Genomic DNA, 56434 nt, shown 5'->3' on the forward strand with positions numbered 1-56434 from the left:
GTGGTGAGGGAGAAGGACGGGGCGGGGAAGCACCAGCAACAGCTGGAGGCCAGACCATGAGCACACAGGATCCGCCACAGGGATCAGGTCCCCACCGGCCGCGCCGGGACAGTCACCCGCCCGACGGCACGAACCTCTTGACGCGCAGGTCCGATCGGGTCGAGACCTGGAGCTCCCGTGTCCTGCTGGCCGTGCTCGTCCTCGGACTGCCCGCTGCTTCGGTGAGCGCGGGGACGGCCGTCCACGAGTCGACGATGCGCACCGTCCGGGCCCAGGCCGCAGAGCGGTCCCAGACCACCGCACAGGTGACCTCGGCCCCGGAGTCAGCACCGGGCAGCGCCGCGAACGAGAGGCAGAGGGTCCAGCTCAAGTGGACCGATGAAGACGGCCGGCAGCGGACGGGAACCGCCCAGGTGGCACTGGACGAGACCGCGGGCTCGACCGTACGGGTCTGGGTCGACCGCGAAGGAAACGTCACGACCCCACCGATGTCCGCGAGCAACGCGCAGGTCACCGGCTGGCTGATGGGCGGGATGACGGCGGCCGGCGTCTACGTCGGCTTCCTCGCGGCTCGCCGGGGAGTGCGCCTGGCGCTGGACCGCAGAAGGTACGCGCAGTGGGACGCCGAATGGGACCGGGTGGAGCCTCTGTGGTCCGCGCGGTTCCACAGGTGACGGGCAGCGGACAGGCCCCGTCGCCGGGACGCCGACCAGGAAGTGACGCTCATGTCCGATGCGACGACCACCGACCTGTACGAGGTCACCATGGCGATGTCGTACCTGCGGGAGGGGATGACCCGCCCGGCGACGTTCAGCCTGTTCGCCCGCGATGTGCCGCCCGACCGCGGCTTCCTGGTGGCCGCCGGGCTGGAGTCGTCACTGGACTTCCTGTCCGGCTTCCGCGTCGGCCCGGAGGACGTCGACGCCTTCGCCTCGGTCCTGCGTCGTCCGGCGCGTGATCTGGAGCCGTTGCTCGGGACGGAGTTCACCGGCCTGGTGCGCGCCGTGCCGGAGGGGCGGATCGTCCTGGCAGGCGAACCGCTGCTGGAGGTGACCGCTCCGCTTCCGCAGGCCCAGCTGGTCGAGACGTACGTCCTCAACCAGGTCAACCACCAGACGACGATCGCCTCGAAGGCCGCGCGATGTGTCCTGGCCGCGGCGGGACACCCGGTCGTGGACTTCTCACTCCGCCGTACCCACGGCCCTGAAGCCGGCTACCAGGCCGCCCGGCTGAGCGCCATGGTCGGCTTCGCAGGAACGAGCAATGTGGCGGCGGCCACCGCCGAAGGGCTGACGGCCGTCGGCACCATGGCCCACTCGTACGTCGAGGCGTTCGGCACCGAGGAGGCGGCCTTCCGGGCCTTCGCCCGCTCCCATCCCGGTCCGGTGACGTTCCTGGTGGACACCTACGACACCGAGGAGGGGGTCCGGGTCGCGGCCCGCGTGCTGCGGGACCTGGACCGCGGGCCCGGCTCGGCCGTACGGCTGGACAGTGGCGATCTGGGAGCCCTGGCCGTGCGGGCACGCGCCCTCCTCGACGCGGCCGGACTGCCGGACGTACGGATCATCGCCAGCGGCGGTCTCGACGAGTACGGCGTGGACGAACTCGTCCGCTCCGGAGCACCGATCGACGTCTACGCCGTCGGCACCCGCGTCGGGGTCTCGGCCGACGCCCCGTTCCTGGACTCCGCGTACAAGCTGGTCGAGTACGACGGCCGGCCGGTGATGAAGCTCTCGTCGGCCAAGGCGACCGCGCCCGGGCAGAAGCAGGTGTTCCGCCGCCCCGGATACGCCGACGTGATCGGACTGCGTGACGAGCGGCCGCCGGGGGAGGGCGTACCGCTGCTGGAGACGGTGATGCGGGACGGGAGGCGCACCGGCGCGCGCCCCCTCCTGGACGAGAGCAGCGAAAGGTTCACCGCCGACCTGGCCGGGCTCCCGCCCGCCGCCCGCCGCATCAAGGCCCCCGTCGCGCCACGGGCAGGGACCTCGGATCAGCTGACCACCCTCGCCGACCGGGTCCGGCGTCGTATCGAGGACGCGGTCGCGGCCGGCTCCGTGGACGCGGACCCGCGCCACCACGAGCGGACGACGGGATCCCGGCGCTCCGCACGGAGATGAGGAGGACAGTGATGCCGCATACCGTGGAATGGAAGGCCCGCCTCTACCTCTTCGAGGAGGAGGGAACGACCAAGGCACGTGCGGTGCTGGACACCGGGACCACGGAGTTGTCCGGGCACGGGGACGCGCACCGGAATCCCGCGGACATGGATGTGCCGGAGATCGGTGACGAACTGGCGGCGGCCAGGGCCCTGCACGACCTCGGCCGGCAGCTGCTGGACATCGCCGAACGGGACATCGAGGGCATGAGCCCGGCCGCGGCCGGGCGGCGAGCACGTCCGGAGACCGGCTGGCCGTCGCCGGATCAGATGCAAGGAGGATGACCGATGACACAGCCTGCCCGTCGCGGCAGGGGTTCGCTTCCGGTATGGGACCCCTTCCGCGAACTGGAGGACCTGCACACGCGCATGGACCGGCTCATGCAGTCCGCGTTTCCCGCCGGCGCCGCGCTCGGCAGCGCCGGGGTATGGGCGCCGCTGGCCGACATCGAGGACACCGAGGACGCGTACCTGGTGGAGCTGGATCTCCCCGGCGTGGACAAGGACGACATCACCGTGGAAGTCACCGACTCCGAGATCGACGTCCACGGCGAGATCAAGGAGAAGGAACGCGCCGGTGTGGTGCGGCGCCGCTCCCGGCACGTCGGGGAGTTCGACTACCGTACGAGCCTGCCGCCGAACACCGACACCGCACACATCAGCGCCGAGCTGACCAACGGGGTTCTCACCGTGCGCGTCCCGAAAGCCGAGAAGGGCAAAGCGCAACGCATCGAAATCTCCGGCTGAACAGAGGCAGGGCGGGCCGCGACCGCGGGTGCGGTGGTTGCCTGCCCTCACTCCCCGGTGGAAACCCCGGAGCCCTCTGCCCAGTACGTGATGTGCCCCGCGACGGAGACCACGCCGTCGACACTCCGGCACAGCCGCTCGATCGCCGGGATCACGTTCTCGGCCTCGACGGATCGACCGAGGCTCACGTGCCCCTCGTGAACGTCGACCGTCACGTCCCACGGGTCTGTCCGAGCGGAGGACGTGCGCAGCGTGCCGTGCCCGCACGACGTTCCGGGGCATGAGCTCCTCCACCGTGCGGTGGTGCGTGTCGCCTCCCCCTTCCGCCCGTGCGGGGGCACGCCGCCCGTGGGACGTTGGGTTGCAGGAGCATTCCGAGGAAACGGCGGCATCATGCGAGCTCAACTAGGCGATCAACTCGTGGTCGAAAGCCCTGCCACCGGCATCACCAGACGGGACGGCGAGATTGTCGGACTCCACCACGAGGATGGCACCCCACCCTATGACGTGCGCTGGTCGGACACGGACGAGGTGACCCTCGTCTTTCCCGGCCCCGACGCGCACATCCATCACATCGAGCACGGCCCCGGCACCACACACGAGCCCTCCCGGACACGTTCGGACCAGGCAGGCCGGCGGACAAGCACCGAGCCCCGCGGAACCGCGCCGGGCAGGGTGCTCAACCCCGGTGACATCGGACGTCGCGTCGCCACCGAACGCGCACGTCAGGGACTGACCCGCGAGGAGACGGCCCGGCGCGCCGGAATGGCGCCGGAATACCTGGCCTATCTCGAGGAACAGCCGGCCGACCCGACCGTGGCCAGTCTCGTCCGCCTGGCCGACGCGTTGGGCACCACCATCGGCGCGCTGCGCGGCGGCGGTATCGACCTGCCGCCCGGCCGGGGCCAGGCACTCCTGCACCCCCGGCTGGTGGAACTGGGCCGCGACGAATGCCGCGCCCTTCTCTCCACGCACGGCGTGGGGCGCGTCTCGGTGTCGACACCGGAAGGGCCGGCGGTGGTGCCGGTCAACTACGAGGTCATCGACGACGCGATCGCGTTCCGGACCTCGCCGGCCACGGTCCCGGCCGCGGCCGTGGGATCGGACGTCGCCTTCGAGGTCGACCAAGTCGACACGGCCATGAGTCAGGGCTGGAGTGTGCTGGTCGTCGGGCCCGCGCGTGAGGTCACCGACCCTGCGGAGGAGGAAAGGCTGGCCGGCCGCGCCCACACCGGGCCGTGGCCGGGGGGTGAACGCCCGATGTGGGTGTCGATCCGGCCCACGCGCATCACCGGGCGCCGCATCACGCCGGCCGGGCACTGAGGGGCGGCGCCGGCCGTCGCCGCCCCTGCCACCGCGGACGTACCTACTGGGGACCCTCCGAGTCCGACTCGCCCGTGAGATGGGGCTCGACGTCCACGACGCCCTCCACGGCGCGAATGAGCCGTACGGCGACCGAGACCAGCGAGGTGTCGCGGATGTGTCCGCGGAGGGTGACGACTCCCTCGTGCACTTTCACGTGGATGCCGTGGCTGAAGGCCGGGAACAGGTAGGACACCACGGTGCGCCGTACCTCCTCCTCGATGTCCTCGTCCGGCCGCAGGAAGACCTTCAGCAGATCGGCACGGCTGACGATGCCCTGGAGCATGTCCACATCGTCGACCACGGGCAGCCGTTTGACGTGCCTGACGGCCATGATCCTGGCCGCCTCGGCCAGCGTGGCACCAGGGTGGACCGTGATCGCGGGTGTGCTCATGAGCTCCTCGGCCGTCACGGCCCCTGCCTTGGCGATGTCGGACAGCCGCCGGCGCTGCTCGACGAGGCCGGGGTCTCTGTCGTGGAACTCCTCCTTGGCCAGCAGGTCGGCCTCGGAGACGACACCGATGACACGCCCTTCTCCCTCCAGCACCGGCATGGCGCTGACCTTCCACTGTTCCATGGTCCGGACGATCTCCTTGAAGGGCGCGTCGCGTCCGACGGCCACGACCGTCTGCGTCATCACATCGCTCACGATGTGGGGGGTCTCAGGCACTCGGGCCTCCTCGTCTCGCCTCGTCAGGGCACCTCGCCCGCGCCGTAGGGCGCGTACAGGTCGAGCAGCCGCACCCGCGCGGACCTGAGCCGGCGTGCCAGCACGCCGAGGACGTAGGTGGTGAGTTCGTGATCCAGCTCCGGGTCGGCGGCGCACATCTCACGGACCGCGACCGCGTCGAACTCGTAGGCGCGCACCGGGCTGCCGGCCTCGGCGCCCAGATGCCAGTGGTGGGGAGGCAGCAGCCAGGACCAGCCGAGCAGCCGTCCGGCGCCCAGGGTCTCGATGACCGCCGCACGCCGGCCGGGCACATGAAGGTCGAGGTTGACCGTGCCCGTGTGGATGATCCAGAAGCGGTCGGCCCTGCCGCCCTCCTCGAAGATGCGCTCGCCCATCGCGAACGACACCTCGCGAGCGAGGGCCATGAGCTGCTCGCGATGTTCCTTGGTCATGGCGCCGAAGACGCCGGTCCTCGCAACCACCATGGACTTCCCTTCTCCATGACCTCGAAGCGGAGGCGGGCTCGAATCCGGTCACGGACGTCCCTGGGCGCGGAGCCGTGCCTGCTCTCGTAGGCGGAAGCCTCGGGCCGTGTCGGCCGAGACCGACAGGCCGACGGCGGTGCCGGGTGGCCCCCCGCGCTGTGTTCCGGGCCGCATGACTCCACGATCGTCGCAATTCAGCGGGGTGCAACCCGGGCCGAGACGTCCCGCTGGGAGTGGGCCCACGTGTCGCGACCGGCCCGGGGCGGTGCGACGGTATTCACAGGGGGTACCGGCAGTGGCCACGGAAGGCGGTGGAAACCATGGGGCTCCCGCTGGTCGTGGGTGTCGACGGATCGGATTCCAGCCTGGAGGCGGTGGACTGGGCGGTGGACGAGGCGGCGCGCCACGGGCTGTCCCTGCGGCTCGTCTTCGCCTCGCTGTGGGAGCGCTACGAGGGAGCCCGCCCGTCCTTCAGCACCGACCGCGCGTCCGACAAGGTCATGGCCGAGCACATCACGGCGTCCTGCGCGGAACGTGCCCGGCTGCGCAACCCCGAGGTGAAGGTGTCGAGCGAGGTACTGCCCGACGACGCCGCGTCCGCGCTGCTGCACGCGGCTCACGCATCCTTCGCCCTGGTCACGGGTTCCCGCGGGCGCGGCGAGATCGCCGGGTTGCTGCTGGGATCGGTCAGCCTCACCGTGGCCGCCCGTGCCGTGTGCCCGGTCGTCGTGGTCCGCGGTGGGAAGCGGAACCAGCAGGGTTCCTACGGCCGCGTGGTGGTCGGCGTCGGTGACGCCACCGACGGCTCGGCCGCCGTACGGTTCGCCTACCGCGAGGCCGGGGCACGCGGCTGCGCCCTGCACGCCGTACGGGCCTGGCGCCGCCCCGCGCATGAGCACACGGACAGTCCCTTGATCGTGGACGACGCCGCCGGTTCACAGGAAGAACGGGCCTCCGCCCTCCTCACCGAGGCGTTGCGCGACGCCGCGGGGGACGACCCGCAGGTCGAAGTGGAGCGCCAAGCCGCCGAAGGCCCCGCCCACAAGGTCCTCCTGGACGCCTCGGCCGATGCCGACCTGATGGTCGTGGGCGCGCTGCGGCGGCACGGGCACTTCGGCCTGCAACTCGGCAGGACCGCCCATGCTCTGCTGCATCACGCCGACTGCCCGGTGGCCGTCGTGCCGCAGCGAGCCTGAGCACCGCCGCACGGGCTCACGCTCCCGCACAATGCCCGAGGGGAGAAGGTGAGGGCGACGGATGCCGGAGTGGATCTGGGAGTACGAGGGATACGACCCTGACGCCGAGCGGTTGCGAGAGTCGTTGTGCACGCTCGGCAACGGCTACTTCGCCACCCGCGGCGCCGTGCCGGAGAGCAGGGCGGGCCTGGTGCACTACCCGGCCACCTACGCCGCCGGGGTCTACAACCGCCTGGAGTCGACCGTCGCGGGACGCCGGGTCGTCAACGAGGACCTCGTGAATCTTCCCAACTGGCTGCTCCTGCGGTTCCGTCTCCGCTCCGCCGACGGATCGGCGGGCCCCTGGTTCTCGCCCGACACTCACCGGCTGTCCGACTACCGGCACACCCTGGATCTGCGCCGAGCCACACTGACGCGTACCTTCCGGTACCGGGACGACGAGGCGGGCATGCTGGGCGTGGAGCAGAGCCGCCTGGTGGACATGGCGGACCCCCACCTGTGCGCGCTGCGGACCGTGCTCACGGCCGAGGAGTGGTCCGGCGAGGTCGAGGTCGAATCCGTCCTCGACGGCGATGTGACCAACAGCAACGTCCACCGCTACCGGTCGCTCAACGGAGATCACCTGACCCGGGTACGGACGGGAGAGGCGGGCACCGACACGACGTGGCTGCGGTGCCGGACCAGCAGCTCCGACATCGGTATCAGCATGGCGGCGCGCACGGTCGTCGTCGGGCAGTCGCCCACGTCGTCCCAGCTTCGCCCGTCCCGTCGCCGAGCCGTCCACCGACTGGTGATCCCGATCGCTCCGGGACGGCCCGCCGTGGTCGAGAAGACCGCGGCCCTGTTCACCTCACGCGACCCGGCGATCGGTGACCCGCTCGCCGCGGCGCTCGACCGCGTGGCCACAGCCGGAGACTTCCCGTCGATTCTTGCCTCCCACGTCGCGGCGTGGGCGCGGTTGTGGCGCCTCGCGGACCTCCGGGTACCCGGAGACGCGGGCCGTGTCCTGCGCCTGCACCTGTTCCACGTGTTGCAGACACTGTCGCCGCACACCGCGGAACTGGACGTGGGCGTGCCGGCCCGCGGACTGCACGGCGAGGCGTACCGGGGTCACGTCTTCTGGGACGAGCTGTTCGTCCTGCCGTATCTGAACCTGCACCTCCCGGAGGTCTCGCGGGCCTTGCTGAACTACCGTCACCGGCGCCTGCCCCAGGCCTGCCGAGCCGCTCACGCGGCAGGCCGGAGCGGGGCCATGTACCCGTGGCAGAGCGGCAGCGACGGCCGTGAGGAAACCCAGCAGCTGCACCTCAACCCCCGTTCCGGCCGCTGGCTGCCCGACAACTCCCGGCTCCAGCACCACGTCGGCTCCGCCGTCGCCTACAACGTGTGGCAGTACTGCGAAGCCACCGGCGACACCGAGTACCTGCACACCAAGGGCGCGGAGATGCTGTTGCAGATCGCCCGCTTCTGGGCGGACAGCGCGGAGTTCGCACCCGAGCACGGCCGCTACCGTATCCGCGGCGTGGTCGGCCCCGACGAGTACCACGACAGCTACCCCGACGCCGTCCGGCCGGGACTGGACGACAACGCGTACACCAACGTCACCGCCGCCTGGGTCCTCAGCCGCGCCCTCGACCTCGTACAGCGCCTGCCCGCATGGCGCCGGGAGGAACTGTTCGAGCGCATCGGGCTGGACGGCGGCGAACTCCCGGAATGGGACGAGATCTCCCGGCGGTTGCGGGTTCCGTTCCACCAGGGCGTCATCAGCCAGTTCGACGGGTACGGCGATCTCGCCGAGCTGGACTGGGAGGCGTACCGGGCGCGCTACCGGAGCATCCGGCGGCTGGACCGGATCCTCGAGGCCGAGGGCGACACCGTCAACCGGTACCAAGCCTCCAAGCAAGCTGACGTGCTGATGCTCGGTTACCTCTTCTCGGCCGGAGAGCTGCGGGACCTGTTCGGCCGCCTGGGCTACGCCGTGGACGACGCGATCTGGCGCAGGACCGTCGACTACTACCTCAGGCGCACGAGCCACGGATCCACTCTCAGCGGCCTCGTCCACGCCTGGGTCCTCGCGCGGGCCAGACAGGCCGAAGCCTGGAGGTACTGCCGGGAAGCCCTGGAACAGGATGTCGCCGACCTCCAGGGCGGCACGACCGGTGAAGGCATCCACCTCGGTGCCATGGCCGGCACCCTGGACCTGGTGCAGCGGGGCCTGACCGGGCTGGAGCCCCGCGAGGACGCCCTCCGGCTGGACCCGGTGCCCCTTCCGGCGCTGTCCGAGTACGGGTTCTCGCTGCGCTACCGCGGCCATTGGGGCGTCGGCGTACGGCTGCAGCGCGGACAGCTCCGGCTCGGGGTGCCCGACTCGGCGGAATCACCGATCCGTGTGGTGCTGCCCGACCGGGCCGTGACCGTCGCGCCGGGAGAGGTCTGCACGCTTCAGCTTCCGCAGGACTGATCCGTCCGGCACGCTGATGGGTGCGTCCTGATGCCGCGGCGTGAGAGGTGGTGCACACTTTCGGCATGCCCGAGGAGCAGTCGCAGCCGCCCCCTCCCGAGTCACTGCTGCAGGTGATCGACAACCTCGCCCGGTTCCATCGAGAGCATGAGGAGTACTACTCACAGGCCCCGTTGCGGCAGGCCGGCGAACTCCAGGCGCGATCCCGGGCGCTGAAGGCCCTGGCCGACCGGTGGAGCGTGGTCGAGGCCGGTGAGCAGACGACGGCGATCCCGTTCGCCGGGGCGGAGGATCTGAACGCTCCGGGGCTCGTGGCGGAGTCGGGGATCCTCTTCATGGAGGGGGAGAACGAGCCCGCCGAGCTCCGAAGGCTGAAGCGTGAAGTCGGGCTGGTCGCCGAGGAGACCGCGCAGGGCGGTGCCTGGCTGGCCCGGGCGATGGAGCAGGCGTGGGAGATCGCGGGGGGTCTGGCCGCTCACCCGGCGCTCGCGGACCTGCTGGGGGAGCGGCACCGGATCATCGCCAATGACTGGCAGTCGGCCGGCCTGCAGGCTCTGGTGGCGAGGCTGCTGCGCCGCGCACTCGACCTGCTGACCCAGGTCGACTTCTCTCCGGCGGCGCTTCGGGCCGACCTGCGAAGCGGGCGGAAGGCCCCCGCCTACCTCTACTCGGCTTCCGAGCTGCTCGACCGGGCTGCCGACCTGATGGCGGAGTCGGCGACGCTGGTGCACGAGAACGAGAGGCGCTGGCGCGTGTTCCGTGCGCGAGTTCGCGCGTTGCAGGCCGGGTGAGCCGGCGGACACCGGAGTGGTCTCGTCGCGAGAGATACGGGTTCGGCGAGCAGGGCCGGCACGGGCGGCAGGGCGGCGGCCTTCGCCGCCGGCGCTGTGGCGGGCCGCTCCGCGCGACAGGCCGTGGGAGACGGGTATGGAGTGGTGGGTCTCACTGGCGGGAGCCGGGCTGGTCATGGCCGCTCTGCGAGACCTGTTCCATACCCTCTGGCACCCCACACGCCACGGCGGCCTGAGCCGACTCGTCATGACCGCGCTGTGGAGACTCTCCCATCATGTGCGGGCGCGCAGGCGCGTGGCCGGGCTCGTCGGTCCGCTCGCCATGGTGACGGTGGTCGGTATGTGGGCCACCACGATCATCCTGGGCTGGGCCATCGTCTACTGGCCCCACATGCCCGAGGCGTTCACCTTCACCGGTGGCTCGCGGCCGTCGTCGCAGGTGGACCTGCTCGACGCTCTCTACCTGTCGCTCGTCACCGTGGCCACTCTCGGACTCGGGGACGTCGTGCCGGCCGAGGGCTGGCTCCGCATCGCGGCGCCGTTGGAAGCGCTCGTCGGGTTCGCCCTCCTGACCGCCACCGTCTCCTGGGTCCTCGAGATCTATCCGGCCCTGACCCGCAGAAGAGTCCTTGCGGTCCGTCTGGCTCTCCTGCGCGGCTCGGACCCGGCGACGGAGCAACTCGACTGCGCTGTGGGGGCTCTGCTGCTGGACAGCGTCGCCACCGAGGTCGTGCGGGTCCGCATCGACTTCACCCAGTACGCGGAGGCGTACTACTTCCATGACGGTGAGGACCACGCCTCACTGGCGGCCATGGTCGGCTACGCCTCCGACCTCGCCCGGCGCGGGCAGGCCGCCAGGCGGCCGGACGTGCGTCTCACCGGCGACGTGCTGGCCGGCGCCCTCGACGACCTCGCCACCGTCCTGGACCAGCGCTTTCTGCACACCGGTGGCACGCCGACGGACGTCTTCGCCGCGTACGCCGCCGACCACGGGCGCAGTCTCACACCCTCGGACGGCCGGAACGGTGGTTCCCTGCGCGACGGGAGTGGTTGATGGCGGGCGAAGCCCGGGACACGACACGTTCCGCCGCGGGGCTGTCGTCGGCCGAGGCCGCGCGCCGGCTGACGCGCCACGGGCCCAACGAGATCCCGTCGGAGCCTCGCGCGCCGGTGTGGCGGCGCGTTCTGCAGCAGGTGCGCGACCCGCTGATCCTGGTGCTCCTGGTGGCCGCCGCCCTGACGATCGCCACCGGTGATCTCTCCGATGCCGCCGTGATCCTGCTCGTGATCACGGTGAACACCGTGGTCGGGGTGGTGCAGGAGGTGCGGGCGGAGCAGGCGGTCATGGCCCTGTCCGCGATGAGCGCCCCCGCGGCCAGGGTGGTGCGGGACGGCGAGGAACGCTCGATCCCGGCTGCCGATGTGGTGCCGGGGGACCTGGTGCTGGTGGCCGAAGGCGACATCGTGCCCGCCGACGGAGACGTCCTGGCAGGCGCGTCGCTGCTGGCGGACGAGTCCTCGCTGACGGGTGAGTCCGTTCCGGTGGAGAAGGCTCCGGACCCCGACGTGTCGCGGGGCTCGGTGTCGGCGGGCACGGTCATCGTCCGGGGACGCGGCCGTGTCGTGGTCACCGCCACCGGGGCGCAAAGCGCCCTCGGACGGATCGCGTCGCTGTTGGGCGCCGCACCCGGCCTGACGCCGTTGCAGCGCCGACTGGCGAGGTTCGGCCGGGTCCTGGCCGCCGCCATCGTGGTGCTGTGCGCCGTCGTCCTCGCTCTCGGGCTGGTGCGCGGGCAACCCGTGGAGCTGATGATCGTTGCGGCCATCAGCCTCGCCGTCGCGGCCGTACCCGAGTCCCTGCCCGCCGTGGTGACGCTCGCTCTCGCGCTGGGCGCCCGGCGGATGGCCGACCGGTCCGCCATCGTCCGCAGGTTGCCCGCGGTGGAGACCCTCGGCTCCGTGACCGTGATCGCCACCGACAAGACCGGCACCCTGACCGAGGGCCGGATGGCGGCCGAGCGGTTGTGGACGCCGCGCGGGGAGGCCGCGGTCGAGGGTACGGGCTACGAACCCGGGGGCCGGGTCGTCCGCGACGGCGAGACGGTCACCGTGGGCGACGCGCCTGATCTGGCGGAGCTGCTCCGTGTCGCGATGCTGTGCAACGACGCGGCGCTGGAGCCCCCGCCGGACGGTTCCACGGAGTGGCGAGCGCTGGGCGATCCCACGGAGGCCGCCCTCCTCGCGGCCGGGGCCCGCCTCGGGCTGGACCGGACGGCGCTCGACAGCGAACTGCCGCGAGTCGAGGAGATCCCGTTCGACAGCGGCCGCAAGCGCATGACGACCGTGCACCACCGGCCCGAGGGCGGCCTGCGGGTCGCCTGCAAAGGGGCACCGGAGGCGCTGCTCCGGCCGCAGGTACTGGCCGACGGTCCGGACGTACTCGCCCTGGCGGCGGCTCAGGCGGCGGAACTGGCACGAGGCGGGTACCGGGTGCTCGCCGTCGCCTCGGCCGACCACGAGGAGGGGGAAAAGCCGCCGGGGACGTGGGAGTCGGGCCTGTCGCTCCTGGGTCTCGTCGGCATCCTCGACCCGCCGCGCAGCGCGTCGGAGGCGACCATCGCCGCCTGCAAGGCGGCCGGCATCGTCCCCGTGCTGATCACCGGCGACCACCCGCTGACCGCACATGCCGTGGCCGGGCGCCTCGGCATCGCCACCCGGGACGAGGAGGTCACCACCGGCGAGCGGATCCGTGAAGGCACGGCGGGCGAACTGACCGGCATTCGCGTCTACGCCCGCACCACACCCGAGCAGAAGCTGGACATCGTCCAGGCGTGGCGCGGTGCGGGGCACGTGGTCGCGATGACCGGAGACGGCGTCAACGACGGCCCGGCACTGCGCCGGGCCGACATCGGCGTCGCCATGGGACGGCGCGGCACCGAGGTGGCACGCCAGGCGGCCGATCTCGTGCTGGCCGACGACAACCCGGCCTCCATCGTGTCGGCTGTCGAGGAGGGGCGCCGGGTCTACGCGAACGTGCGCCGGTTCCTGCTCTACGGGCTCGCCGGTGGAACCGCGGAGATCGTGGTCATGCTCGTCGGGCCCTTCCTGGGGATGCCGCTGCCGCTGCTGCCCGCGCAGATCCTGTGGATCAACCTGCTCACGCACGGTGTGCCCGGTGTCGCGCTCGGCGCGGAGCCCGTCGCTCCGGACGCGATGCGACATCCACCGCGGCCGCCCGAGGAGAGCGTGCTGGGCGCCGGGCTGTGGCCGCGGATCCTGTTCATGGGGGCCTTCGTCGCCGCGGTGACCCTGGTGGCCGGGGTGTGGGCGCGGGAGACGGGACGCCCCTGGCAGTCCATGATCTTCCTGGTCCTCGGCGCGACCCAGCTCGGCGTGGCGCTGGGTTCCCGGGCCCGTCCGGGAAGTCTGGCCAACCCCTTCCTGCTGGTCGCCGTGGGCGCGGCCCTGGCCCTTCAGGCGGCCGGGGTCTATCTGCCCGTCCTGCGGGACTTGCTGGGTACGGAACCGCTGTCGTTCGCCGAATTCGCGATCGCCTGCGCGTTGTCCGGCCTCGGCCATGTGGTCATGCGGGTGCAGACGCGGCTGTGGCCGGAGCGAGTGCCGCGAGCCGCCTCGACCGGACCCGGCGGTCCGGGTGGCCGGCCTCCTCGCTCCGCTCCCTGAGTGCCGCTATTGCGCGTTGAGGCGGTCGACCACGTCGGTGACGTCCTCGATGTCCCGGACCGCGCCGACCAGCTGCGGGACGAGTGCCGTGTCCAGCCTGCCCGCCAGGGTCACGACGCCGTTGTCCACCGTCACCTCGACGACGTCGGACGCCGGGAGGAACTCGCGCCGGAGGATGCGGGACTCGATCTCCTCGCGGATCTCGGCGTCGTTGCGGATGAGCGACCGGAGCAGGTCGCTGCGGCTGACCGCACCCACGAGCCGGCCGTGGTGGTCCGTGACGGGCAGCCGCTTGAGGCGGGAGCGAGCGGCGGTCCAGGCGGCGTCGGCCACCGGATCCCCCGGGTGGACCGTGATCGCCGGGTAGGTCATGAGGGTGGCCGCGGTCTCACCCCGGCTCTTCTCGTAGAGGCGGTGTTCCCGGAGCCTGGCGAGGGGACCGGCCCGGTGCGGAACGGCCATGACGGCGGCCTTGGCGAGGAGGTCGGACTCGGACACCACGCCGACCACGTGGTCCTCGGCGTCCACGACCGGAACGGCGCTCAGCCGCTCGCGCGAGAGCGTGCGGGCGACGTCGAGGAACGGCAGGTCGCCGGGGACCGAGACGGCCGGCACGCGCATGACGTCGCGTACGTGCGGCGATTGCGGTGCTCGTCCCCCGGTTCGGCGCTCGGCACGGGTGGGCGGCGTCTCCGCCGACCCGGTTGTGGGCTCGCCCGCCTTCGTCGCCGCCTCCGCGGCCGCGGCGTGGGCGAGGGCACCGAGATAGCGCTGCAGCAGGTCCTGGCGGTGCTCTTCCTCCGGTGTCCAGGGGCTGTGCGGGGCGGCGCGACGGGCTTCCCGTCCAGCGGCTCGGTGTTCGAAGTCGCTCACGGCAGCCTCCCGAAGAGCACGGCCGGTCACCTACCCGGCCAGTGTCCCACCGATCCCGGACGCACGCCCCCGTACGGCCGGGGACCGCGTGCGCGGCACAGGCCGACGCGACACCTCCGGCCCCGGAGCGGAGACTTGAACCGAGAGCCGACATGAGGGGAGCCCATGGCGGGATTCCGGGATTTCCTGATGCGCTTCCGGCCGGCGGGATCGCCCGGCCGGGCGGCGCCCGGGGGCGTGCCCTCGGATCGCTCCGCGCAGCTCTCCGCCGAACTGCAGCCGCCACTGGCGCTGCTGGAGCAGGCCGAGGCCGAGGCACGCACCGTACGCGAACGGGCGGCCCGCCGCGCCGAGCAGCTGCGGACCGAGGCCGCACACCAGGCCGAGGAGATCATCGCGCAGGCACGCACCAGGGCCCGCGACGTGCGGGCGGAGGCCGCCGACCGGGTACGCCGCGCCGCCGAGACCGAGGCGGCGGAACTCCTCACCGCCGCCGAGCGGGACGCGGCCGGCGTACGCCACCGGGCCGGGACGCGCATGCCCGCCCTCGTGGACCGGGTGGCGGCGCTCGCGACCGAGGAACTCGTGCAGGCCGGCACGGCTGTCCAGGGCCCGCGCGGCGAGCCCGGGGGAAGGGGCCCGGGGTGAGCGCCGGATGGGTCGCCGGCGTCACCCGGTCCCGGGCCATGCGATCGAGGAGTCTCGGCACGGCGGGGATCCGGGAGGTGGCTTCGGCCCCGACCCTCGACGACGCACTGCGCTACCTGAGCGGCACGGCCTACCGGCGCGACCTCGACCCCGGGGCGTCGCTCGCCGAGGCCCAGCGAACGGTCGGAGCGACGCTGCTGTGGCACCTGCGCGTGCTCGCCGGATGGCAGCCACGCAGTGGTGCGGCGGCGATCCGCGCGCTCGCCGCAGGGTTCGAGATCTCCAACGTCGAGGACCGTCTCCGTGCGTTGTCGGGTGCGGATTCCGCCGGGTCCTTCCGGCCCTACCGGCTCGGCACACTGGAGACCGTGTGGCCCCGGCTGTCCCGGGCCGGATCACCCCCCGAGCTCAGGTCCGAGCTGGCCGCGTCCGTGTGGGGCGACCCGGGCGCCGATTCCCTCGCCGCGGTGGCCACGGGGATGCGGGTCTCCGCCGCGGTGCGCACCGCGGCCGCCGTGCCGGAAGCAGTGCGCTGGGCGGCGGGGCGGCTCGCTCTCCTTTTCGCGCGCGAGGTGTTCCTCCTCGGCCGCCGGCTGACGGAACCCTCCGTCCGGCGGGCCGCCCGGCTGCTCGGGCAGGACGCGGTGAGCGCGGCCTCGTACTCCGACTTCCGGCAGCACCTGCCTGCCACGGCACGCTGGGTGGTGGAGGGACTCGACGCCCCGTCCGACCTGTGGCGGGCGGAGGCCCGCTGGTGGGACCGGGTCGACCGGGACGGCGCCGAGCTGCTGCGCGCCTCCCGCCTCGGCTCCGGGCCGGTGGTGGGTGCCGTCGCGGTGCTGTCCACGGACGCCTGGAGGGTGCGCGGGGCGCTGGAGCTGGCCGCGCGGGGAGGCGGACCGCCGGAGGCCTTCGATGCGCCGGCCTGAGGTGATGGTCCCCGTCCGCATGCGGCGCGTGGCGATCCTCGCCCCGCGCCCGGCCCTGAGGGACACCCTGGTCCGGGTCGCCGAGGCGGGCTGCGTCGAGATCGACGCGGTCGACGGCGGCGCGCGCGGCGCGGCGGCCGGCAGACTGCAGCGTCTGCGTCAGGCGCCTGCCGAAGCCGTCCTCAGCGCCGGGCCGCCCGACCTCGACGCACTGGAACGCGCGGGCCGGGTGGATCTGCTGGCGGGCGAAGCCCAGCTCGAGGAGCGGCTCCGCGGCGTGGTCCAGCGCGGCGGGGTCGGCGCGCTCGCCGGGTGGTGCCCCGCCGCCGAGGTCCCCGCGACCGCCGAGCGCCTCGCCGGTGCGGGGGCGGCGCTGGTGCCGCTGAAGGCACCCCGCGGTGTCGACCCACCGACCCTGCTGCGCACCACCGGCGCGGTGCGGCGATCGTTCACGCCGCTGGTCCGCACGTACGGGACGGTGCCCTACGCCGACCTCGACCCCACCCTGCCCGCGGGCATCGTCTACGTGGTGATGTTCGGCGTGATGTTCGGCGACGCCGGACATGGCGCGCTGCTGCTCCTGGCCGGGCTCCTGCTGCGCGCCGGCCGGCCGCGCAGGGCGGCGTCGCTGCACGCGCTGTGGCCGTTCGTGGCCGGGGCGGGGCTGACCAGCACCCTGGCCGGACTGGCCTACGGCGAGTTCTTCGGCCCGACCGGTGTCCTGCCGGTGCTCTGGCTCGACCCGCTGGACGAGCCGATACGGCTGCTGGCCGCCGCCGTCGCTCTCGGCGCCGCGCTCCTGGCCCTGGCGTACGCGGCGGGGATCGTGAACCGCTGGCGGGAGAACGGGCCGTCGCACGCCCTGTACGCGGCGTCCGGCATCGCCGGGGCGGCGCTCTACCTCGGGCTCGTCCTGAGCGTCGGCGCGGGACTCCTGGGCCGCACCCCCTTCGCGTTCGCGGGCGCGGCCGTCGCGGCCACGGGGCTCGTCCTGGCCGGAACCGGGATGTACCTGGCCACCGCGGGCGGCCCGGGTGGCGCCGCCCAGACCGGCATCCAGCTCTTCGACGTGGTGGTACGCATCGGCTCGAACCTCGTGTCCTTCGCACGCCTGGCGGCCTTCGGACTCACGCATGCCGCACTCGGCGACATCGTGTGGCGCGGCACGACAGCGCTGGCAGGGGCGGGGGCCGCCGCGCTCGTGGCGGCGATCCTGGTCTTCGCCGTCGGCAACGCCCTGGCCTTCGCTCTGGAGGCGCTGGTCGCCGGGGTGCAGGCGTTGCGGCTGGAGTTCTACGAGCTGTTCTCCCGGCTCTTCGAGGCACAGGGCCGTCCCTTCCACCCCTGGCACCTGCCCGTACAACGCACGGAGGCGTCGTCGTGATCACCTGGCTCATCGCCCTTCCCGTCATCGTGGTGGTCTGTCTCGTCACCCGGCTGCTGCTGCGCCGGTCCGGGCGGGCGGCCCTGCGGCTGGTGATCGCCGCCGACGCCCTCCTGTTCGCCGGCGCGTTCGCGCTGCTCGCGGTGGCGCTCGGCAGCGGGGACGCACAGGCCGCCGCGACGGCCACGGAGGTCGCGCAGGAGTCCGGATCCGGCTCCGCCGCGCTGATCGGCGCCGCGATCTCGGTGGCCGGAGCATCGATCGGGGCGTCGATCGCCGTCGCCTACACAGGTGCCGCGGCCATCGCGGCCCTCAGCGAGCGGCCGGAGCTCTTCGGCCGGGCCATGGTGATCGTCGGTCTCGCCGAGGGCATCGCGATCTACGGCCTGGTCGTCGCGATCATCCTCATCGGAAGGGCGTGACATGGGACGCGTGGTCGCCATCGGAGAACCGGTGAGGGTGGCGGGGTTCGCGCTGGCCGGGGTGCACACGCTGCCCGCAGAGGAGCCGGACGCGGTACGGGAGGCGTGGCGGAACCTGCCGGACGACGTGGAGCTGGTGATCCTCACTCCGGCGGCGGCCGACGCACTGGGCCCGGCGCCGTCGGAGGCCACCACACCGCTGTCCGCGGTGATGCCGCCATGAGGACGCCCGCCCCGGACGAGGCCGGGGCCGCACTCCAGCCCGTGCGTACCGAGTTGCTGCGGGCTGCCCATGCCGAGGCCGCCGAGCTCCTGGCCCGTGCCGAACACGATGCGGCGGACCTGCTCGACGACGCCCGCACCGAGGCCCGGAGGATTCTTGACGAAGCCCGCCGTGAGGGCGAGACCCAGGGCGGGGCCGCGGGCCGTGACCTGCGCGCGCGGGCCCGACGACAGGCGAGGGCTCAGGAACTGGCAGCCCGGCGTGAGGCGTACGAGGAGCTGCGCCGCCGCGTCACCGAGCGCGTCCGGGAACTGCGGCGCGCGCCGGACTACGCGTCCGTCCTGGAGCGGCTGACCGGGCACGCGCGCCGGCTTCTCGGACCGGACGCGGAGGTCACCGTGCAGCCCGGCGGGGGCGTGGTCGCCCACGCTCCGGGGCGGCGGGTCGACTGCACCCTGGACGCCCTGGCCGCGCGTGCGCTGGTCCGGGCCGACGTGGAGGCCGAGACGCTGTGGGCGCCGTGAAAGCGAAGGTCTCCTCCAGTGTCCTGCGGGTCGCCGGGCCGCTGGTCGAGGTCGCGTACACCGAGGGGGCGGCGATGCACGACCTGGTGTTCCTCGGGGACGCCCGCCTGCCCGGTGAGGTGGTGGCGATCAGCGGCGACATCGTCACCGTCCAGGTGTACGAGTACACCGGAGGGCTCGCGCCCGGTGACCCCGCCTACCCCGGAGGGAGACCGCTCTCCGCGCTCCTCGGCCCCGGACTGCTGGGGGGAATCTTCGACGGTCTGCTCCGGCCACTGGCCGGCGCCGGGGACCGGCTCGTCCCCGGCGCGGCCCAAGCCGCCGGGCAGGACCGGAGCTGGTCGTTCGTCCCGCGGGTGAAGGAGGGCGCACGGGCCTCGGCGGGTGAGGAACTCGGAGAGGTGCTGGGGGCCGGACCGGTGAGGGTGCGTGTGCTGGTACCGCCGGGAGCCGGTGGCGTCGTGGAACGCATCGCGGACGCGGGCGACTATCCGCAGGATGCCGTCGTGGCCGTGGTGGACGGCACCGACGTGCGGATCGGCGCCACCTGGCCCGTACGCCGGCCGCGTCCGGTACGCGAGCGCGGTGGCGAGCCGCAGGTGCTGAGCACCGGACAGCGCGTCATCGACCTGCTCTTCCCCGTGGCCCACGGCGGCACCGTAGCCGTTCCGGGCGGCTTCGGAACCGGCAAGACCGTGCTGCTGCAACAGATCGCCAAGTGGTGCGACGCCGACGTGATCGTCTACGTCGGCTGCGGCGAACGGGGCAACGAGATGGCCGATGTCATCGCCGAGTTCTCCGCACTCGAGGACCCCCGTACCGGCGGACGGCTCGCCGACCGGACCGTGACCGTCGCCAACACCTCCAACATGCCGATGATGGCCCGCGAGGCGAGCATCCACACCGGCGCCACGGTCGCCGAGTACTTCCGCGACATGGGACTCGACGTCGTGGTCATCGCCGACTCGACCTCCCGGTGGGCCGAGGCACTGCGCGAGTTCGCCTCCCGGACCGGCGAGCTGCCGGCGGAGGAGGGCTATCCGGCCTCTCTCGCCTCGGCGATCGCCGCGTTCTACGAGCGGGCGGGAGCCGTGACCACGCTCGGCGGCGAGCGCGGCTCGGTCACCGTGATCGGCGCGGTCTCACCGCCGGGCGGCGACATGACCGAGCCGGTCACCGCGCACACCGAGCGGTTCGTCCGCTGCCTGTGGTCGCTGGACCGCGACCTCGCCTACGCCCGGCACTATCCGGCCCTGTCCTGGTCGGGGTCGTTCTCCCGCGACGCGGCGACGCTCGGCGTCCGGCAGGCGGCGGCGGGCGACCCCGCCTGGCCGGCACGGCGCGCACGCGTCGCGGCCCTGCTGGCCGAGGCGGACCGGCTGGCCGACCTCGTCGACCTGATCGGCATCACGGCGCTGCCCGACCAGGAGCGCGTCAGCGTCCTCGCCGGACGGCTCCTGCGTGAGGGGGTGCTCCAGCAGAGTGCCCTGTCGGACCGGGACGCGTACTGCGGTGCGGACAAGACCGCCGCACTGGTCGACGCCGTGCTCGCGGTCGTCGACCGCTGCCGGGAACTGGTCGACTCGGGTGTACCGGCGACCGTCGTCGAGGAGACGGACTTCGAACCGGTGCTCCGTGCCCGCGAGGCGGTCGGCCCGCACGACGCCGGGGGAGTGGCGGCACGGCGGGACGCCATGCTCGCCCGGCTCCGGGAGGTGCGGTGAGGTGAGCGGTGACTGCCGCGGGGGAGGCGAACGGCTGTGACCCTGTGGGGCGACGTCGAGTACACGGCGATCCGGGAGCTGCGGGGGCCGCTCGCCGTCGTGGAAGGAGTCACGGGCGTCGGCTGGGACGAGTACGTCCGGATCAGCCTGGAGTCCGGCGAGCAGCGCCATGGTCTCGTCCTGGAGGTGGACCGCGGCCTCGCCGTGGTCCAGGTCCTGGAGGACACCGCCGGAATGGACCCCAGAGGCATCCGGGTGGCCTTCACGGGAGGGCCGCTGCGCATCCCCGTGGGCCCTGGCTGGCTGGGCAGGGTCTGTAACGGACGCGGCGAGCCCCTCGACGGCGGGCCACCGGTGTTCGGGCACAGCAGCGTCGCGGTCGGCGGCAGCCCCATCAACCCCGTCCGCAGGGAGCCACCCTCCGCGCCGGTCATCACCGGTGTCGGCGCGGTCGACGCACTGACCACCCTGGTGCGCGGGCAGAAGCTGCCGGTGTTCTCCACGGCCGGACTGCCCCATCTCGAGCTCGCTGCCCAGATCGCGGCCCAGTCCACCGTCGGCGGCGAGTCGTTCAGCGTGGTCTTCGCCGGCATGGGCCTCACCCACCCGGACGCCTCGTTCGTCCGGGACGCCCTGGAGGAACGCTCGGCCGCCGGCGAACTGGTCCTGCTGCTCAACACCGCCGACGACCCGGTGATTGAACGCATCCTCACCCCGCGCCTGGCGCTGACGATCGCCGAGGACCTCGCCTTCACCGGCGGACGGCACGTGCTCGTCGTGATGAGCGACATGACCAGCTACGCCGAGGCGCTGCGCGAGGTCTCGGCCGCCCGCGGCGAGATACCGGCCCGCCGTGCCTACCCCGGATACCTCTACAGCGATCTGGCCTCCCTCTACGAGCGCTGCGGCAGACTCCGCGGACACCCCGGATCCGTCACCGTCCTGCCCGTCCTCACCATGCCCGCCGGAGACATCACCCACCCGGTGCCGGACCTGACCGGCTACATCACCGAGGGCCAGATCGTGCTCTCCCGCCAGACGCACGCCCTGGGCGTGTACCCGCCCGTGGACGCCCTCTCCTCGCTGTCCCGCCTGATGCGCAAGGGAGCGGGCCCGGGCCGCACCCGGGACGACCACCTCGACGTCGCGGCGCAGTCGCTCGCCGCACTCGCCCGGGCCCGGCAGGTCCGCGAACTCGCGGACCTGGTCGGCGAGGGTGCGCTGAGCCCGACCGACCGCCGCCATCTCGTGTACCGGGAGGCCTTCCTCCACCGGTTCGTGAACCAGCGAAGCGACGAAGCGCGGTCCTTGGACCAGACGTTGGAAGCCGCCTGGAACGCGCTGTTGACCCTGCCCCGGAGCCAGCTCTCCATGCTGCCCGCCGCCCTGCTCGACGCACACGGGGCCGAGGAGGAATTGGAGGCCGAGGAGGAAAGGGCGGGAGAGAACAGCCGTGGCTCCGGGGAGGGCGACGAGAGGGGGACGGCCGAGTGACGACCCCGTCCCGTCTCCCGCCCTCACGCGCCGGCCGACTGCACCTGCGGCACCGGCTGGATGTCGCCGCTCGGGGCGCCGACCTCCTCGAACAGAAGCTGCGCATCCTGCTCTCACGTCACGAACACCTGCGCCGGGCCGAAGAACGCAGTGGCAGCCGATGGCACGACCGGGTGAAGGAAGCCGACACCTGGCTGGTGCGAGCGGTCCTCCTCGGCGGGGAGCACGCCCTCGACAGGGCGGCAGCCGGAGTCGGCCCCGCGAGGATCACGGTCGGCGAGACGGTCACCATGGGCGTCCGCCATCCGTCCGAAGTCACCTGCGTCGTGCCGGACCGCGCTCCCAGCTCGGCCGCACCGGCCAACACCGCCCTGGTACATGCCGAAGCCGCCTACCGCGAGGCCGTACGGGCAGCCGCAGAGTACGCCGCCGCGCGGGCGGCATCCCGGATCGTCGGAGCGGAGGTGCTGAGCACCCGCCGACGGGTCCGCGCGCTGCGACGCCACTGGATCCCCCGTCTCGAGACGGCACTCGCCCGGGTCGAACTCGCTCTGGAGCAGATCGAGCACGAGGACGCCGTCAGACGCCGCTGGGCAGCCCGGACGCTGGGGAAGGGCACGAGCGGGGCCGACGGCTGAACCCCGCTCTCCCCGCGTGCGGATCGATTGCGGAGAAACCACACTGGCCGTAAGGGCAGCAGTCGGGGCGGGCCGACTCCACGGCGCGTCCCGGCGACGCGGACCGCGAGACCCGAAGGAGACGGCCATGACCACAGCACGGGAGATCATGCACGCCGGTGCCGTCTGCGTGCAGGAGGACGAATCACTGGAGGACGCGGCACGCCGGATGAGCGAGCTGGACGTCGGAGCCCTCCCGGTCTGCGGGCCGGACGACCGGCTCCACGGGATCATCACCGACCGGGACATCGTGGTGAAGTGTCTTGCCAAGGGCAAGGACCCGAGGACCATGAACGCGGGCCTGCTCGCGCAGGGCAAGCCGATCACCGTCGACGCCGGGGCCGACACGGACGAGGTGCTGCGGGCCATGGAGGAGCACAGGATCAGGCGGCTTCCGGTCATCGACGATCACCGGCTGGTCGGCATGATCAGCGAGGCCGACCTCGCACGCCGGCTGCCGGAGGAGAAGGTGGGCCACTTCGTCGAGATGGTCTGCGCGTCCCACTGACGAGGTCGCTCCCCTGCCCTCGGCCGGGACGTCGGCCTCACTGGAACGCGGTGTGGATCTCCTGTTCGGTGGCGGCGTGGGAGACGACGAGCAGCTCGTCGCCGGGCCGGAGCCGCATCCCGGGGGCGGGGACGGTGGGTTGGCCGTCGCGGATGACGGTCGCGATGACGGCGCCCTCGGGAAGGGGGATCTCGACGAGCGTGCGGCCCGCGGCGCGGGACCGCGCCGTGATCGTCGTCTCGATGACGTCGACACCCGCCTTGCTCAGTCGCAGCAGGGCGACGGTGTCGGTGGCACCGGTGGCTTCCTCGATGAGGGAGATCAGGGGGGTGGCGGCGGGTACCGCGGTGTCGACGCCCCAGTGCTGGTCGAAGAGCCAGGCGTTCTCCGCGTCGTTGACGCGGGCCGCCACACGGGGGACGGCGAACTGCCGCTTGGCGAGGAGGCTGATGACGAGGTTGTCCTCGTCCGTGCCGGTGGTGGCGATGACGAGGTCGGCGGTGAGTGCGCCGGCGTGCTCCAGGAAGGCGGGTTCGCATGCGTCCCCGGCCACGAGGCGTACGGGGAGGTGGCCTTCGAGCTCGGCGATGCGGTCCTCGTCGACGTCGACGAGGGTGACGTCGTTGCGGGCGGCGGCCAGGACCTGGGCGATCTGGGTGCCCAGGCGTCCCGCGCCGGCGATGAGAGCCCTCATGTCCCCAGCTCCTTGTCCAGGAAGCCGCGCAGCCTGCCCAGCGAGGTGGCGGACACGGCGAAGGTGACCAGATCGCCGCGCTCGGCCAGGGTGCTGTGCGCGGGCACGAGCGAGCGGCCCGCGCGTGTGATCTCCACGACGCGGATCTCGCCGTCGACGTCGCACTCGGTCAGGCGTCGCCCGGTGAGGTAGTCGGGCAGCTGCGAGCGGACCAGCAGGGTCTCGCCGTTGCCGAAGGCCAGTTCGGGCGTGAGGTGGCGGTGCAGCAGCATCTGGTGAATCCGGTGGACCGTCCAGCGGACGCTGGCGATGGTGGGGATGCCGAGTTCCCGGTAGATGTCGGCGCGGCGGGGATCGTAGATGCGGGCGAGGACGATCGGCACGCGGTAGGTCTCCTTGGCCGTCCGCGCGCTGACGATGTTGCTGTTGTCGCCCGAGGTGACGGCGACGAACGCGTCCGCGTGCTCGATCCCGGCTGCCTCGAGCACCGCGCGGCTGTACCCGTTGCCCTCGTGGAACCGGCCCGGGAAGCCGGCCGGGAGCCTCCTGCGGGCCCGGCCCGACCGGTCGATGAGCCGCACGTCGTGGCCCTCGGCGACGAGCTGGACCGCGAGTGTGGATCCCACCCGGCCGCAGCCCGCGATGATCACTCTCATCGTGCTTCTCCCTTCGGACTCGTCGGCCGTCGGCGGCGCAGCCACCCCTTGCGGCATTCCTCCGCGGCCAGCAGCAGCGCGCCGAAGGCGGCGAGGACCGCCCAGTCCGCGGCGGCCAGCGGAGCGGTGTTGAAGAGCGCCTGGAGCGGGGGCAGGTAGCTGATCGCCGCCATCAGTGCGATGCCGAAGCCACCGGCGGCCAGCAGCCACGGGTTGGACAGCAGGCCGATGCGGAACACGCTCTGCCGGTCCGTGCGTACCGCCAGGGCGACGAAGAACTGGCTGAGCACGACCCCCGCCTGGACCAGAGTGACCGCTTCCCGGTAGACGGTGTCGTCCTCGGTGATGTCCGCGTACGGGATTCCGGAGGCGTGGATGTGCCAGAAGAACACGGCGGTCACACCGAGGGCCTGGATGCCGCCCAGGAAGAGGATGCGCCCCATCACGGCGGACGAGAAGAGCCGTTCGCGCCGGGAGCGGGGCGGGCGGTCCATCACGTCGGGCTCAGGCGGCTCGGCGCCGAGCGCGAGGGCGGGCAGGACGTCGGAGCCGAGGTCGATGGCGAGGATCTGCACGGCGCTGAGGGGAACCAGCGGGAACCCGGCGAAGGTCGCGGCCACGATCGGACCGAGCTCGCCGATGTTGCTGCTGAAGACGTAGACCAGGAACTTGCGGATGTTCTGGTAGACCGACCGGCCGAGCCTGACCGCCGCGGCGATGGAGGCGAACGAGTCGTCCAGCAGCACCATCACCGCCGCCTCCCGGGCGACATCGGTGCCGGAGTCGCCCATCGCGACGCCGATGTCGGCGTGCTTGAGGGCGGGCGCGTCGTTGGCACCGTCGCCGGTGACCGCGACGACTTCGCCCCGTCGCTGCAGCGCCGTGACGACCCGCATCTTGTGTTCCGGGCTGACCCGGCACAGCAGCAGCTCGTCCGGCGCGGCCAAGAGGGTGTCCAGTCCGTCGTCGTCGAGGGCGTCGAGCCGTGCCCCGGTCACCACGGTGGGCTGAGGCCGGGAGACGATACCCACGCGACGGGCGACGGCCTCGGCCGTCAGCTGGTGGTCCCCGGTGACCATGACGATCCGGATACGGGCCCGTCGGCAGGCGGCGACCGCTTCGCTGACCTCGGGCCGCGGCGGGTCGAGCATGCCGACGAGCCCCAGGAGCGTCAGCTCCGACTCCACCTCGCCCTGGGCGGGGCGGGGGCCCGACACGGGCCGCCGTGCCGCCGCCAGCACGCGCAGCCCCTGCGAGGCCAGCTCGTCGTTGGCGGCGATCACAGCGGCACGCAGCTCCTCGGTCAGCGGCAGCCGCTCTCCGCTCCGGTCGATGCGCGTGCAGCGGGCCAGCAACTCCTGCGGCGCGCCCTTGACGTACGCGTGGTAGCCGTCGGCGGTGTCACCGTGCACGGTGCTCATCAGCTTGCGGACCGAGTCGAAGGGGTACTCCGCCACGCGCGGCGTCGCCGCTTCCTCGGCGGCACGGTCGATTCCGGCCTTCGCCGCGGCCACCAGCAGGGCGCCTTCAGTGGTGTCGCCGAGCACCCGCCATCCCTGGCGGTCCGACGGAGGCACCAGCCGGGCGTTGGAGCACAGTGCCGCGACCCGCAGCAGGTCCCGCACCGGCCGCGGGTCGGCCACGTCGCCCTCAGGCGCGTACCCCACCCCGGACACGGCGTGCCGCGTGCCGCCCGCCCACACCTGCACGACGGTCATCTCCGCCTGGGTGAGTGTGCCCGTCTTGTCCGTGCACACGACGGTGGTGGACCCCAGCGCCTCCACGGCCAGCAGCTGCTTCACCAGGGCGTGCCGACGGGCCATGCGCCGCACCCCGATCGCCAGTGACACCGACAGCGTCGCGGGCAGGCCCTCGGGGACGAGGGCGACCATGACCCCGAGCGCGAACACGAAGGTCTCGACGAACGGCTGCCCGGTGGGCACACGCACCGCGAACAGGGCGGCACCGATCGCCAGCGCGGTTCCCGCGACCCTGCGGGCCATCAAGGCCACCTGGCGCTGCAGCGGAGTCTTCTGCCGCGGCGCCGCGGCGGCGAGCCGGAAGATCCCTCCGAACTCGGTCGCCGCGCCGGTGGCGAACACCACCGCCTTCGCGGAACCCGCCACGACGTCGGTGCCCATGAACAGGCAGTTGCGGGCCTGGAGCACCGGTCCGGCCGCCACCGTCTCGGCCGTTCGGCCGACGGCGTCGCTTTCCCCGGTCAGCGCCGCGTTGTTGACGGAGACCTCGTGGGCCTCCACGAGGCGGCAGTCCGCCGGTACCGCGTCGCCGGCCTCCAGGACGACCACGTCCCCGGGCACCAGGTCGCGTGCGGGCACCTCCCGCCGCTCGCCGTCGCGGAGCACCCGGCAGGTGTGCGGCACCATGGCCTGCAGCGACTCGGCCGTTCGCTCGGCGGAGTACTCCTGCGCGAAGCCGATGGCCGCGTTCAGCAGCACCACGCCGAGGATCGCCACGGCCAGTTGCAGAGTGCCCACGTCCGGGGGCTTCTGAAGCCCGTAGGCCAGGAACGTGATCGCCGACGCGACGAGCAGCACGACGGCGAAGAGGTCGGTGAACTGGCCGGCCAGCTCTCGCCACAGTCCCCGTCGCCCGGCGGGCGGGAGTTCGTTGGGGCCGTACCGGTCGCGCCGTGCCGCCGCGTCCGCCGCCGCGAGTCCCCGCGGCGAGGTGTCCACCGCGGCGAAGACCTCCGTGGTCGTGAGCGTCTGCACCGCGGGGCCGCCCGTTCCGCTCAGGGCCGCCGGCCCGTGCCCCCCGTCTCCGGGTGTCTGCACGGGAGTTCGGATACCCATGGCCGAGTGCCTCGGACCGTCGCCGTCACGGCGTGGCCACGCGGACCGCGGTGACCTTGTACTCGGGGCAGGACGTGACGGTGTCCGCGTGGTCGGAGGTCAGGCGGTTCACGCCGCTCGCGGGAAAGTGGAAGGAGCAGAAGACCTGGCCGGGAGCTGTCTGTTCACTGACGCGGGCGATCAGCCGGGCCCGGCCGTGCCGGCTCTCCACCGAGACCTCCTCGCCGCCCCGCAGCCCGTACCGGGCGGCGTCGTCGGGGTGGAGATCGAGGAAGTCCACCGGAGCGAGGGCGAGGTTGCCGCCCCGCCGGGTCATGCTGCCGGAGTTGTAGTGCGCCCAGCGCCGCCCGGTGACCAGGACCAGCGGGTAGCCGTCGTCGGGCTGCTCGCCGGGAGGGAGGTAGGGGGCGGCGGCGAGGTGGGCGCGGCCGTCCGGCGTCGCGAACCGCTCCAGGTACAGCTTGGCCTCCCCCGGCCGGTCGGGGGCGCGGCAGGGCCAGGGGACGGCGCCCTCGCGGTCCAGCCGGTCGTGGGAGAGCCCGGCGAAGACGGGCGCGAGTCGCGCGCACTCGGCGAGCGCATCGGCGGGTGTCGCGCAGCCCAGGTCGACTCCCATCATGGTGGCGAGGGCCCGGACGACGTCGAAGTCGGTCCGGCTCTCTCCCGGCGGGGGAACGGCGGGGCGGACCCGCTGGAACCGGCGGTCGAAGTTGACGAAGGTCCCGTCCTTCTCCAGCCAGGAGGCGACCGGCAGGACGACGTCGGCGTGCCGGGCGGTCTCGGACAGGAACAGTTCGCTGCACACGACGAGCGGGCAGGCGTCCAGGGCCTGGGCCACCCGGTTGGCGTCGGGGTCGGTGGCGCGGACGTCCTCGCCGATGACCCACAGGGCCCGCAGGTCTCCCGCCCGTGCGGCGGCGAACATGTCCGGGATCCGCAGACCGGGCCGTGCCGGGACCGGTGCGCCCCAGACGTCCTCCGCCCGCGCGCGGACGGCCGGGTCGGTCACCTTGCCGTATCCGGGCAGCAGGTCCGGCAGGGCACCCATGTCGGAGGCGCCCTGCACGTTGTTCTGGCCGCGCAGCGGGTTGACCCCGAGGCCCCGGCCGGTTCCCACGGCGCCGCGCAAAATCGCCAGGTTGGCCAGCGACCGTACCCCGTCGGTGCCGTGGAGGTGCTCGGTGACGCCCAGGCCGTAGACGATGGCCGGACACCCGGCCCCGCCGTAGAGGCGGGCGGCGGCGACCAGGTCCGTGGCGGGTACGCCGGTGATGTCCGCGACCCGGTCGGGCGGGTAGCCGGCCAGCAGCCCGGTGAGCTCCGGCAGCCCGGTCGCCCGCTCGCTCAGGAACTCCTCGTCGGTCAGTCCCTCGGCGAGCAGGACGTGGGCCAGCCCGTGGAACAGCGCGACGTTGGTGCCCGGGCGGGGCCGCAGGTGGACGTCGGCGTGCAGGGCGAGCCCGACCGCGCGGGGGTCGGCGACGACCAGCTTGGCTCCGTGCAGCACCCGCCGCAGCAGCCGTGCCCCGACCACCGGGTGGGCTTCGACGGGGTTGGCGCCGACCACCAGCAGACAGTCGGCCCGCTCCATGTCGTCGAAGGTGTCGGTGCCGCCGGAGAGCCCGAAGGACGCCGTCAGGCCGGCGGCGGAGGGGGAGTGGCAGAGGCGGGAGCAGTTGTCGACGTTGTTGGTGCCGATGACGACCCGCATGAACTTCTGGACGAGGTAGTTGTCCTCGTTGGTGGCGCGGGCCGAGGAGATCGCCGCCACGGCATCCGGGCCGCCGGCCTCGACGGCCGCACGCAGGCCCCGGGCGACATGGCCGAGCGCCTCGTCCCAGCCGGCCGGCTCCAGCGTGCCGCCGCGCCGGAGCAGGGGCCGGGTGAGCCGCTCGGGGGACGTGCGGAATCCGTGGGCGAAGCGGCCCTTCACACACGCGTGCCCGTGGTTGACCGGACCGTCCCGGGCGGGCAGCACCGCCGCGACGTCACCGTCCTGGGTGACCACCTCCAGGGTGCAGCCCACGCCGCAGTAGCCGCAGGTGGTGCGCGTCCGAGCCACCCCGGGCGGGAACGCGGACGTGATCCCGCGCGCCGGTCCGGGCTGGGTGATCGCGCCCGTGGGGCAGGTGTCCACGCAGCCCCCGCAGGCCACGCAGTCCGACTCGGCCCAGGGCCCGCCGGTCCCCGGGGCCACCACCGTGTCTGCGCCTCTGCCGACCAGAGTCAGGGCGAAGGTCCCCTGCACCTCGGAGCACATCCGCACACACCGGCCGCAGGCGATGCACAGGTCCCGGTCGAGATGGACGTACGGGTGGGAGTCGTCCCCGCCCCGGTCCCCGGAACCCTGCGCCTTCTCGGGACCGATGCCCATCGACCGGCACACATGGGCCAGTTCACCGAGACCGCCCTCGGCGAGCGCCCGGGGCGGCAGAGCGGAGACGATGACCTCCACCGCGTCCCTGCGCAGCTGTACAAGATCATCAGCAGCGGTGTCGATGCGGGTGCCGGGGGACGAGGGGGTGACACACGCCGCGGCGACGCGCCCGTCGGCCCGTACCAGGCAGGTACGGCAGGATCCGGCAGGGCTGAGCCGGTCGTCGGAGCAGAGCGTGGGCAGCTCGACCCCGGCCGCCCGCACCGCCGTGAGCAGCGAAGTCCCCTCGGGCACCTCGACGCCGGTCCCGTCGACCTCCACCGCGATTCCGGTCATGGGCCCCACCCCGCCAGCCGGTCCCCGTAGGCGCGGGCGAGGCTCTGCACGGCCGGCGGGATCCGCCGCCCGAAGGCACACAGGCTGGCCTCGGCCAGGACACGCGACAGCCGTTCCCACTCCTGGCCCGGCCGAGTCCCGGCGTGCGCCATCTCCAGGCCGCGGCGCGAGCCGACCCGGCAGGGCGAACACGCCCCGCAGCTCTCGGCCGCGGCGAACTCCCAGACGTGCCGCATCACGTCCTGCGGCGCCACGCGCTGGTCGAAGGCCACCAGACCGGCATGGCCCAGGGCGGCGCCCCGAGCCGACAGGCCGGCGTCCGACAGAGGTACGTCGAGGGCGTCGGCGGCAAGGAACCCACCGAGTGGCCCACCCACTTGGAGAGCGGCGAGCTCGGCACCGGCCTTCAGGCCGCCGCCCAGTTCCGTGACGATCCGCCGCACGGGCGTGCCGATCTCGACCTCGTAGCAACCCGGCCGGGCGAACCGTTCGGAGAGACACACCAGCTTGGTCCCCGTCTCGGCGGGCGTGCCACGCCGGGCGTACGCCTCGCCGCCCCGCCGGACGATCCACGGCACGGCCGCCAGGGTCTCCACGTTGTTGACCACGGTCGGCGCGTCCCACAGGCCACGCTCGGTCGGGTACGGCGGGCGCGGACTGGCGCATCCCCGACCGCCCTCCAGCCCCGCGATCAGCGCGGTCTCCTCACCGGCGACGTAGGAACCGGCGCCTTCGACGAGCCGGATGTCGAGCGCGGTGCCCGTACCGTGCACGGAGGGGCCGAGATGGCCGTCGGCATACGCGTGCCCCACGGCCTCCCGCATCCGTGCCAGAGCCGCCGGGTACTCGGAGCGCACCAGCACCACGCCCTGTCGGGCCCCGCAGGCGAAACAGGCCAGGGCCAGCCCCTCCAGCACCCGTGCCGGATCGGCCTCCATCAGCAGTCTGTCGGCGTACGAGCCAGGGTCTCCTTCGTCGCCGTTGGCCACGACCACCGTGCCGGCGCCGCGGCCGGCCGCTTCCCACTTCGCCGCCACCCGGAAACCCGCGCCGCCACGCCCTCGTAGCCCGGACGCCGCGACCTCTCCGAGGACCTCGTCCGGGGTGCCCGTCCTCACCGCCGTCGGCCACACCTGCCACGCGGGCTCACCGGCGAGCACGCCACCCAGCAGAACCGGGTCACCGGTGAAGTCGGCCGCCGGGATCCCCGGCGCCGACGGTGGCTGCCGCCCGGTGAGCTGACCGGTGAGCGTCGGACCTGTGCAGGGCGTGTCGCCGTCGAGCGCGGCGGGCCCCACATAGCAGTAGCCCAGACACCGGACGGCCTGCACCGACACGTCGCCTTCCGGCGAAGCCGTGCCGGAGATGACGCCGAGTGCGTCCTCGACGTCGGTGAGATGGCGTCCGGTCCGTGCCGCGAAGCAGGCAGTGGCGACGCACACCCGGACGTGACGGCGGCCGTGCGGGGTGGCGAGGTCGGCGTAGTATCGCGCGGGTCCGAGCGCGGCGGCGGCGGGCAGCCCGGCCTGGGCGGCGACAGCCGGGGCCCAGTCCTCGGGACCGTTCGCCGTTCCCGCCCGGGCCTCGGCCAGGGATTCGATCAACCGGCCTCCGGGCCGCCCGCGCCGGTCGGCCAAAGCCCGGAGCGCGTCGAAACGGTCGGCAGGACCGACGGGAGCCATGTCTTCATCGTGGAGGCAGCGGGACGAGGACGCATCCTGGCACCCGGCTGCTGCGTCTGTCGCGGGCGCACCGCAGTTCACAGGCGGGCGGCGTGGTCGGGGACGTAGGTCTGCAGGTCACGCGGCGGTCGCTGGTAGCCGGTCGACGGCGGCCGGTCCGGCAGTTCCAGCACGGGAGGGGGCGCCTCGTGGTACGGCACGGAGTCCAGCAGATGGGCGATCATGTTGAGCCGGGCGCGGCGTTTGTCGTCGCTCTCGACGACGTACCACGGGGCCTCTGTGATGTCGGTGTGCACCATCATCGCGTCCTTCGCACGCGAGTAAGCCTCCCAGCGGCTGATCGACTCCAGGTCCATCGGTGACAGCTTCCAGCGCCGCAGCGGGTCCTCCAGACGCCGGCGGAAACGCTCCTGCTGCTCGGTGTCGCTCACCGAGAACCAGTACTTGCGCAGCAGGATGCCGTCCTCTGCCAGCATCCGCTCGAAGATCGGGCACTGGCGCAGGAAGAGCTGGTACTCCTCCTTCGAACAGAAGCCCATCACGCGCTCGACACCGGCCCGGTTGTACCAGGACCGGTCGAACAGCACGATCTCCCCGGCGGCCGGGAGGTGTTCGACGTACCGCTGGAAGTACCACTGGGTACGTTCCCGCTCGGTGGGTTTCGGCAGGGCGGCGATCCGCGCGACGCGCGGGTTGAGGTGTTCGGCGACCCGTTTGATGGTGCCGCCCTTGCCGGCCGCGTCCCGCCCCTCGAAGACGACGACCAGCCGTGCTCCCTCGGCGCGTACCCACTCCTGGAGCTTCACCAGCTCCGTCTGCAGGCGCAGCAGTTCAGACTCGTACGCCTTGCGCGGCAGTTTCGCCGCCTGCTTGTCCGCCATGCCGCCTCCGCGCACCTCGGTGCCGTCGGGCCTTTGTTCCAGCACCGTACTGCCCGGCCGGGACCCGCGCACGACGTGTCGCCCGGCAGGGGAGCCCCGCGGCCGGAGCGGCTGCCGTCCGGCCGGGCGAGTCAGCCACCCGCCGCACCCGGGGCGCGAGGCCGGTGGCGTCACAGCCTGCGCAGCCAGTGACCGGTGATCCCCTGCGGGGCGGGCTCGTCGGGCTGCCGCCAGGAGTCGTCGAAGCGGTGGGTGAGATGGTCGACGACCGCTACCACGCCGTCCATCTGGCGGCACATCTCCACCGCCATGGTGCACTCGCTGAGCCGTTCCAGCTGCCCGGAGAGCGTGACCACGCCCTCGTGGACGTCCACATCGACGGTGTAGGGCGTCAGCCACAGGGCCCGGACGAACACCTCGTTCCGGATGGCCGACCGGATCTCCGGGTCGGGGCGCAGGAAGACCTGCAGCAGATCACGGCGGGTGACGATGCCGACGAGCCGCTCCTCGTCGTCGACGACCGGCAGCCGTTCGACTCGATGGCGTGCCATGACGCGGGCCGCCTCGGCGACGGTCGCGTCGCTGTGGACCGTGACGGCCGGACGGGACATGAGCTGCCCGGCCGTACGCGCGCGTGCCTTGGCGCGGCGAGTGCGCGACTCCGGCCTCCACCGCGGCCCGTGGAAACGGCGTCGCGGCCCGGACGGACCGGGCGCTTCGGCCTGCCGGGTCATCAGGTCCGTCTCGGAGATCACTCCGAGGACCTTCTCGTCGTCGTCCACCACCGGCAGGCCGCTGATCCGGTTCTCGGCGAGCAGCCGGGCCACCTCCTTGAACGGCGTGCCGTGCTCGGCGCGGACGACCTCGGATGCCATCACCGTGCCCACCTTGCTGTGTTTCATGGTGTCCCGCCTTCCTTCCGTGCCGCGCGCGTTCATCGCAGACGGCGCAGGTAGGGATCGTGTGCGCGGCGCGGCAGCAGCCGGATCCGGGCGTCGAGGGCGGTGACGCGCTCGGGCAGGGCGAGGAGTGGATTGAAGTCCGCCTCCGCCAGCTGGGGCAGGTCACTCGCCATCCGGGACAGCCGCAGCAGGAACTGCTCCAGCCCCGCGAGATCGACCGGGCCGGTGCCGTCCCGTCCGAGGAGGAGCGGCGCGCAGCGGGGCGCGGTGATCAGGTCGTGCACATCCTGGTCGGTGAGCGGGGCGAGCCGCGCCGCATGGTCGGCCAGGACCTCCGTCGCCGTACCGCCGAGCCCGAACAGGATCAGCGGCCCGAACACCTCGTCCTGGACCACTCCCGCGAACAGTTCGATGCCGCGCGGGGCGAGCGGCTGGACCACGGCCCCCGTCATGAGGTGACCGAAGCGGACGTCGAAGTCACGGAAGGCGGCGCGCACCTGGGCGTCGCCCCGCAGGTCCAGGTGGATCGCGTGCTGGGCGGCCTTGTGCACGAGGCCCGGCCAGTGAGCCTTGAGGACGACATGCCCGTCCGGCCCCTTGAGCCGGTCGGCGGCCCACACGGCCTCGTCCTCGGTCTCCACCCAGGCCCACGGCGACTGGGGGATGCCGTAGCAGTCGAGCAGCTCGGCGCAGGTACGCGGGTCGAGCCAGGCGCCGTCGGGATGCCGCTCCAGGAACCGGTCGACCACGGCCCGGCCGCGCGCGGTGTCGATGCCGTCCGGAGTCGGGACGGTGCCGGGCGGCCGGGCCAGCCAACGGGCGCGCTCGGCAGCATGGGCGAGGGCGCGGGCGGCCGCCTGCGGGTCGGCGTAGGCCGGCACCCGGCCGGTGTCCGAGGGCAGCAGCCGTACCGGCACGTCCTGGTCCAGGAGGACGGCGGCGACGGGGCGGGAGCGGCGTTCCGGGGCGTGGGTGAGGGCTTTGACGAGGATGTCGCCGGTCGCGGCGGCCACGGCGGTGGGTACCAGCGCGACGAGTACCGCGTCGATGCCGTCGTGGGCCGCCAGCCGGTCCACGCAGGCGCGCAACTGGTCCTCGGAGACCGCCGCCGTCGCGTCGACGGGGTTGGCGGTGCTCGCGCCCCGCGGCAGCACGGCCAGCAGGTCCTCGGCCAGGCCCGGTGGCAGCGCGGGCAGGTTCAGCCCAGCCTCGGCGCAGGCGTCGGCGGCCAGCACGCCCGCGCCGCCCGCGTTGGTCACGACCACGACCCGGCCTGCCGTGGGCAGCGGCTGGGAGTGCAACAGGGCGGCGGTCTCCAGCAGTTCGGGGATCGTCCGGGTGGCGGTGATCCCGGCCTGTGCGAAGAGCGCGCGCCGGGTCATCGTCGTCGTGGCGGCGGCCGCGGTGTGCGAGGCGGCGGCACGGCGGCCCGCCTCGGTACGGCCCGCGTCGACGGTCAGGATCGGCATACGACGTGTGACGCGGCGGGCGGTACGGGAGAAGGCGCGGGGATTGCCGAAGGACTCCAGGTGCAGCAGCGCCAGATCGGTGCGCCCGTCGGACTCCCACCACTGGAGCAGGTCGTTGCCACTGACGTCGTACTTGTCGCCGAGCGAGACGAAGCTGGACACGCCGATACCGAGCCGCTCCAGCCCGCCGAGCAGGGCGATGCCCACTCCGCCGGACTGCACCGCGACCCCGGCGCTGCCCGGGGCGGGGTGGGCGGCGGCGAAGGTGGCGTCGAGCCGGACCCGTTCGTCGGTGTTGGCCAGGCCCAGGCAGTTGGGGCCGACGAGGCGCATGTCGTGATCACGGCAGGCGGCGAGCAGCGCCCCGGACTGCGGAGCGTCCAGTCCCGCGGTGACGACCAGCAGGGCACGGACACCGAACCGTCCACACTCCTCGGCGACGTGCGCGACGTCCTCGGCGGGGACGGCGATCACCGCCAGGTCGGGGACGCGCGGCAGGTCACTCACGGCCGGATGGGCGCGGACGCCGAGGATCGATGTCGCGCCCGGGTTGACCGCGTACAGCCGGCCCGTGAACCCACCGGTGGAAAGGTTGTGCAGGACGGCCCGGCCCACCGAGCCGGGCCTGCGGCCGGCCCCGACGACGGCGACGCATCCGGGTCGCAGCAGCGGCACCAGACTGGCCACATCCGCGGCCTGCCCACGCTGCTCGACGCTGGCGCGGTAGTTCTCCGTGTCGTCCAGCGGGATCAGGCATCGCACCTCCGGCCCCTCGAAGCGGCGTTCGGCCCGCAGTCCCAGGTCCGCGAAGACCTTGAGCACCTCGTGGTTCTCGGCGAGAGCGTCCGCGGTGAAGGTCTTCACGCCTCGCGCGCGGGCGGCGGAGACGAGGTGCTCCAGCAGCAGGGTGCCCACTCCGCGATGGTGCCGGTCGTCGCCGACCGCGAGCGAGATCTCGGCGCTGTCACGTGTCGTCCCGGGGCCGAGCTGGTACTCGGCGATGCCGATGATCCGGCCGCCGTGCTCGGCGACGAGCGCATGGTGGCCGGAACCGGCCGGCTGGGCGACCCGGGCGGCGGCCTGCTCGGCGGAACGCCGGCTCACGGAGAAGAAGCGCAGCCGCAGGTTCGCGTCCGACATCTGCGCGTACAACCTGAGGACGGCTTTACGGTCGTCCGGCCCCGCAGGGCGTACGCACACCGTCGTGCCGTCCGTGAGGAGCGCGTGCACGCGTTCACCGGATGCCGGGATGGTGGTCATGGCGTGCCTCTCGTCGCGGGTCTGCACTTTCAGACTCGCCCTCGTGAAGCGTCGGGCCGATGGGCCGGTCGGGCCCCGCGGAGGGCCGAGGGTCCCGCAACGGCCCGTCACGGCGGCGGCTCACCCGGCTCCCCCTCCACGGCGTCCGCCCTCGCCCGCAGGATGCTCCTTCGGGAGACGGCTCACAGGCGGATGATGACCAGGGCCGTGTCGTCGGTGTTGCCGGTGGGCGGGAGAAGGTCGGCCAGAAGGGCATCGGCCAGGGCCTCGGGGCGGGCCCGGCCGTGGCGGACGAGGGAGTCGGCAAGGCGGGTCAGGCCGGTGTCGATGTCCTCGTCACGGCGCTCGATCAGGCCGTCGGAGTAGAGGACCAGGGTGGCGCCCTCGACGAAGGCCGTACTGGCCTGCGGCCGCGGAACGTGTTCGGGGCGCGCGCCGAGAGGCGGATCGGTCGCTTGGTCGAGGAAGGTCACCGTGCCGTCGGGATGGAGCAGGAGGGGTGGCGGGTGACCCGCGCTGCTGTACGTGAGGGTGTGGGTGTCCCAGTCGATGTAGGTCTTCACCACCGTGGTCGACTCCGCACCTTCGACGTGGCGGGCGTACAGCCCGAGGGCCTCCAGGGCACGGGCGGGACCGTCGGCGACACGGGCGGCGGCGCTCAGCGCGCTGCGCAGCTGCCCCATGACCCCGGCCGCTTCCAGGCCGTGGCCGACGACGTCGCCGACGGCGACCGCGATGCGGTCGCCGGGCAGGTCGACCAGGTCGTACCAGTCGCCGCACACGTTGAGGGCGCCGACGGCGGGCCGGTAGCGGACGGCTGCCCGGTGGTGCCCGACCGGCATCGGGGCGGGCAGCATCGCCGCCTGCAGGGCCAGGGCGACCTCGCGTTCGCGCGCATGGGCCCGGCGCAGGCGTTCGTTGACTTCCTGCAGTTCGCGCGAGCGGGTGTACAGCTCGGCCTCCAGCACACGGGCCCGGTTGCTCTTGCCGCCCGTGCCGCCGCGGGCGTGGATGAGCTCGGTGACCTCCTCCACCCGGTGCGCGATCAGCGCCACCCGCCCGTCCGGGCCCGGCACGGGGGCGTTGACCGGGCTCCAGAAGTGCTCCACCCAGTGGCCGGGCCGCTCGGGATCCTCGATGTCGTAGCGCAGCAGAGCCATGGTGTCGCGCTCGCCGGTCGCGGCCACGCGCAGCATCGACGCCCGGGTTTCCCGCATGCCGGTCGCGGCCGGGTCGTTCGGGTTCTCGGGGAAGACGTCGAAGATGTAGCGGCCCAGCAGTTGCTCGCGCGTGCGCCCGGCCAGCCGGAGGAAGTCCTCGTTGGCGTCGGCGTACACCAGATCGGGGGTGAGCAGCGCCACCATGCCGGGCAGGGCGTGGAAGACAGCCGCGTAGTCGATCTGCGGTTCCCTCATCTACTGCCCGCCTCGGCGCCGACCGTCACTGTGCGGATCCACGATAGGGGTGAACGCGCCACTCAGCCGGGCCACGGCTCCCCGCAGGGCCCCGATGTCACCTGGGCGGCCCCGCGATTCCGGAATGTCCGTGGAGCCCGGTCCCCGGCATGCCGTGGCGATACGGGTACGGCTCCCGGGCGACGAGGCCGGCACCGTTCGCATCGGCGGCCCGCGGTGGCCAGGTCCTCGGGGCCGGTGCCGGCCGGGACCGGGGCCGCTGCGGCAGGTACCGCCCCGCTGGGTGTCGGCGCCGCCCTGACGAGCAGGCGGCCGGCGGCGCGTGGACGGGGTAGCGCGACCAGGACCGGCACCTCGATCGGAGGGCTGGAGGGCCCTGTGCCGGCATCCGTCGAGTGGCCGGGGTGGAGCGAACGGGGGGAGGCTGGAGGCAGGCGGCGATCCAGGTGCCCCGGCAGCGGTGCCCGGTTGCCCCTGTGGCCGCGAATGGACGGGTGTGCAGCCGATGGGAGAAGGCCCATGAAGGTCGGAGTGCTGACCGGCGGAGGTGACTGTCCGGGTCTCAACGCCGTGATCCGCAGCGTCGTCCGCAAAGGCGTCCAGGAGTACTCGTTCGACTTCGTCGGCGTGCGGGACGGCTGGCTCGGCCTGCTCAAGAACGACGTCGTCCCCCTGGACGTCTCCAGTGTCCGGGGGATTCTTCCCCGAGGCGGGACCATCCTCGGGTCTTCCCGCACGAACCCCTTCAAGCACGAGGACGGGCTGCGACGGGTACGGGACACCCTCGCCTCGCACGACATCGACGCGCTCGTCGTGATCGGGGGAGAGGACACCCTGGGGGCGGCCACGGAGCTCAGCCGTCAGGGGATCAACCTGGTCGGAGTACCGAAGACCATCGACAACGACGTCTCGGGCACCGACTACACCTTCGGTTTCGACACCGCCGTCGGGATCGCGACGGAAGCCATCGACCGCCTCCACACCACCGCCGAGTCACACATGCGCGCCCTTGTGGTGGAGGTGATGGGGCGTCACTCGGGATGGATCGCCCTGCACGCCGGCGTCGCAGGCGGTGCCAACGTGATCCTCATCCCGGAGCGGCCGTTCGACATCGATCAGGTCTGCGAGCAGGTGCGGCGCCGGTTCGAGATCAACTATGCGCCGATCGTCGTCGTGGCCGAAGGGGCCGCCCCCGAAGAGGGGCAGATGATTCTCAAGGACCGGTCGCTGGACGAGTACGGTCACGTACGGCTCTCCGGCATCGGCGAATGGCTGGCCCAGGAGATCTCGGCACGCACCGAGAAGGACGCCCGGACCACGGTCCTGGGGCACATCCAGCGCGGCGGCACCCCGAGCGCCTTCGACCGGTGGCTGGCCACCCGTTTCGGGCTGCACGCCATCGACGCGGTCAAGGAGGGGGACTTCGGCCGCATGATCGCCCTGCGCGGAACGGAGATCGTCCGCGTGCCCCTCGCCGAAGCCACCGTGGAGAACAAGGTGGTGAACCCGTCGCTGTACGACGAGTTCGAGGCGTTCTACGGCTGAGGCGTCATCCGCTGTGCGGTACGACCGCCACCGGGCAGCGGGTGTGGTGCAGCACGGCGTGCGAAACCGGGCCCAGCCGGCCTTCGGCCGACCGAGGCTCGGTGCGACGGCCCACGACGAGCAGGCCCGCGCTCCGAGAGGCGTTCAGGAGCGCTTCCGCGGGGTGGAGCAGCATGACATCGGCGCCGATCGTCACCTGCGGGTACTTCTCCCGCCACGGACGCAGGGCGTCGGACAGCCGCAGAACCTCCTCGTCCTCCCAGGTCGCGCGGTCCTCCTCGGTCACCACCAGGGTCCGGGACGAGACGGACTCGGCGGGAAAGGCCCACGCCTGCACCACGTGCAGACGCACCGCGCGTGCCCCGGCGGCCGAGAAGGCGAAGTCGGCCACCTCGCCGACCGGCCGGTGCGCGTCGAACCCCAGCACGACCTGGCCGGTGCTGTGCGCCGTGGGCGATTCCTCCGCGAAGGCGCGCGGACGGGGAGGGACGAACACGACGGGGCAAGGGGCCGCTGCCGCCGTCCGCAGGGCCACCGAGCCGACCGCCAGTCCCTCGAAACCGCCCGTCCCGCGGGTGCCGACCACGAGGAGTCCCGCAGCACGTGCGGCGGTGAGGAGAGCTCCGGCCGGGGCGTCATCGGCCTGCTCGCACTCCACCCGGAGGTCCGGGTAGCGGTCGGCGAGGTCCGCGGCCGTCCGCTGGAGCAACCGGGTGCCCATACGGTGCAACCGGTCCAGGGCGGGGCCCGGAACGACGGAGCCGGGAAGCGGTGGAGAGGCGTGCAGCAGCCGCAGCGGAACACCGCGCAGCGCTGCCTCCCGGGCCGCCCAGTCGGCCGCCGCCGCGGCGCACCCGGACCCGTCGATGCCTGCCAGCACAGGGGAACGCATCCTGGCCTCCTTCGTCCGGCCCGCACTTCCCCGCGGGTGCCCCAGGCCCCAGCCCGTCCTGCCTCCACTGTTCCACGGCGGGACCGCTCAGGCGCCCGGGGCGGCCGGGGACGGCGCACCCGCCACGCCTCCCCCGGCCGCGAGGCAGCCGCTGCACGGTCGCGACCGGCCGGCCCGGCCCGGCGACTTCCGGAGGCCGCCGAGCACGCGTCATCCAGAGCGGCGAACAGGCGCCGCCCATCGGGTGCGCTATCTCCGCGAAGAGTCGGGGCGGACCAGGACGTCGTCGTTCGGGCGGCCCGCGAGGTAGCTCTCGATGTTGCGCATGGTCGTCCCGGCGATCTGACCCACGGCGTCGCGGGTGAAGTACGCCTGGTGCGAGGTGACCAGCACGTTGGGGAACGTCATCAGCCGGGCGAGGCGTTCGTCGGTCATCACCTCCAGGGACTTGTCGAGGAAGAACACCCCGGCCTCCTCCTCGTACACGTCCAGCCCCACACCGGCGAGCCGGCCGGAGCGCAGTGTCGTCAGCAGGGCGTCGGTGTCGACCAGTCCGCCGCGGCTCGAGTTGACCAGGACGGCGTCCGGCTTCATCAGGTCCAGCATCCGGGCGTCCACCAGGTGGTGGGTGTCCGGCACCAGCGGTACGTGCAGGCTGACCAGGTCGGACTCGGCGAACAGCCGCTCGCGCGGGACGTACTCCATCCCGAGCGCAAGGCACTCGGGGTTCTCGGCGATGTCCCAGCCGAGCAGGCGCATGCCGAAGCCGTGCGCGATGCGGGTGAACGCCGTGCCGATCTTGCCGGTGCCCACCACGCCCACGGTGCGGCCGTGCAGGTCGCGGCCCAGCAGCCCGTCGAGGCGGAAGTCGAACTCGCGCGTGCGATGAGCGGCCCGGACGATGCGCCGGTCCACTGCCAGGGCGAGGGCCCAGGCGAACTCCGCGACCGAGTACGGCGAGTAGTACGACACCCGGGCCACCGTCAGCCCGAGCTCCCGGGCCGCGTCCAGGTCGATGTTGTTGTAGCCCGTGGCCCGCTGAGCGATCAGCTCGGCACCGCCCCGGGAGAGAGCCCGCAGCACCTCGGCGTCGAGAGTGTCGTTCACGCTGCTGAGCACGATCTCGTGACCGGCCGCGGTGGGGGCGGTGTCCCGGTTGAGGAACAGGTGCAGGCAACGCAGCTCGTGGCGGTCGCCGAACGCCTGCTCGAAGGCCGCCTCGAGCAGAGGCCGCTCGTCGGTGAGGACTCCGTACGCGATGATCTTCACGTCATTCCGCTCCCGCTTCATGAGGGGGCTGTCCCCGCAGCGACCCTAGGTGGCTTCCGGTGCCGGCGCTCGGGCCGTCCGGCCCGGGCGCGGGGGCCGCTCGGCTCTGTCGGTCAAGGACCGCGATCCGTCCGGCAGGGCGTCAACCCACTATGGTGAGCCTGAGGAGGCGCCCTTCCGGTGCGTCCGCGGGAACCGGTCGGAGGCGACGATGAGCGGGGAACGGTCCGGGCGTTCGGAGCAGCCGCTGCCCAAACTGCGGCTGGACGAACTGCTGGACGAACTCCAGGCGCGGATCGACGCGGCCCGGGGTACCCAGGACCGGGTGCACAGCCTGCTCGAAGCGGTGCTGTCGGTCGGGCAGGAGCTGGATCTGCCGCAGGTGCTCCGGCACATCGTCGAGGCGGCCGTGGTGCTCGTGGACGCCGAGTACGGGGCGCTGGGCGTCATCGGCGGCGACCGCATGCTCTCCGAGTTCCACACCGTCGGCATCAGCGACGAGCAGCGGGCCCGTATCGGCGACCTGCCCAGCGGGCACGGCATCCTGGGCGAGCTGATCCGGCACCCGGAGCCGCTGCGGCTGGCGGAGATCTCCGAGCACCCGTCGTCGTACGGCTTCCCTCCCCATCACCCGCCGATGCACTCGTTCCTGGGGGTGCCCATCCGGGTGCGCGACCAGGTGTTCGGCAACATCTACCTCACCGAGAAGCGCGGTGCGGAGGAGTTCGACGCCGAGGACGAATCGGTGCTCTCCACGCTCGCGGTGGCGGCGGGCGTGGCGATCGAGAACGCCCGGCTGTACGAGGAGACGCGGCTGCGCGAGCGCTGGCTGGAAGCGAGCTCCGAGGTCACTCGCGCGCTGCTGTCGGGTGCGCCGGGCACGGACGTGCTGGAACTGATCGTGGAGCAGGCCCGGCAGATCACCGACGCCGATGTCGGGATGATCGCCGAGCGGGTACCGGAGGAGAACGCGCTGGCGCCGTTGCTCGCCGTCGGGCTCGGTGCGGACCGGCGCAGCGGCCTGGTGATGTCCGGGCAGGACGGGTTCGTGGCCGCCGTCCTGACCACGGACGAACCGGTGGTGAGCACGGACATCCAGGAGGACGCGCGGACCAGCCGGGACGCCGCGCAGTGGGCCGGCGCCGGGCCTGTGGTCGGCGTGCCGCTGGAGGCGGGCGGCAAGGCGGGCGGGGTGCTGCTGCTCGGGCGGGCGGCGGGCCGTACGCCGTTCACGGACGCCGACACGCGCCCCCTGCTGGGGTTCGCCGGGCAGGCGGCTCTGGCGCTGGAGCTGGCCGAGCGGCGCCGGGACGCCGAGCAGATCGTGCTGCTCCGGGACCGTGACCGGATCGCCCGTGACCTGCACGACCTGGCCATCCAGAGACTGTTCGCGGCCGGGATGACCCTGCAGAGCACCCAGCGCTTCATCGACCATCCGGAGGCCGCGGAGAGACTGTCGCGGACCGTCGACGACCTGGACGAGACCATCAAGATCATCCGGTCCACGATCTTCGGACTGCGGGCGCAGGGCGGCACCCGGGAGGGCAGGGGCCTGCGCGCCCGGGTGTCGGACGCGGTCACGGCGGCGACGCCGGCCCTGGGTTTCGCCCCCGCGGTACGGATCGAGGGGCTGGTCGACACGGACGTGCCGGGCGAGGTCGCCGATCATGCGCTCGCGGTGCTGAGCGAGGCCCTGAGCAACGTGGCCCGGCACGCCGGGGCGCGCTCCGTGGACGTCTACCTGCGGTACGCCCAGGGCGAGTTGACGCTCAGGGTGATCGATGACGGACGCGGCATTCCGGCGGACGCCGTGCGCAGCGGGCTCACGAACATGGAGGAGCGGGCCACCGTGCTCGGCGGAGACTTCCGGCTCGGCGAACGCGCGGAAGGCGGCGGCACCCGGGTGGAGTGGCGGGTACCGGTGCGGCCGGCGAAAGACTGACCACCGCCCCCCCGGGCCGGGTTCAGTGCCCAGGGCGCTCGCCCGGCCCGGGCTGCTCCAGGTGTGACGCGAGGACCGCGGCCTGGACGCGGCGCTGGACGCCGAGCTTGGCCAGCAGCCGGGAGATGTGGTTCTTGACGGTCTTCTCGGACAGATACAGCTTCTTGCCGATCTCGCGGTTGGTCAGGCCGTCCCCGATCAGAACGAGAATCTCCCGTTCACGCGGCGACAAGCTCGCCAGCTCGGGGGCGACGGCCGGTTGCCCGGACGGGTCGGCGCGCAGCGAGCGCATCAGCCGGGCGGTGGTCTCCGGGTCGAGCATGGACCTCCCGGAGGCGACGGTGCGCACCGCCGAGATCAGGTCGGAACCCTTGATCTGCTTGAGGACGTAGCCCGCGGCCCCGGCCATGATCGCGTCGAGCAGGGCCTCCTCGTCGTCGAACGATGTCAGCATCAGACACGTCAGCCCGGGCATGCGGCTGCGCAGTTCGCGGCAGACGGTGATGCCGTCACCGTCGGGCAGGCGCACGTCGAGCACCGCCACGTCGGGGCGGAGCGCAGGGCCCCGGGCCAGCGCGTGCTCGACGTTCTCGGCGTCCCCGACCACCGAGATGTCGGGTTCGGCGTCCAGCAGTTCGGCCAGACCACGGCGCACGACCTCGTGGTCGTCGAGCAGGAAGACCCGGATCGGGTGCTCCTCGGTGAAGCTGCGCGGCTCGGTCATCAGGACCCCTCGTTCCCCGGAACGGCGGAAGCACGGACTGCGGACCCGCCCGTGCTCCCGATCATCACCGGCGGGGTCCGGATGCACCAGGGCCGGTCGGCCCCTGTCACGCCGATGGCGCGCCCCCTCCCGCGCTTCGTACGAACCGGCACACCAGGGGCGGGCCGCCCCGGCGTCCGCGGTGGGGCCGGTCGGGCCCGGCACGGGACCTGTGGCCTCTCCACCACGACGGCCCGGCGAGGCGATGCTCGAACCGTAGACATGCTTCGGAGGTGGCGCGTATGTCCCGCACGATCACCGTCGGCCTCGACGGTTCGCCCGAGAGCCGGGCCGCCGCAGAATGGGCGGCGCGTGAGGCGAAGCTGCGCGGTCTTGCGCTGAGACTCCTCCATGTGTGGGAGCCGGTGCCGGAACCCATCGCGCGGGCCCCGCTGCCCGGCGCCGAGACCCACCAGAACCGGAGCGAGAGGATCCCCCGCGAGACCGCCGAGGGCCTGCGGCTGCGGCACCCCGGCGTGGAGGTGACGGCCGAGCACCTGGCCGGCCGGCCGAGCGAGGTGCTGGGCGAAGCGGCGGGCACCACCGAGCTGCTCGTCCTGGGCTCGCGGGGCCTGAGCGGGATCGGCGGGTTCCTGGTGGGTTCGGTCGGTCTCGCCGTGGTGGCGCACGCCCGGTGTCCGGTGGTCCTGGTCCGCGCCGGTGAGCAGGCCGCGGACGAGCACGAGACGGACCCGGCCGGCATCCCGTCCGCCGCCACCGCCTACCGGCCCGTCGTGCTCGGTCTCGACACCGGCCACCTCGACGCGTCCGTGATCGAGTTCGCCTTCGAGGAGGCCGCCCGGCGCGACACCGGCCTGCGGGTCGTGCACGCGTGGAATCTGCCCCCGTACTACCTCCACGGAGCCGACCTCGAACGGTACGACGACGTCATCCACCAGCAGGCCGACGAGCTCACCGGGGCCGTGCGGCCGTGGCGCGAGAAGTACCCGTCCGTCGAGGTCGTCGAGGTGTCCCGCTGGGGCAGCCCCTCGGAGCAGCTGATCACCGCCTCCCGGGCGGCCTCCCTGGTCGTCGTGGGGCGCTGGATCCGCCGCAGCCCGTTCGGGGCGCACATCGGCCCGGTGGCACACGCCGTGCTGCACCATGCGGCCGCGCCCGTCGCCGTCGTGGCGCACGACTGACGCGGCACGGGAACCGCCGGCGCCGGAGAGGACGAGGACGATGGGCCCTGCTCGTGCTCGGCGCCAGGCACCCCCCAGGGACGCTTCGGCCTCCACATCGGCCCGCGTCACGCATGCTGTGCCGCCCCACGCGGCCTGCCCCCGTCGCGGTCGTCCCCGAGCGGACGTGACTGCGGCGGTGGGGCCGGTCGGCCCTCGGCCGACCCCCGGACAGCCCATGCGCCGGAACCCCCGCCCGCCGGATGCTCGAAGCGTCGAAAGGCCGGGGGAGACCACCATGACGCGCGATGTGCTCGACAGGCCCCCGGTCCACGCCCTGGTCGCGGACGGCACCACCGGGTGCGTACGCGCCGTGCGGCGTGGCCGACGACCGGCTGCGCACCCTGTGAGAGGAGGCGGACCGATATGCCGACGAACGTGCTCGTCGCCTACGGAACGACGAACGGATCGACCGCGGAGATCGCCGAGACCATCGCCGAGGTCCTGACCAAGGAGGGGATGACGGCCGAGGCCCTCCCGGCCGGAGCCGTGCCGGACGCGGCGGCGTACGACGCCGTCGTGGTCGGTGGCGGCCTGTACGCCGGTCACTGGCACAAGGAGGCCCGCCGCTTCGTCCGGCGCCACGCCAAGGCCCTGGCCGAGCGCCCGCTGTGGTTGTTCAGCAGCGGCCCGCTCGATCCCTCGGCCTCGGAGCGGGACATCCCGCCCGTGCCCGGGGTGAAGCGGGCCATGGCCCGGCTCGACGCCCGGGAGCACGTCACCTTCGGAGGCTGCCTCCGCGAGGGCGCGAAGGGCTGGGTCGCCCGGATGATCCTCCGCAACGGAAAGGGCGGGGACTTCCGCGACTTCGAGCGGATCGAGGCATGGGCGGCGAAGATCGGCCACGAGCTGACTCTCGTGTGACGAGGTCAGAGCGCCGCCTCGGCGACGGTGTCCCCGGTGGGCGTGCCGGCCACGCCCACCGGCAGGCCGGGAAGCACCTCGAAGACCCCCGCCAGGCCCGTGTGCCGAAGGACGCGCCGGACAGAGGCGCTGTCGGTGACCAGACGCAGCCGGCCGTGCCGTGCCCGAACGCGGTTCCGCACCCGGCACAGGACCCCCAGCCCCGTGCAGTCGATGAACGACACCCGACGCAGGTCCAGCACCAGGTCGGGACAGGGCCCGGAGGTCAGCGTGTCGAGGCGGGCCCTCAGGGCCGGTGCCGTGCGCAGGTCGAGCTCGCCGCGCAGGGTCACGACGCGTGTCGTGTGCTCCGTGGGCGGCGCCGTGGACCTGCCGGGGTTGTCGGACATGGTCCGAGCAAAGCCCGGCAGCCGGGGCGTGCGGTAGGGCCGGTCGGCCTCTGTCGACCGGGCCGGAAGGATCTGCGGTACGAACCCCGGCGGACCGTCCCGCAAGGCACCGGCCGGCCGGTGGACGGGGCCGACCGGCCCAAGCGCGTCGCACCGATCCGCGCCAAGCTGGAACTGCGGCAGACCGGGCACATCGCCCGTGCCAGGAAGGTGGGTAACGCCATGAAGGCCTACGTCTTCCACGGCCCTGGACAGTCCGCCTGGGAGGACGTCCCGGACCCCGGTGTCAAGGAGGCCACCGACGCCATCGTGCGCGTCGACGCCGTCACCATCTGCGGAACGGACCTGCACATCCTCAAAGGCGACGTCCCCGAGGTACGCCCGGGCACGGTGCTGGGGCACGAGGCGGTCGGCGAGATCGTCGACGTCGGGGCCGACGTGCGCACGGTGCGGCCGGGCGACCGGGTGCTGGTCTCCTGCATCACCGCCTGCGGGCGCTGCCGCTACTGCCGCGAGGGCGTGTACGGCCAGTGCCGGGGCGGCGGAGGCTGGATCCTGGGCCACCTCATCGACGGCACCCAGGCCGAGTACGTCCGCGTGCCGTACGCGGACCTCTCGGTTCACCCCCTGCCCAGCGCCCTGGACAGCAAGGACGCCGTGCTGCTGGCCGACATCTTCCCGACCTCCTACGAGGTCGGCGTGCTCAACGGGCACGTACGCCCGGGAGACACCGTCGCCGTCGTCGGCGCCGGCCCCATCGGGCTGGCGGCCGTCGCGACCGCGCGGTTGTTCGCCCCGGAGCGGATCGTCGCGGTGGACCTCGCCGCCGCGCGGCTGGAAGCGGCAAGGCGCCTCGGCGCGGACGCGGTGGCGGACGCCCGGGAGGCCCCCGAACAGCTGATCACGGACCTCACCGACGGGCTGGGCGCGGATGTGGTCATCGAGGCGGTCGGCGTTCCGGAAACCTTCGAACTCTGCACGCGCATGGTGCGGCCCGGCGGGCACGTCGCCAACGTCGGCGTGCACGGCAAACCCGCGACGCTCCATCTGGAAGACCTGTGGATCAAGAACGTCACCATCACCACAGGGCTGGTGGACACCTACTCCACCCCCACTCTGCTCCGGATGGCGGCCGCAGGCCGCCTGCCCACCGGGCAGCTGGTCACGCACACCTTCCCGCTGTCCGACATGGAGGAGGCGTACGACGTCTTCGCCGGGGCCGCCGACACCGGTGCTCTCAAGGTCGTACTGGGCGAGGAGCCGCACGAGGAAGTCGTCCCGTACCGGGCGGCCTGACGAAGGAGAGGGGTGACGCGTCATGACCGAACGGGCCTCGTCGCACGCCGTGGGAGGACGCCCGAAGGGCGACCTCGGGCGGCGGATCACCCAGCGGCGTACGGAACTCGGCCTGAGCCGGCAGGAGACGGCCACACGGGCGGGCATGGCACCGGCCTACCTCCAGTACCTGGAGGAGCGGCCGGCCGCCGACCCGGGCGCGGGCACCCTCCTGCGGCTGGCAGGAGCACTGAAGACCACGGTGTGGCACCTGACCGGCGGCGACACCGAGCTGCCGCCCGGCCTCGGCCGGGCCGCCCGCACCCCCCGGTTCACCGAGCTGACCGAGGCGGAATGCCGCTCCCTGCTCTCGACGCACGGGGTGGGACGCCTGGCCGTGCCCACGGGCTCCGGGCCGGTCGTCGTGCCGGTCAACTACAGCGTCGTCGACGGCGGGATCGTCTTCCGCACCGCGCCCGGCACGACCCCGGCACAGGCGGACGGCCACCAGGTCGCCTTCGAGGCCGACCGCATCGACGAGGCGTTCAGCGAGGGCTGGAGCGTGCTGGTGCGGGGCCCCGCGACGACGGTGACGGACCCCGACGAGGCCGCCCGTCTCGAGGAACAGGCTTTCAGCACACCGTGGGCGGGAGGGCGGCGCGACCTGTGGCTGCGTATCGAGCCCGTCGCCGTCACCGGGCGCCGGATCACGGTGATCTGAACGCGTCGCCGCCCGCACGACACGGTCGCGGAGATCCAGGAGGGTGCCGCGGCTCGCGCGCACCGCGGGGAGGCGCCACGCGGCCCTGGCGGCGCAGACCGGAGGCACGCCCGTGAGGGGTGAGACGCGATGACTCGGATCCGTGGCAGGAACGCCACCGGAGTGCGGTTGTGGCGGTGGCGGAGCAATCCGCTCCGGCGCCGCAGCGACCGCGCGGAGGCCTTGATCGTGCTCGTCGCCTGGATCCTCGCCGCCCTGGGCGGGGTGATCACGGGCCTGGCGGCGGCCGGAGCGGTGGACCGCAGCCTCGCCCGGGAGCGAGCGGAGTCGCAGGCCGTGCAGGCCGTGCTGACCGAGCAGGCGCCGAAGGCCCCGCAGGTGACGAAGGAGGGTTCCGGTGGCGACACGGTGCGGGCCACGGTGCGCTGGACCGACCCGGACGGCTCGCGGCACACCGGGCGGGCCGAGGTCGAGCCCGCCGCCGCGGCCGGGACCCGGACGACGGTGTGGACGGACCGCACCGGCGAGCTGGTCGACGCGCCCCTCGCCCCGGCGGAGGCGATGGTCCAGGCGTCCGGTACGGGCGTCCTGGCCGGTGCCGGCGCGGGCACGGCGGTATGGGTGTGCGGACGGCTCGTGCGCATGCGACTGGACCGGCGGCGTCTGGCCGAATGGGACGCGGAGTGGGAGCGCGTCGGGCCGCAGTGGAGGAAGCGGATGACCGGCTGAGCGGAGGAAGCGGTCAACCGCGGTCGCCGTGACACCGGCGCGGCTCGCTCCGGGGTGGAAGCCCCGGCCAGGCGGGGGAGGGGAGGAGGTGCCTCACGGCGTCACGGCTCCCGAGGACGCCCTGCTGCTTGGCCACCGGCAGCCGCTTGGCCGGCTCATCAGCGCTCAGATCCGGCCCCCGCTGCCGTAGGGGGCGTACAGGTCGAGCAGCCGGACACGCGACGCGTGCAGCCGGTGGGCGACCACTCGCCCGACCCAGTCCGCGATCGCACGACCGAACTCGGGGTCCTCGGCGCACATCGCCCGGACGGCCTCCGCGTCGAACTCGTAGGCCCGCACCGGGCTCAGCGCCTGCCCGCCCAGCTGCCACACGTACGGCGGGAAGTACCACGACCAGCCGACCAGCTCGCCGTGCCCCAGGGACTCGACGACAGCGGCCCGCCGGCCCGGGACACGGAGGTCGAGTGCGACCGTCCCGGTGCGCACGATCCAGAACCGGTCGGCGCGCCGCCCTTCCTCGAACAATCGGGTGCCCGCGTCGAAGGACACCTCGCGGGCCATGCGCATCAGTTGCTCGCGATGCCCGGCTGTGAGGCCCGTGGACAGGTTGGTGGTGGAGGTCATCGTCCGGCTCCCTTCAACTCCCACCCGGCCGGGCGGCGAGTCCGTGGCGCAGCCCCGCGACCCGGGCTGCTGGCTTCAGCCTGTGCCCGGTCCCTGTGGCGCACCACGGGCCGAACGGCCCCTGCGGGGGACCGACCGCCCCTCGCGTCCGGCTGCGGCGGGTGCGACGGTGAGAGTGGATCTGCACCATGCCGTGTACGAGGCGATGGGAACGATGACGATGGAACGTCCCCTGGTCGTGGGTGTCGACGGATCGAACGGCAGTCTGCCGGCGGTCGATTGGGCGGTGGACGAGGCGGCCCGGCTCGGGCTTCCCCTGCGGCTGATTCACGGATCCCTCTGGGAGCGGTACGAGGGCCTCACCCCGTCGGTTCGTCTGGGCCGCCCCGCCGGGCAGGTGGCGGCCGACCACGTCGTCGCTTCCGCGGCGGAGCGCGCCGGGCGGCGCAACCCCGATGTGAAGGTGTCCACCGGCGTCCTGCTCGCCGATGCGACGGACGCCCTGCTGCACGAGGGCGAGAACGCCACCGCCCTGATCACCGGCTCGCGGGGCCGCGGTGAGCTGAAGGGACTGCTGCTCGGCTCCGTCGGTCTGGCCGTCGCGGCGCGCGCCCACTGCCCGGTCATCGTGGTACGCGGCGACCGGGCCGGCCTGGCCGGCACCCACCAGCGGATCCTGCTCGGCGCCGGCGACCCGGCCACCGGTGATGAAGCGGCACGCTTCGCCTTCCGCGAGGCCGAGTCCCGCGGAGGTGTCCTGGACGTGGTCCGGTCCTGGCGCCGCCCGGCGCACGAATCCACCGAAGCATCCGAACGGGACCACGAGGAGCGGGCCCGCGCCGAGCTCGACGACCTGCTCCGCGACGCCGTGGCCGATCACCCCGGCGTCCGAGTGCACCGCGCCACGGTCGAGGGCCCGGCCCGCAAGGTGCTGGTGCACCGCTCGGCCGCGGCCGACCTGGTCATCGTGGGAGCACGGCGCCGGCAGGGCCACTTCGGGCTCCAACTCGGCACGGTGGCCCACACGCTGCTGCACCACGCCGAGTGCCCCGTGGCCGTCGTGCCGCGGCGCGTGAACGCGGAGTCGATCCCGTGACGGCCCGGCCCCGGGTGCTCTTCCACGGTGCAAGCCCTCAAGGGCGCCGCAGGCACCCCTCGGGCAGGGCGGCTCCGGTGCGGCACAGATGCTCGATGGCCGCGGCGAAGGAATGGCAGTCGAAGAGTGCCGAGTGCTCCTGCCCGGACGCCGGCCGGGGGAGGCCGAGCACCTGCCACAGGCGACCGACGTTGACCGTAGCCGTCTCCGGCGCGAGGGAGTTCAGCCACGGGCGGATGTTGAGGAAATGGGCGGGGAGGAAGCCGTTCTTGACCTGTTCACCGCGGGCGCGCGCCCAGCCCAGGTTCTCACCGAGAACGACCATGTCGTTCCCGTACGACAGCACGGACTGCCCCCGGCAGAAACCGAGGAAGTCACCCAGCGCCGCGGCCGGTTCGACCCCCTCGCGGTCCACCCGTTCCTGGCCGATGCCGGTGAGCCCGGTGAAGTACGCGGACAGTCGCGGATTGGTCACGGGCCGTACCAGTGCCTCGAACTCCTCGGCGACGGAGAAGTCCTCGCGCAGCCGCAGCGCCCCGATCTGCACGATCTCGCGAAGCTGCCCCGGCGCCCCCCAGTCCTGCTCGAGCGCCCCCTGCCATGACGTGAACTCGAGATCGAACACGACGAACGTACGCAAGGCGTCTCCCTGTGGCACCGGTTGCCGCCAGGCTACTCCGCGTGACAGCCGGCGTGCCCCGTCATGCACCGGGAACAGCTTCTCCTCGCGCGTCCAGGACCAGCACCGCGACGTGCAGGGACGTGCGCTGCAGCCCTGATTCCAGGTCGCAGCCGAGGAGTCGTTCGATGGTGTGGAGGCGCTGGTAGTACGCCTGCCGGGACATGCCCGCCAGCTTCGCCGCGACCGACTTGTTCCCGGCGGCCGTCAGATAGGCGCGCAGCGCGGGCAGCAGGTCGCCGCCGTTGCGGTCGTCGTGCTCGATGAGACGGGTCAACTGCCGTTCCGCATACCGCTGGAGGCGGGTGTCCTCCCGCAGGACGCCCAGGAGTTCCGGCAACCCGACATCGGCGGGCACGTAGAACCACCGCTGCGGGGACGCCGGCGTGATGGCCTCGGCCGTCTGCTCGGCCTCCTGCCACGACCGGGCGATCCCGGAGAGGTCGGTCACCCCCGGGCCGACGGCGACGACGGCTTCCGCTCCGAGTTCCTCGCGGGCGAGACGGCCGATCCGCTCGGCGACCGGCTGCCAGGCGCTGGCCTGCGCCAGTGCGAGGAGCACGCCGATCCGGCCCGGGGCCGTCTCGCCGACCAGAGCGCGGATGCCGGTCTGCGTCAGCGCCTTCGCGACCCGTTCGTCGAGGTGCTCCTCGGCGCCGGTGTACGTGTGGCGGATGACCACGGCGAAGAGGCGGTGCCCGAAGGCCGGCAGTCCGAGGGCCTCGGCGCGGGCGCGGGCGTCCGCGGGGGAGCGGAACCGGCGTTCGTACAGGTCCCGCAGCACGGAGCGGTGGGCCCGGCGCTCCCACCAGGCCGGCCCGGCCAGACGCGCCATGGTCAGTGCGACCGCCGCGCGCTCCAGGACCAGGACGTGTTCCGGGTCGGGCTCCGCGTTCAGCCGGCCCTCCAGCAGGACCAGCCGCCCCCACGGCCCGTTGTGGTCCTGCACGGGCGCGACCAGCCACCCCTCCGGGCCGCTCGGCGCGATCTTCTCCAGAGTCGGCGCGGCCCGGGAACGCCGGGACCAGGCCGACACCACCGGCTCGTACGGCCTGCCGAGCAGGTCGCACATCAGGACCCGGTGGGTGAGGTCCTCCAGCACCACGGGTGCTCCGGTGAGCTCCGCGGTGGTGTGCACCAGCTCCTCGGGACCCGCGCCCCGCAGCGTCAGGGCGGTGAAGATGTCCTGGATGTCCCTCCCGCGCCGCAGCAGCGCCCCCTGGGTGTCGAGGATGAGCGCGTGCACCGTCTGCGTGACGTCGATGAACCGGACACCGCGGGCGAGCTCGACCAACGGCACCTCACGGGCACGGCAGGCGGCCACCAGCTCCTCGGGCACCTTCCGGTAACGGTGACCGAGCTCCACGACCAGTCCGGCCGCGCCGACATCGGCGAGCTGGTCGACGTAACCCCGCAGCTCAGAGGCGTCCTGCGGATACGGCATGCCGGTCGTCAGCACCAGCTCGCCGCCCTCGAGGAAGTCGGCGGGGTTGAGCAGCTCGGTGACATGTACCCAGCGCACCGCACGGTGCAGCTGTGACTCTCCGGCCAGAACGCGCGGCATCCCCTCGGTGAGCACAGGCAGGCGCAAAACCTCCGCGATGGTGAGGAAGTGCCCGCTTACCAGGCGTCTGGGCGGCATAGGGGGTGCTTTCTTCCGAGGGATGCGGGGCCACCTTCGCACCGGCCCATCGCGGTGACAAGAGGGGGGATAGCACTTTCCAAAGGCTGGACGCTCGCCGTGACAGACCGTCTCAAGAAGGCCGTGAGGTGGAACAGAGTGTGGGTTGACCTGCGGGTTCGCTCGGTCGAAAGTGAACGCCATCCCCAGCGGGACACGGACCGGAAGAGTCCGCACGGCGTCCGCTCGGTGCTGGGGGCACTACTGCCACCCATGCCACCCCCGGGGAAAGGAGCGACCTCATGCGCCGCATCCCGAAGCGCGTCGCCGTCATCGGCACCGGCAGCATGGGCAGCCAGGCCATGTGGCGACTGGCCGCCCGCGGAGCCGAGGTCATCGGCTACGACCGGTACGCGCCGGGTCACGACCGCGGCGCGGCCGGGGGCGAGACCCGCATCTTCCGCGCCGTGCACCTCGGTGACCCCGGGTACATTCCGCTGCTGCGGCTCGCCGACCGGATGTGGGACGGGCTCCAGCGCGAGACCGGCTTCCCGCTGCGCCGTCGCGGCGGATGCCTGGTGATGGGCGAGACCGAGTCCGCGTCCATGCGCCTCCTCCTCTCCGCCAGCACCACCCACCGGCTGGACCACGACGTACTGGACCGGGAGGAACTCGCCCGTCGCTACCCGCAGCACCGCCTCCCGGACGGGCACACGGCCGTACTCGACCGGATGGGCTCCATCATCAGGCCCGAGGCGTCGATCCAGGCCGCCGCCACCCGCGCCGAGCAACTGGGCGCCCGGCTGCACCGCTACACACCGGTGCGCGAGATCGCCCCGGCGGCAGGCGGCGGGGTGCACATCGTCACCGACCACGGCACGGACCACGTGGACACCGCGGTGGTGACCGTCGGCCCGTGGGTCAACACCCTGCTCCCGGACCTTCCGCGGACGGTCGACATCCGCAGGCTCATCAGCTCCTGGCACATCCCCACCCGCCACGACTGGTTCGCGGGCGGAGCACCCGCCTTCGTCCGCAGCACCCCCCACGACTGCTACGGACTCCCGTCACCCGATGGCATCTCCGTCAAGCTGGGCCTCTCCTACGCCCGCTACCTGCCCGTACCCGACCCCGAGCGGCTCGACCGCACGGTCCGCCCGGAGGAACTCGCCACCTTCCGCGAGCTCATCGCGGAGCTGATGCCCGACCTGAACCCCGACCCCATCAGGTTGTCGGTCTACATGGAGGGCTACACCGCCAGCGGCAACCCGCTCGTCGGTCATCTCCCCGGCGAGGACGACATCGTCGTCATGGCCGGCTTCTCCGGCAGCGGCTTCAAACTCTCGCCCGCCATGGGCGAGATCGCCGCCGACCTGGCGCTCGACGGCACGACGGACCACCCCGTCGGCTTCCTCGCACCGGCCGGCGCCGGCGCCGCCTGAACACGAACCGAACCGGATTCCGTTTTCCCCGAACCCCTTTTTCGAGAACACACACGTGGAGCCCCTCATGAGCGACCCCTCGTTCCGGCCGAAGTACGTCTCGTTCGACTGCTACGGCACGCTGATCGAATACCCGATCACCCCCATCACCCGTGAACTGGTGGGCGATCAGATCCCCGCCGAGCAGTGGGACCAGTTCGTCCGGGAGTTCCGCGGCTACCGCTACGACCAGGTCCGCGGCGAGTACTACGCCTACGAGCAGGTGCTGCAGGACTCCTTCGAGCGGGTCTGCCGCAAGTGGGGCCTGAAGGCGGACCCGGACGCGGGCAGGCGGTTCGCCGACGGCGTGCGCAGCTGGGGCCCGCACGCGGACGTGCCGGAGCCGCTGAAGACGATGGGCGAGCACTACGAGCTGGTGATCCTGTCCAACGCGGACGACTCCTTTCTCGCGGAGAGCGTGCCCCGGCTCGGGGCGGACTTCCACGCGGTCTACACCGCGGAGCAGGCCGGCTACTACAAGCCCCGGTACGCCGCGTTCGAGTACATGCTCGACCGGCTCGACGCGTCCCCCGAGGACTTCGTGCACGTCTCCTCGCACACCCGCTACGACCTGATGCCGATGCACGACATGGGCTTCCGCAACCTGGTCTACCTGAACCGCGGCTACGACCCCGTGACCCCCGGCTACGACTACGTGACGGTGAAGTCCCTGGACGACGTCAACCGCATGCTCGGCATCTGAACTCCCCATCCCTCCGTACGGGATCCGTACGTCCCCGCGTCACGGATTCCCCGTACCCCCAGCGAAATCCAGGAGGCTCTGCCATGGAAGACAACCGGATAGGACGCAGAACCGTACTCCGCACCGCAGGTGCGCTCGCCGCTGCCACGGCGGTGACCGGATGCGGCACTCTCCTGGGCTCCGGCGAAAGCCGCAGCTCAACGAGTGGCGGCGGCAAGAAGAAGATCGTCGTCAGCAACAGCGGTGGCGCCTACAACGACGCTCTCACCAAGGCGATCTACGAGCCGTTCGCCAAGGAGACCGGTATCACGGTCACCACGGTCAACTACCAGTCCGCGCAGGTCATCGCCCAGGTCAGGCAGGGCCGGCCGCAGGTCGACCTGATGGACAACACCCTGCTGATCTTCCAGAAGATGGCCCGCCTGGACTGTCTGGAAGCGGTGGACTACGACCGGCTGAAGAGCGTCAAGGGCGCCGGGATCGCGGAGCACCAGCTGCCGGAGCACGCGGTCGGCAAGAACGTCTGGGCGAGCCTGATGGCCTACCGCACGGACAGTCTGAAGCGCGCACCGAAGAGCTGGGCCGACTTCTGGAACACCCACTCCTTCGCCGGTCAGCGCTCGCTGCAGAGTGCTGAAGCGGACTACCCGGAGCTGGAGTTCGCGCTGCTGGCCGACGGGGTGCCGCTGGACAAGCTGTACCCGCTCGACCTGGACCGGGCGTTCGCCTCGATGTCGCGCATCCGCGGCGAGGTGAAGAAGTTCTGGAACACCGGCGCCCTCCCGGCGGTGCTGCTGGGCCGCAAGGAGGTCGTCATGACCAGCCTGTGGAGCGGCCGCGCGGACGAGTTGATCAAGCAGGGCCAGCCGGTCGCCTACCAGTGGAACGGCGCCCGCAGGCTCACCAACGGCTGGGGCATCCCGAAGGGCGCGGACAACACGGACGCGGCCTACAAGCTGATCGACTTCTCCCTGCGTCCCGAGGTGCAGGCGGCGTTCGCCAAGCTCTTCCCGCAGGGCCCGGTCGTCCCGGCGGCCACCAAACTGCTCTCGGACGACGTCCTGGCCACGCTGCCCACCTCGCCGCAGAACCTGAAGACCGGGTTCGACACCGATGTGGCCTGGTGGGACAAGAACCTGGAAACGGTCACCGAGCGCTGGCGGGAGTGGGCCGATGCCTGAGCGGACCCAACTTCTCGCCTCGGCCCTGGCC

52 protein-coding genes (1 of these 52 only partly in view) are annotated in these 56434 nt (G+C 72.8%); 32 read left to right on the forward strand and 20 right to left on the reverse strand.

Annotated features, from left to right (window positions below):
• Nucleotides 1–137: 137 nt before the first annotated feature.
• Genes ACFU3E_RS04790 through ACFU3E_RS04805 form a run of 4 tightly spaced genes read left to right on the forward strand, consistent with a single transcriptional unit; the run spans nucleotide 138 to nucleotide 2905 of the window.
• The gene (locus ACFU3E_RS04790) at nucleotides 138–674 is read left to right on the forward strand and encodes a hypothetical protein (RefSeq protein WP_384152045.1); all 537 of its coding nucleotides are present in this window, start codon (nucleotides 138–140) and stop codon (nucleotides 672–674) included.
• Nucleotides 675–725: 51 nt separating this feature from the next.
• Nucleotides 726–2120 carry a nicotinate phosphoribosyltransferase gene (locus ACFU3E_RS04795; RefSeq protein WP_384152048.1) on the forward strand — a complete coding sequence of 465 codons (1395 nt, stop codon included), beginning with the start codon at nucleotides 726–728 and terminating at the stop codon, nucleotides 2118–2120.
• Between the two features lie 11 nt (nucleotides 2121–2131).
• A complete protein-coding gene (locus ACFU3E_RS04800) occupies nucleotides 2132–2443 on the forward strand; it encodes a DUF1876 domain-containing protein (RefSeq protein WP_384152051.1) in 312 nt (103 codons plus the stop codon).
• A gap of 3 nt (nucleotides 2444–2446) precedes the next feature.
• Nucleotides 2447–2905: an Hsp20/alpha crystallin family protein gene (locus tag ACFU3E_RS04805; RefSeq protein ID WP_384152054.1), complete on the forward strand. Its 459-nt coding sequence runs from the start codon at nucleotides 2447–2449 to the stop codon at nucleotides 2903–2905.
• 47 nt (nucleotides 2906–2952) lie between these two features.
• Here ACFU3E_RS04805 and ACFU3E_RS04810 read toward each other — a convergent pair whose 3' ends face one another.
• A complete protein-coding gene (locus tag ACFU3E_RS04810) occupies nucleotides 2953–3120 on the reverse strand; it encodes a BON domain-containing protein (protein ID WP_384152057.1) in 168 nt (55 codons plus the stop codon).
• A gap of 178 nt (nucleotides 3121–3298) precedes the next feature.
• Here ACFU3E_RS04810 and ACFU3E_RS04815 point away from each other — a divergent pair, with 178 nt between their 5' ends.
• Nucleotides 3299–4228 (forward strand): pyridoxamine 5'-phosphate oxidase family protein, encoded by a 930-nt coding sequence (locus ACFU3E_RS04815; protein ID WP_384152060.1) that lies wholly within the window; start codon nucleotides 3299–3301, stop codon nucleotides 4226–4228.
• A gap of 43 nt (nucleotides 4229–4271) precedes the next feature.
• Here ACFU3E_RS04815 and ACFU3E_RS04820 read toward each other — a convergent pair whose 3' ends face one another.
• Nucleotides 4272–4937, reverse strand: coding sequence for a CBS domain-containing protein (locus ACFU3E_RS04820; RefSeq protein ID WP_384152063.1), 666 nt, complete (start codon nucleotides 4935–4937; stop codon nucleotides 4272–4274).
• Nucleotides 4938–4960: 23 nt separating this feature from the next.
• A complete protein-coding gene (locus ACFU3E_RS04825; RefSeq protein ID WP_384152067.1) occupies nucleotides 4961–5422 on the reverse strand; it encodes a Crp/Fnr family transcriptional regulator in 462 nt (153 codons plus the stop codon).
• Nucleotides 5423–5742: 320 nt separating this feature from the next.
• Here ACFU3E_RS04825 and ACFU3E_RS04830 point away from each other — a divergent pair, with 320 nt between their 5' ends.
• From ACFU3E_RS04830 to ACFU3E_RS04850, 5 genes are all read left to right on the forward strand, one after another.
• Entirely contained in the window at nucleotides 5743–6618 is an 876-nt protein-coding gene (locus ACFU3E_RS04830) for a universal stress protein (RefSeq protein WP_384152070.1), read from the forward strand.
• Between the two features lie 61 nt (nucleotides 6619–6679).
• Complete coding sequence (locus ACFU3E_RS04835; protein ID WP_384152073.1) at nucleotides 6680–9079, forward strand: glycoside hydrolase family 65 protein; 2400 nt, start codon at nucleotides 6680–6682, stop codon at nucleotides 9077–9079.
• A 65-nt stretch (nucleotides 9080–9144) separates the two neighbouring features.
• Nucleotides 9145–9870 (forward strand): hypothetical protein, encoded by a 726-nt coding sequence (locus tag ACFU3E_RS04840; RefSeq protein ID WP_384152076.1) that lies wholly within the window; start codon nucleotides 9145–9147, stop codon nucleotides 9868–9870.
• Between the two features lie 136 nt (nucleotides 9871–10006).
• Nucleotides 10007–10924 (forward strand): potassium channel family protein, encoded by a 918-nt coding sequence (locus ACFU3E_RS04845; protein WP_384152079.1) that lies wholly within the window; start codon nucleotides 10007–10009, stop codon nucleotides 10922–10924.
• A complete protein-coding gene (locus ACFU3E_RS04850; RefSeq protein ID WP_384152082.1) occupies nucleotides 10924–13554 on the forward strand; it encodes a cation-translocating P-type ATPase in 2631 nt (876 codons plus the stop codon). Before ACFU3E_RS04845 ends, ACFU3E_RS04850 begins: the two co-directional genes overlap by 1 nt.
• A gap of 6 nt (nucleotides 13555–13560) precedes the next feature.
• Here the strand turns inward: ACFU3E_RS04850 and ACFU3E_RS04855 are convergent, their stop codons facing one another.
• Nucleotides 13561–14427: a CBS domain-containing protein gene (locus ACFU3E_RS04855; RefSeq protein ID WP_384152085.1), complete on the reverse strand. Its 867-nt coding sequence runs from the start codon at nucleotides 14425–14427 to the stop codon at nucleotides 13561–13563.
• A gap of 165 nt (nucleotides 14428–14592) precedes the next feature.
• Between ACFU3E_RS04855 and ACFU3E_RS04860 the strand changes: the two genes are divergently transcribed.
• From ACFU3E_RS04860 to ACFU3E_RS04905, 10 genes are all read left to right on the forward strand, one after another.
• Entirely contained in the window at nucleotides 14593–15075 is a 483-nt protein-coding gene (locus ACFU3E_RS04860; protein WP_384152088.1) for a hypothetical protein, read from the forward strand.
• Nucleotides 15072–16004, forward strand: a complete 933-nt coding sequence (locus ACFU3E_RS04865) for a V-type ATPase subunit (RefSeq protein ID WP_384152091.1) — start codon at nucleotides 15072–15074, stop codon at nucleotides 16002–16004. The genes ACFU3E_RS04860 and ACFU3E_RS04865 overlap by 4 nt, the downstream gene beginning before the upstream one ends.
• The gene (locus tag ACFU3E_RS04870) at nucleotides 15991–17388 is read left to right on the forward strand and encodes a V-type ATPase 116kDa subunit family protein (protein ID WP_384152094.1); all 1398 of its coding nucleotides are present in this window, start codon (nucleotides 15991–15993) and stop codon (nucleotides 17386–17388) included. The genes ACFU3E_RS04865 and ACFU3E_RS04870 overlap by 14 nt, the downstream gene beginning before the upstream one ends.
• A complete protein-coding gene (locus tag ACFU3E_RS04875) occupies nucleotides 17385–17810 on the forward strand; it encodes an ATP synthase subunit C (protein WP_384152097.1) in 426 nt (141 codons plus the stop codon). The genes ACFU3E_RS04870 and ACFU3E_RS04875 overlap by 4 nt, the downstream gene beginning before the upstream one ends.
• A gap of 1 nt (nucleotide 17811) precedes the next feature.
• On the forward strand, nucleotides 17812–18033 hold the full coding sequence (locus ACFU3E_RS04880) for a V-type ATP synthase subunit F (RefSeq protein WP_384152100.1): 222 nt from the start codon (nucleotides 17812–17814) through the stop codon (nucleotides 18031–18033).
• Complete coding sequence (locus ACFU3E_RS04885; protein ID WP_384152103.1) at nucleotides 18030–18557, forward strand: V-type ATP synthase subunit E family protein; 528 nt, start codon at nucleotides 18030–18032, stop codon at nucleotides 18555–18557. Before ACFU3E_RS04880 ends, ACFU3E_RS04885 begins: the two co-directional genes overlap by 4 nt.
• A complete protein-coding gene (locus ACFU3E_RS04890) occupies nucleotides 18545–20281 on the forward strand; it encodes a V-type ATP synthase subunit A (RefSeq protein WP_384152106.1) in 1737 nt (578 codons plus the stop codon). The genes ACFU3E_RS04885 and ACFU3E_RS04890 overlap by 13 nt, the downstream gene beginning before the upstream one ends.
• Before the next feature lie 36 nt (nucleotides 20282–20317).
• Nucleotides 20318–21775 (forward strand): V-type ATP synthase subunit B, encoded by a 1458-nt coding sequence (locus ACFU3E_RS04895; RefSeq protein ID WP_384152109.1) that lies wholly within the window; start codon nucleotides 20318–20320, stop codon nucleotides 21773–21775.
• Nucleotides 21772–22413, forward strand: coding sequence for a V-type ATP synthase subunit D (locus ACFU3E_RS04900; protein ID WP_384152112.1), 642 nt, complete (start codon nucleotides 21772–21774; stop codon nucleotides 22411–22413). The genes ACFU3E_RS04895 and ACFU3E_RS04900 overlap by 4 nt, the downstream gene beginning before the upstream one ends.
• A gap of 127 nt (nucleotides 22414–22540) precedes the next feature.
• Entirely contained in the window at nucleotides 22541–22960 is a 420-nt protein-coding gene (locus tag ACFU3E_RS04905; protein ID WP_384152115.1) for a CBS domain-containing protein, read from the forward strand.
• A gap of 37 nt (nucleotides 22961–22997) precedes the next feature.
• Here the strand turns inward: ACFU3E_RS04905 and ACFU3E_RS04910 are convergent, their stop codons facing one another.
• From ACFU3E_RS04910 to ACFU3E_RS04950, 9 genes are all read right to left on the reverse strand, one after another.
• The gene (locus tag ACFU3E_RS04910; RefSeq protein ID WP_384152118.1) at nucleotides 22998–23654 is read right to left on the reverse strand and encodes a potassium channel family protein; all 657 of its coding nucleotides are present in this window, start codon (nucleotides 23652–23654) and stop codon (nucleotides 22998–23000) included.
• Nucleotides 23651–24310 carry a potassium channel family protein gene (locus ACFU3E_RS04915; protein WP_384152121.1) on the reverse strand — a complete coding sequence of 220 codons (660 nt, stop codon included), beginning with the start codon at nucleotides 24308–24310 and terminating at the stop codon, nucleotides 23651–23653. The genes ACFU3E_RS04910 and ACFU3E_RS04915 overlap by 4 nt, the downstream gene beginning before the upstream one ends.
• A complete protein-coding gene (locus ACFU3E_RS04920) occupies nucleotides 24307–27108 on the reverse strand; it encodes a cation-translocating P-type ATPase (protein ID WP_384152124.1) in 2802 nt (933 codons plus the stop codon). The genes ACFU3E_RS04915 and ACFU3E_RS04920 overlap by 4 nt, the downstream gene beginning before the upstream one ends.
• Before the next feature lie 43 nt (nucleotides 27109–27151).
• The gene (gene fdhF, locus ACFU3E_RS04925) at nucleotides 27152–29839 is read right to left on the reverse strand and encodes a formate dehydrogenase subunit alpha (protein WP_384152127.1); all 2688 of its coding nucleotides are present in this window, start codon (nucleotides 29837–29839) and stop codon (nucleotides 27152–27154) included.
• A complete protein-coding gene (locus tag ACFU3E_RS04930) occupies nucleotides 29836–31521 on the reverse strand; it encodes an NAD(P)H-dependent oxidoreductase subunit E (RefSeq protein ID WP_384152130.1) in 1686 nt (561 codons plus the stop codon). Before ACFU3E_RS04930 ends, fdhF begins: the two co-directional genes overlap by 4 nt.
• Nucleotides 31522–31598: 77 nt before the next feature.
• Nucleotides 31599–32402 carry a polyphosphate kinase 2 gene (gene ppk2, locus ACFU3E_RS04935; protein WP_384152133.1) on the reverse strand — a complete coding sequence of 268 codons (804 nt, stop codon included), beginning with the start codon at nucleotides 32400–32402 and terminating at the stop codon, nucleotides 31599–31601.
• A gap of 170 nt (nucleotides 32403–32572) precedes the next feature.
• On the reverse strand, nucleotides 32573–33304 hold the full coding sequence (locus ACFU3E_RS04940) for a CBS domain-containing protein (RefSeq protein WP_384152136.1): 732 nt from the start codon (nucleotides 33302–33304) through the stop codon (nucleotides 32573–32575).
• Nucleotides 33305–33336: 32 nt separating this feature from the next.
• A complete protein-coding gene (locus tag ACFU3E_RS04945; RefSeq protein ID WP_384152139.1) occupies nucleotides 33337–36033 on the reverse strand; it encodes a GNAT family N-acetyltransferase in 2697 nt (898 codons plus the stop codon).
• Nucleotides 36034–36215: 182 nt separating this feature from the next.
• Nucleotides 36216–37448, reverse strand: a complete 1233-nt coding sequence (locus tag ACFU3E_RS04950) for a PP2C family protein-serine/threonine phosphatase (RefSeq protein ID WP_384152142.1) — start codon at nucleotides 37446–37448, stop codon at nucleotides 36216–36218.
• A 519-nt stretch (nucleotides 37449–37967) separates the two neighbouring features.
• Here ACFU3E_RS04950 and ACFU3E_RS04955 point away from each other — a divergent pair.
• Complete coding sequence (locus ACFU3E_RS04955) at nucleotides 37968–38993, forward strand: 6-phosphofructokinase (protein ID WP_384152145.1); 1026 nt, start codon at nucleotides 37968–37970, stop codon at nucleotides 38991–38993.
• Nucleotides 38994–38997: 4 nt separating this feature from the next.
• On the opposite strand, the gene ACFU3E_RS04960 is transcribed toward ACFU3E_RS04955, so the two are convergent.
• Nucleotides 38998–39885 carry a universal stress protein gene (locus tag ACFU3E_RS04960; protein WP_384152148.1) on the reverse strand — a complete coding sequence of 296 codons (888 nt, stop codon included), beginning with the start codon at nucleotides 39883–39885 and terminating at the stop codon, nucleotides 38998–39000.
• Nucleotides 39886–40134: 249 nt separating this feature from the next.
• Complete coding sequence (locus tag ACFU3E_RS04965; protein ID WP_384152151.1) at nucleotides 40135–41154, reverse strand: 2-hydroxyacid dehydrogenase; 1020 nt, start codon at nucleotides 41152–41154, stop codon at nucleotides 40135–40137.
• A gap of 211 nt (nucleotides 41155–41365) precedes the next feature.
• Between ACFU3E_RS04965 and ACFU3E_RS04970 the strand changes: the two genes are divergently transcribed.
• A complete protein-coding gene (locus tag ACFU3E_RS04970; RefSeq protein ID WP_384152154.1) occupies nucleotides 41366–43096 on the forward strand; it encodes a GAF domain-containing protein in 1731 nt (576 codons plus the stop codon).
• A gap of 22 nt (nucleotides 43097–43118) precedes the next feature.
• Here ACFU3E_RS04970 and ACFU3E_RS04975 read toward each other — a convergent pair whose 3' ends face one another.
• Nucleotides 43119–43820: a response regulator gene (locus ACFU3E_RS04975; RefSeq protein ID WP_384152157.1), complete on the reverse strand. Its 702-nt coding sequence runs from the start codon at nucleotides 43818–43820 to the stop codon at nucleotides 43119–43121.
• Between the two features lie 281 nt (nucleotides 43821–44101).
• Between ACFU3E_RS04975 and ACFU3E_RS04980 the strand changes: the two genes are divergently transcribed.
• Together ACFU3E_RS04980 and ACFU3E_RS04985 are read left to right on the forward strand one after the other, a co-directional pair.
• A complete protein-coding gene (locus ACFU3E_RS04980) occupies nucleotides 44102–45001 on the forward strand; it encodes a universal stress protein (protein ID WP_384152160.1) in 900 nt (299 codons plus the stop codon).
• 405 nt (nucleotides 45002–45406) lie between these two features.
• Nucleotides 45407–45904, forward strand: coding sequence for a flavodoxin domain-containing protein (locus ACFU3E_RS04985; protein ID WP_384152163.1), 498 nt, complete (start codon nucleotides 45407–45409; stop codon nucleotides 45902–45904).
• A 5-nt stretch (nucleotides 45905–45909) separates the two neighbouring features.
• Here ACFU3E_RS04985 and ACFU3E_RS04990 read toward each other — a convergent pair whose 3' ends face one another.
• A complete protein-coding gene (locus tag ACFU3E_RS04990) occupies nucleotides 45910–46293 on the reverse strand; it encodes an STAS domain-containing protein (protein ID WP_384152166.1) in 384 nt (127 codons plus the stop codon).
• A gap of 222 nt (nucleotides 46294–46515) precedes the next feature.
• On the opposite strand from ACFU3E_RS04990, the gene ACFU3E_RS04995 reads away from it, so the two are divergent.
• The 3 genes from ACFU3E_RS04995 to ACFU3E_RS05005 all read left to right on the forward strand — a co-directional run bounded on the left by ACFU3E_RS04995 (nucleotide 46516) and on the right by ACFU3E_RS05005 (nucleotide 49018).
• A complete protein-coding gene (locus tag ACFU3E_RS04995) occupies nucleotides 46516–47589 on the forward strand; it encodes a zinc-dependent alcohol dehydrogenase family protein (protein WP_384152263.1) in 1074 nt (357 codons plus the stop codon).
• 22 nt (nucleotides 47590–47611) lie between these two features.
• On the forward strand, nucleotides 47612–48289 hold the full coding sequence (locus ACFU3E_RS05000; RefSeq protein ID WP_384152169.1) for a helix-turn-helix domain-containing protein: 678 nt from the start codon (nucleotides 47612–47614) through the stop codon (nucleotides 48287–48289).
• Nucleotides 48290–48418: 129 nt separating this feature from the next.
• The gene (locus tag ACFU3E_RS05005; protein WP_384152172.1) at nucleotides 48419–49018 is read left to right on the forward strand and encodes a hypothetical protein; all 600 of its coding nucleotides are present in this window, start codon (nucleotides 48419–48421) and stop codon (nucleotides 49016–49018) included.
• Between the two features lie 165 nt (nucleotides 49019–49183).
• Here the strand turns inward: ACFU3E_RS05005 and ACFU3E_RS05010 are convergent, their stop codons facing one another.
• The gene (locus ACFU3E_RS05010) at nucleotides 49184–49642 is read right to left on the reverse strand and encodes a cyclic nucleotide-binding domain-containing protein (protein ID WP_384152176.1); all 459 of its coding nucleotides are present in this window, start codon (nucleotides 49640–49642) and stop codon (nucleotides 49184–49186) included.
• Nucleotides 49643–49862: 220 nt separating this feature from the next.
• On the opposite strand from ACFU3E_RS05010, the gene ACFU3E_RS05015 reads away from it, so the two are divergent.
• On the forward strand, nucleotides 49863–50738 hold the full coding sequence (locus ACFU3E_RS05015) for a universal stress protein (RefSeq protein ID WP_384152179.1): 876 nt from the start codon (nucleotides 49863–49865) through the stop codon (nucleotides 50736–50738).
• A gap of 37 nt (nucleotides 50739–50775) precedes the next feature.
• Here the strand turns inward: ACFU3E_RS05015 and ACFU3E_RS05020 are convergent, their stop codons facing one another.
• Nucleotides 50776–51378, reverse strand: a complete 603-nt coding sequence (locus ACFU3E_RS05020) for an exonuclease domain-containing protein (protein WP_384152182.1) — start codon at nucleotides 51376–51378, stop codon at nucleotides 50776–50778.
• Nucleotides 51379–51439: 61 nt separating this feature from the next.
• Nucleotides 51440–53059, reverse strand: coding sequence for a PucR family transcriptional regulator (locus tag ACFU3E_RS05025; protein ID WP_384152185.1), 1620 nt, complete (start codon nucleotides 53057–53059; stop codon nucleotides 51440–51442).
• Nucleotides 53060–53340: 281 nt separating this feature from the next.
• Here ACFU3E_RS05025 and solA point away from each other — a divergent pair, with 281 nt between their 5' ends.
• The 4 genes from solA to ACFU3E_RS05045 all read left to right on the forward strand — a co-directional run.
• On the forward strand, nucleotides 53341–54480 hold the full coding sequence (gene solA / locus ACFU3E_RS05030) for an N-methyl-L-tryptophan oxidase (RefSeq protein WP_384152188.1): 1140 nt from the start codon (nucleotides 53341–53343) through the stop codon (nucleotides 54478–54480).
• A 67-nt stretch (nucleotides 54481–54547) separates the two neighbouring features.
• The gene (locus ACFU3E_RS05035; protein ID WP_384152191.1) at nucleotides 54548–55222 is read left to right on the forward strand and encodes a haloacid dehalogenase type II; all 675 of its coding nucleotides are present in this window, start codon (nucleotides 54548–54550) and stop codon (nucleotides 55220–55222) included.
• Between the two features lie 83 nt (nucleotides 55223–55305).
• Nucleotides 55306–56403, forward strand: coding sequence for an extracellular solute-binding protein (locus ACFU3E_RS05040; RefSeq protein ID WP_384152194.1), 1098 nt, complete (start codon nucleotides 55306–55308; stop codon nucleotides 56401–56403).
• Nucleotides 56396–56434: the 5' portion of an ABC transporter ATP-binding protein gene (locus ACFU3E_RS05045; protein ID WP_384152197.1), read on the forward strand. 1098 nt of this gene lie beyond the right edge of the window; only the first 39 of its 1137 coding nucleotides appear in the window; it begins with the start codon at nucleotides 56396–56398; its stop codon lies off the right edge, out of view. The genes ACFU3E_RS05040 and ACFU3E_RS05045 overlap by 8 nt, the downstream gene beginning before the upstream one ends.

This window comes from Streptomyces sp. NPDC057424 (genome assembly GCF_042803315.1).
GTDB lineage: Bacteria > Actinomycetota > Actinomycetes > Streptomycetales > Streptomycetaceae > Streptomyces.

Coding starts and splice junctions, on each gene's coding strand:
- ACFU3E_RS04795 (WP_384152048.1), top strand. CDS start 726: ATGTCCGATGCGACGACCACCGACCTGTACGAGGTCACCATGGCGATG.
- ACFU3E_RS04800 (WP_384152051.1), top strand. CDS start 2,132: ATGCCGCATACCGTGGAATGGAAGGCCCGCCTCTACCTCTTCGAGGAG.
- ACFU3E_RS04805 (WP_384152054.1), top strand. CDS start 2,447: ATGACACAGCCTGCCCGTCGCGGCAGGGGTTCGCTTCCGGTATGGGAC.
- ACFU3E_RS04815 (WP_384152060.1), top strand. CDS start 3,299: ATGCGAGCTCAACTAGGCGATCAACTCGTGGTCGAAAGCCCTGCCACC.
- ACFU3E_RS04825 (WP_384152067.1), bottom strand. CDS start 5,422: ATGGTGGTTGCGAGGACCGGCGTCTTCGGCGCCATGACCAAGGAACAT.
- ACFU3E_RS04830 (WP_384152070.1), top strand. CDS start 5,743: ATGGGGCTCCCGCTGGTCGTGGGTGTCGACGGATCGGATTCCAGCCTG.
- ACFU3E_RS04835 (WP_384152073.1), top strand. CDS start 6,680: ATGCCGGAGTGGATCTGGGAGTACGAGGGATACGACCCTGACGCCGAG.
- ACFU3E_RS04840 (WP_384152076.1), top strand. CDS start 9,145: ATGCCCGAGGAGCAGTCGCAGCCGCCCCCTCCCGAGTCACTGCTGCAG.
- ACFU3E_RS04845 (WP_384152079.1), top strand. CDS start 10,007: ATGGAGTGGTGGGTCTCACTGGCGGGAGCCGGGCTGGTCATGGCCGCT.
- ACFU3E_RS04850 (WP_384152082.1), top strand. CDS start 10,924: ATGGCGGGCGAAGCCCGGGACACGACACGTTCCGCCGCGGGGCTGTCG.
- ACFU3E_RS04860 (WP_384152088.1), top strand. CDS start 14,593: ATGGCGGGATTCCGGGATTTCCTGATGCGCTTCCGGCCGGCGGGATCG.
- ACFU3E_RS04870 (WP_384152094.1), top strand. CDS start 15,991: ATGCGCCGGCCTGAGGTGATGGTCCCCGTCCGCATGCGGCGCGTGGCG.
- ACFU3E_RS04880 (WP_384152100.1), top strand. CDS start 17,812: ATGGGACGCGTGGTCGCCATCGGAGAACCGGTGAGGGTGGCGGGGTTC.
- ACFU3E_RS04885 (WP_384152103.1), top strand. CDS start 18,030: ATGAGGACGCCCGCCCCGGACGAGGCCGGGGCCGCACTCCAGCCCGTG.
- ACFU3E_RS04905 (WP_384152115.1), top strand. CDS start 22,541: ATGACCACAGCACGGGAGATCATGCACGCCGGTGCCGTCTGCGTGCAG.
- ACFU3E_RS04910 (WP_384152118.1), bottom strand. CDS start 23,654: ATGAGGGCTCTCATCGCCGGCGCGGGACGCCTGGGCACCCAGATCGCC.
- ACFU3E_RS04915 (WP_384152121.1), bottom strand. CDS start 24,310: ATGAGAGTGATCATCGCGGGCTGCGGCCGGGTGGGATCCACACTCGCG.
- fdhF (WP_384152127.1), bottom strand. CDS start 29,839: ATGACCGGAATCGCGGTGGAGGTCGACGGGACCGGCGTCGAGGTGCCC.
- ACFU3E_RS04930 (WP_384152130.1), bottom strand. CDS start 31,521: ATGGCTCCCGTCGGTCCTGCCGACCGTTTCGACGCGCTCCGGGCTTTG.
- ppk2 (WP_384152133.1), bottom strand. CDS start 32,402: ATGGCGGACAAGCAGGCGGCGAAACTGCCGCGCAAGGCGTACGAGTCT.
- ACFU3E_RS04940 (WP_384152136.1), bottom strand. CDS start 33,304: ATGAAACACAGCAAGGTGGGCACGGTGATGGCATCCGAGGTCGTCCGC.
- ACFU3E_RS04945 (WP_384152139.1), bottom strand. CDS start 36,033: ATGACCACCATCCCGGCATCCGGTGAACGCGTGCACGCGCTCCTCACG.
- ACFU3E_RS04950 (WP_384152142.1), bottom strand. CDS start 37,448: ATGAGGGAACCGCAGATCGACTACGCGGCTGTCTTCCACGCCCTGCCC.
- ACFU3E_RS04955 (WP_384152145.1), top strand. CDS start 37,968: ATGAAGGTCGGAGTGCTGACCGGCGGAGGTGACTGTCCGGGTCTCAAC.
- ACFU3E_RS04960 (WP_384152148.1), bottom strand. CDS start 39,885: ATGCGTTCCCCTGTGCTGGCAGGCATCGACGGGTCCGGGTGCGCCGCG.
- ACFU3E_RS04970 (WP_384152154.1), top strand. CDS start 41,366: ATGAGCGGGGAACGGTCCGGGCGTTCGGAGCAGCCGCTGCCCAAACTG.
- ACFU3E_RS04975 (WP_384152157.1), bottom strand. CDS start 43,820: ATGACCGAGCCGCGCAGCTTCACCGAGGAGCACCCGATCCGGGTCTTC.
- ACFU3E_RS04980 (WP_384152160.1), top strand. CDS start 44,102: ATGTCCCGCACGATCACCGTCGGCCTCGACGGTTCGCCCGAGAGCCGG.
- ACFU3E_RS04985 (WP_384152163.1), top strand. CDS start 45,407: ATGCCGACGAACGTGCTCGTCGCCTACGGAACGACGAACGGATCGACC.
- ACFU3E_RS04990 (WP_384152166.1), bottom strand. CDS start 46,293: ATGTCCGACAACCCCGGCAGGTCCACGGCGCCGCCCACGGAGCACACG.
- ACFU3E_RS04995 (WP_384152263.1), top strand. CDS start 46,516: ATGAAGGCCTACGTCTTCCACGGCCCTGGACAGTCCGCCTGGGAGGAC.
- ACFU3E_RS05000 (WP_384152169.1), top strand. CDS start 47,612: ATGACCGAACGGGCCTCGTCGCACGCCGTGGGAGGACGCCCGAAGGGC.
- ACFU3E_RS05005 (WP_384152172.1), top strand. CDS start 48,419: ATGACTCGGATCCGTGGCAGGAACGCCACCGGAGTGCGGTTGTGGCGG.
- ACFU3E_RS05010 (WP_384152176.1), bottom strand. CDS start 49,642: ATGACCTCCACCACCAACCTGTCCACGGGCCTCACAGCCGGGCATCGC.
- ACFU3E_RS05015 (WP_384152179.1), top strand. CDS start 49,863: ATGGAACGTCCCCTGGTCGTGGGTGTCGACGGATCGAACGGCAGTCTG.
- ACFU3E_RS05025 (WP_384152185.1), bottom strand. CDS start 53,059: ATGCCGCCCAGACGCCTGGTAAGCGGGCACTTCCTCACCATCGCGGAG.
- solA (WP_384152188.1), top strand. CDS start 53,341: ATGCGCCGCATCCCGAAGCGCGTCGCCGTCATCGGCACCGGCAGCATG.
- ACFU3E_RS05035 (WP_384152191.1), top strand. CDS start 54,548: ATGAGCGACCCCTCGTTCCGGCCGAAGTACGTCTCGTTCGACTGCTAC.
- ACFU3E_RS05040 (WP_384152194.1), top strand. CDS start 55,306: ATGGAAGACAACCGGATAGGACGCAGAACCGTACTCCGCACCGCAGGT.